The organism is Nocardia aobensis NBRC 100429 (genome assembly GCF_000308375.1).
Lineage (GTDB): Bacteria > Actinomycetota > Actinomycetes > Mycobacteriales > Mycobacteriaceae > Nocardia > Nocardia aobensis.
On record NZ_BAFQ01000164.1, the window covers coordinates 1 to 56279 of the forward strand.

General features: G+C 67.5%; 56 protein-coding genes, 1 tRNA gene and 1 pseudogene (1 of these 58 running past the window's edge). 26 read left to right on the top strand and 32 right to left on the bottom strand.

Translation table 11 applies throughout. The features are described from left to right. A pseudogene (locus tag RJ03_RS21510) lies at positions 1–245 on the top strand (methionine--tRNA ligase); the annotation flags it as partial. A 22-nt stretch (positions 246–267) separates the two neighbouring features. Then, a complete protein-coding gene (locus RJ03_RS21515) occupies positions 268–915 on the top strand; it encodes a TetR/AcrR family transcriptional regulator (protein ID WP_036505270.1) in 648 nt (215 codons plus the stop codon). Positions 916–985: 70 nt separating this feature from the next. On the opposite strand, the gene rsmI is transcribed toward RJ03_RS21515, so the two are convergent. Further along, on the bottom strand, positions 986–1831 hold the full coding sequence (gene rsmI, locus RJ03_RS21520) for a 16S rRNA (cytidine(1402)-2'-O)-methyltransferase (protein ID WP_036505274.1): 846 nt from the start codon (positions 1829–1831) through the stop codon (positions 986–988). Between the two features lie 160 nt (positions 1832–1991). Between rsmI and RJ03_RS21525 the strand changes: the two genes are divergently transcribed. Further along, positions 1992–3644 (top strand): dolichyl-phosphate-mannose--protein mannosyltransferase, encoded by a 1653-nt coding sequence (locus tag RJ03_RS21525; protein ID WP_036505275.1) that lies wholly within the window; start codon positions 1992–1994, stop codon positions 3642–3644. Positions 3645–3656: 12 nt separating this feature from the next. On the opposite strand, the gene RJ03_RS21530 is transcribed toward RJ03_RS21525, so the two are convergent. Beyond that, positions 3657–4022, bottom strand: a complete 366-nt coding sequence (locus RJ03_RS21530) for a GntR family transcriptional regulator (RefSeq protein ID WP_036505276.1) — start codon at positions 4020–4022, stop codon at positions 3657–3659. A 6-nt stretch (positions 4023–4028) separates the two neighbouring features. After that, positions 4029–5255: an arginine deiminase gene (gene arcA / locus RJ03_RS21535; RefSeq protein ID WP_051025020.1), complete on the bottom strand. Its 1227-nt coding sequence runs from the start codon at positions 5253–5255 to the stop codon at positions 4029–4031. Between the two features lie 146 nt (positions 5256–5401). Between arcA and soxR the strand changes: the two genes are divergently transcribed. Beyond that, entirely contained in the window at positions 5402–5983 is a 582-nt protein-coding gene (soxR, locus tag RJ03_RS21540; protein WP_083871240.1) for a redox-sensitive transcriptional activator SoxR, read from the top strand. Between the two features lie 12 nt (positions 5984–5995). Here soxR and RJ03_RS21545 read toward each other — a convergent pair whose 3' ends face one another. From RJ03_RS21545 to RJ03_RS21570, 6 genes are all read right to left on the bottom strand, one after another. Further along, the gene (locus tag RJ03_RS21545) at positions 5996–6844 is read right to left on the bottom strand and encodes an SDR family oxidoreductase (RefSeq protein WP_245552353.1); all 849 of its coding nucleotides are present in this window, start codon (positions 6842–6844) and stop codon (positions 5996–5998) included. A 132-nt stretch (positions 6845–6976) separates the two neighbouring features. Continuing rightward, the gene (locus RJ03_RS21550) at positions 6977–8104 is read right to left on the bottom strand and encodes a glycosyltransferase (RefSeq protein ID WP_036505277.1); all 1128 of its coding nucleotides are present in this window, start codon (positions 8102–8104) and stop codon (positions 6977–6979) included. Positions 8105–8254: 150 nt separating this feature from the next. Then, the gene (locus RJ03_RS21555) at positions 8255–9262 is read right to left on the bottom strand and encodes a GAF domain-containing protein (protein ID WP_157163470.1); all 1008 of its coding nucleotides are present in this window, start codon (positions 9260–9262) and stop codon (positions 8255–8257) included. Positions 9263–9311: 49 nt separating this feature from the next. Then, the gene (locus RJ03_RS21560) at positions 9312–11126 is read right to left on the bottom strand and encodes a bifunctional diguanylate cyclase/phosphodiesterase (protein ID WP_051025049.1); all 1815 of its coding nucleotides are present in this window, start codon (positions 11124–11126) and stop codon (positions 9312–9314) included. A gap of 554 nt (positions 11127–11680) precedes the next feature. Then, positions 11681–12112: an effector binding domain-containing protein gene (locus RJ03_RS21565; RefSeq protein WP_036505282.1), complete on the bottom strand. Its 432-nt coding sequence runs from the start codon at positions 12110–12112 to the stop codon at positions 11681–11683. After that, positions 12109–12552, bottom strand: a complete 444-nt coding sequence (locus tag RJ03_RS21570; RefSeq protein ID WP_036505284.1) for a GyrI-like domain-containing protein — start codon at positions 12550–12552, stop codon at positions 12109–12111. Before RJ03_RS21570 ends, RJ03_RS21565 begins: the two co-directional genes overlap by 4 nt. Before the next feature lie 457 nt (positions 12553–13009). Here RJ03_RS21570 and RJ03_RS21575 point away from each other — a divergent pair, with 457 nt between their 5' ends. The 3 genes from RJ03_RS21575 (at position 13010) to RJ03_RS21585 (ending at position 15859) form a co-directional block, all read left to right on the top strand. Beyond that, positions 13010–13726, top strand: a complete 717-nt coding sequence (locus RJ03_RS21575; RefSeq protein ID WP_051025051.1) for a uracil-DNA glycosylase — start codon at positions 13010–13012, stop codon at positions 13724–13726. Positions 13727–13815: 89 nt separating this feature from the next. Continuing rightward, positions 13816–13888, top strand: a tRNA-Ala gene (locus tag RJ03_RS21580). Between the two features lie 300 nt (positions 13889–14188). Beyond that, positions 14189–15859 carry a putative bifunctional diguanylate cyclase/phosphodiesterase gene (locus RJ03_RS21585; protein ID WP_245552354.1) on the top strand — a complete coding sequence of 557 codons (1671 nt, stop codon included), beginning with the start codon at positions 14189–14191 and terminating at the stop codon, positions 15857–15859. Between the two features lie 259 nt (positions 15860–16118). Here RJ03_RS21585 and RJ03_RS21590 read toward each other — a convergent pair whose 3' ends face one another. Then, entirely contained in the window at positions 16119–16895 is a 777-nt protein-coding gene (locus RJ03_RS21590; RefSeq protein WP_157163471.1) for a hypothetical protein, read from the bottom strand. 53 nt (positions 16896–16948) lie between these two features. After that, complete coding sequence (locus tag RJ03_RS35130) at positions 16949–17593, bottom strand: TetR/AcrR family transcriptional regulator (protein WP_051025027.1); 645 nt, start codon at positions 17591–17593, stop codon at positions 16949–16951. Positions 17594–17653: 60 nt separating this feature from the next. On the opposite strand from RJ03_RS35130, the gene RJ03_RS21600 reads away from it, so the two are divergent. The 4 genes from RJ03_RS21600 to RJ03_RS21615 all read left to right on the top strand — a co-directional run bounded on the left by RJ03_RS21600 (position 17654) and on the right by RJ03_RS21615 (position 21451). Continuing rightward, entirely contained in the window at positions 17654–19117 is a 1464-nt protein-coding gene (locus RJ03_RS21600) for a carboxylesterase/lipase family protein (RefSeq protein WP_051025029.1), read from the top strand. A 56-nt stretch (positions 19118–19173) separates the two neighbouring features. Further along, positions 19174–19695 (top strand): hypothetical protein, encoded by a 522-nt coding sequence (locus tag RJ03_RS21605; protein WP_373281720.1) that lies wholly within the window; start codon positions 19174–19176, stop codon positions 19693–19695. Beyond that, positions 19692–20144 carry an RDD family protein gene (locus RJ03_RS21610; RefSeq protein WP_036505290.1) on the top strand — a complete coding sequence of 151 codons (453 nt, stop codon included), beginning with the start codon at positions 19692–19694 and terminating at the stop codon, positions 20142–20144. Before RJ03_RS21605 ends, RJ03_RS21610 begins: the two co-directional genes overlap by 4 nt. A 176-nt stretch (positions 20145–20320) precedes the next feature. Then, positions 20321–21451: a hypothetical protein gene (locus RJ03_RS21615; protein WP_157163472.1), complete on the top strand. Its 1131-nt coding sequence runs from the start codon at positions 20321–20323 to the stop codon at positions 21449–21451. 85 nt (positions 21452–21536) lie between these two features. Here RJ03_RS21615 and RJ03_RS21620 read toward each other — a convergent pair whose 3' ends face one another. After that, positions 21537–22034 (bottom strand): MarR family winged helix-turn-helix transcriptional regulator, encoded by a 498-nt coding sequence (locus tag RJ03_RS21620; protein WP_036505293.1) that lies wholly within the window; start codon positions 22032–22034, stop codon positions 21537–21539. 460 nt (positions 22035–22494) lie between these two features. After that, on the bottom strand, positions 22495–23112 hold the full coding sequence (locus RJ03_RS38495) for a hypothetical protein (protein ID WP_036505296.1): 618 nt from the start codon (positions 23110–23112) through the stop codon (positions 22495–22497). Positions 23113–23509: 397 nt separating this feature from the next. Between RJ03_RS38495 and RJ03_RS21630 the strand changes: the two genes are divergently transcribed. The 6 genes from RJ03_RS21630 to RJ03_RS21655 all read left to right on the top strand — a co-directional run bounded on the left by RJ03_RS21630 (position 23510) and on the right by RJ03_RS21655 (position 33068). Then, positions 23510–24445, top strand: coding sequence for an SDR family NAD(P)-dependent oxidoreductase (locus RJ03_RS21630; RefSeq protein ID WP_036505299.1), 936 nt, complete (start codon positions 23510–23512; stop codon positions 24443–24445). Positions 24446–25146: 701 nt separating this feature from the next. Continuing rightward, positions 25147–25911, top strand: coding sequence for an amino acid hydroxylase (locus RJ03_RS21635; RefSeq protein WP_036505301.1), 765 nt, complete (start codon positions 25147–25149; stop codon positions 25909–25911). 61 nt (positions 25912–25972) lie between these two features. Then, on the top strand, positions 25973–29920 hold the full coding sequence (locus RJ03_RS21640) for a non-ribosomal peptide synthetase (RefSeq protein WP_036505303.1): 3948 nt from the start codon (positions 25973–25975) through the stop codon (positions 29918–29920). A gap of 170 nt (positions 29921–30090) precedes the next feature. Then, complete coding sequence (locus tag RJ03_RS21645) at positions 30091–30825, top strand: O-methyltransferase (RefSeq protein WP_036505364.1); 735 nt, start codon at positions 30091–30093, stop codon at positions 30823–30825. 155 nt (positions 30826–30980) lie between these two features. Then, the gene (locus RJ03_RS21650; protein ID WP_036505310.1) at positions 30981–31943 is read left to right on the top strand and encodes a hypothetical protein; all 963 of its coding nucleotides are present in this window, start codon (positions 30981–30983) and stop codon (positions 31941–31943) included. Positions 31944–32180: 237 nt separating this feature from the next. Continuing rightward, a complete protein-coding gene (locus RJ03_RS21655; protein ID WP_083871245.1) occupies positions 32181–33068 on the top strand; it encodes a DUF8832 domain-containing protein in 888 nt (295 codons plus the stop codon). 190 nt (positions 33069–33258) lie between these two features. On the opposite strand, the gene RJ03_RS21660 is transcribed toward RJ03_RS21655, so the two are convergent. From RJ03_RS21660 to RJ03_RS21670, 3 genes are all read right to left on the bottom strand, one after another. Beyond that, complete coding sequence (locus RJ03_RS21660; protein ID WP_157163473.1) at positions 33259–33798, bottom strand: DUF5994 family protein; 540 nt, start codon at positions 33796–33798, stop codon at positions 33259–33261. 430 nt (positions 33799–34228) lie between these two features. Next, entirely contained in the window at positions 34229–34432 is a 204-nt protein-coding gene (locus RJ03_RS21665; protein WP_036505313.1) for a cold-shock protein, read from the bottom strand. A gap of 9 nt (positions 34433–34441) precedes the next feature. Then, positions 34442–35227, bottom strand: coding sequence for a hypothetical protein (locus tag RJ03_RS21670; protein ID WP_174372334.1), 786 nt, complete (start codon positions 35225–35227; stop codon positions 34442–34444). A gap of 150 nt (positions 35228–35377) precedes the next feature. Between RJ03_RS21670 and RJ03_RS21675 the strand changes: the two genes are divergently transcribed. Next, a complete protein-coding gene (locus RJ03_RS21675; RefSeq protein ID WP_036505369.1) occupies positions 35378–36307 on the top strand; it encodes a glycoside hydrolase family protein in 930 nt (309 codons plus the stop codon). Between the two features lie 19 nt (positions 36308–36326). On the opposite strand, the gene RJ03_RS21680 is transcribed toward RJ03_RS21675, so the two are convergent. The 5 genes from RJ03_RS21680 to RJ03_RS21700 all read right to left on the bottom strand — a co-directional run bounded on the left by RJ03_RS21680 (position 36327) and on the right by RJ03_RS21700 (position 41005). After that, entirely contained in the window at positions 36327–36992 is a 666-nt protein-coding gene (locus tag RJ03_RS21680; RefSeq protein ID WP_036505370.1) for a phosphate signaling complex PhoU family protein, read from the bottom strand. Between the two features lie 112 nt (positions 36993–37104). After that, positions 37105–37788, bottom strand: a complete 684-nt coding sequence (locus tag RJ03_RS21685) for a hypothetical protein (protein ID WP_036505315.1) — start codon at positions 37786–37788, stop codon at positions 37105–37107. A 79-nt stretch (positions 37789–37867) separates the two neighbouring features. Next, entirely contained in the window at positions 37868–39046 is a 1179-nt protein-coding gene (locus RJ03_RS21690; RefSeq protein ID WP_036505316.1) for an FAD-dependent oxidoreductase, read from the bottom strand. A gap of 134 nt (positions 39047–39180) precedes the next feature. After that, positions 39181–40272: a saccharopine dehydrogenase family protein gene (locus tag RJ03_RS21695; RefSeq protein ID WP_051025059.1), complete on the bottom strand. Its 1092-nt coding sequence runs from the start codon at positions 40270–40272 to the stop codon at positions 39181–39183. A 112-nt stretch (positions 40273–40384) separates the two neighbouring features. After that, positions 40385–41005 (bottom strand): PadR family transcriptional regulator, encoded by a 621-nt coding sequence (locus RJ03_RS21700; protein WP_036505374.1) that lies wholly within the window; start codon positions 41003–41005, stop codon positions 40385–40387. Positions 41006–41129: 124 nt separating this feature from the next. Here RJ03_RS21700 and RJ03_RS21705 point away from each other — a divergent pair, with 124 nt between their 5' ends. Next, entirely contained in the window at positions 41130–41594 is a 465-nt protein-coding gene (locus tag RJ03_RS21705) for a hypothetical protein (protein WP_036505317.1), read from the top strand. Positions 41595–41637: 43 nt separating this feature from the next. Here the strand turns inward: RJ03_RS21705 and RJ03_RS21710 are convergent, their stop codons facing one another. Beyond that, positions 41638–42417 (bottom strand): acyl-[acyl-carrier-protein] thioesterase, encoded by a 780-nt coding sequence (locus tag RJ03_RS21710; RefSeq protein ID WP_051025034.1) that lies wholly within the window; start codon positions 42415–42417, stop codon positions 41638–41640. 110 nt (positions 42418–42527) lie between these two features. Between RJ03_RS21710 and RJ03_RS21715 the strand changes: the two genes are divergently transcribed. Next, positions 42528–42899, top strand: a complete 372-nt coding sequence (locus RJ03_RS21715; RefSeq protein WP_036505318.1) for a hypothetical protein — start codon at positions 42528–42530, stop codon at positions 42897–42899. A 96-nt stretch (positions 42900–42995) separates the two neighbouring features. Here RJ03_RS21715 and RJ03_RS21720 read toward each other — a convergent pair whose 3' ends face one another. The 3 genes from RJ03_RS21720 to RJ03_RS21730 all read right to left on the bottom strand — a co-directional run bounded on the left by RJ03_RS21720 (position 42996) and on the right by RJ03_RS21730 (position 45495). After that, a complete protein-coding gene (locus tag RJ03_RS21720; RefSeq protein WP_051025061.1) occupies positions 42996–43352 on the bottom strand; it encodes a carboxymuconolactone decarboxylase family protein in 357 nt (118 codons plus the stop codon). Between the two features lie 83 nt (positions 43353–43435). After that, entirely contained in the window at positions 43436–44167 is a 732-nt protein-coding gene (locus RJ03_RS35140; RefSeq protein WP_157163474.1) for a DUF8020 domain-containing protein, read from the bottom strand. Positions 44168–44178: 11 nt separating this feature from the next. After that, a complete protein-coding gene (locus tag RJ03_RS21730; RefSeq protein ID WP_036505320.1) occupies positions 44179–45495 on the bottom strand; it encodes an MFS transporter in 1317 nt (438 codons plus the stop codon). Positions 45496–45696: 201 nt separating this feature from the next. On the opposite strand from RJ03_RS21730, the gene RJ03_RS21735 reads away from it, so the two are divergent. Continuing rightward, complete coding sequence (locus RJ03_RS21735) at positions 45697–46728, top strand: AraC family transcriptional regulator (RefSeq protein ID WP_036505379.1); 1032 nt, start codon at positions 45697–45699, stop codon at positions 46726–46728. On the opposite strand, the gene RJ03_RS21740 is transcribed toward RJ03_RS21735, so the two are convergent. The 7 genes from RJ03_RS21740 to RJ03_RS21770 are packed head-to-tail and all read right to left on the bottom strand — an operon-like array spanning position 46722 to position 53349. Then, a complete protein-coding gene (locus tag RJ03_RS21740; protein ID WP_051025036.1) occupies positions 46722–48320 on the bottom strand; it encodes a long-chain-fatty-acid--CoA ligase in 1599 nt (532 codons plus the stop codon). The genes RJ03_RS21735 and RJ03_RS21740 overlap by 7 nt on opposite strands. A 2-nt stretch (positions 48321–48322) precedes the next feature. Continuing rightward, positions 48323–48988: a 3-oxoacid CoA-transferase subunit B gene (locus tag RJ03_RS21745; RefSeq protein ID WP_036505321.1), complete on the bottom strand. Its 666-nt coding sequence runs from the start codon at positions 48986–48988 to the stop codon at positions 48323–48325. Then, positions 48985–49755 carry a CoA transferase subunit A gene (locus tag RJ03_RS21750; RefSeq protein ID WP_036505382.1) on the bottom strand — a complete coding sequence of 257 codons (771 nt, stop codon included), beginning with the start codon at positions 49753–49755 and terminating at the stop codon, positions 48985–48987. The genes RJ03_RS21745 and RJ03_RS21750 overlap by 4 nt, the downstream gene beginning before the upstream one ends. Beyond that, entirely contained in the window at positions 49755–50351 is a 597-nt protein-coding gene (locus RJ03_RS21755; RefSeq protein ID WP_036505323.1) for an RBBP9/YdeN family alpha/beta hydrolase, read from the bottom strand. The genes RJ03_RS21750 and RJ03_RS21755 overlap by 1 nt, the downstream gene beginning before the upstream one ends. A gap of 22 nt (positions 50352–50373) precedes the next feature. Then, on the bottom strand, positions 50374–51426 hold the full coding sequence (locus RJ03_RS21760) for a beta-keto acid cleavage family enzyme (protein ID WP_036505324.1): 1053 nt from the start codon (positions 51424–51426) through the stop codon (positions 50374–50376). A 40-nt stretch (positions 51427–51466) separates the two neighbouring features. Further along, positions 51467–52360, bottom strand: coding sequence for a TauD/TfdA dioxygenase family protein (locus RJ03_RS21765; RefSeq protein ID WP_036505325.1), 894 nt, complete (start codon positions 52358–52360; stop codon positions 51467–51469). Next, positions 52357–53349: a quinone oxidoreductase family protein gene (locus RJ03_RS21770; protein ID WP_036505328.1), complete on the bottom strand. Its 993-nt coding sequence runs from the start codon at positions 53347–53349 to the stop codon at positions 52357–52359. The genes RJ03_RS21765 and RJ03_RS21770 overlap by 4 nt, the downstream gene beginning before the upstream one ends. A gap of 288 nt (positions 53350–53637) precedes the next feature. On the opposite strand from RJ03_RS21770, the gene RJ03_RS21775 reads away from it, so the two are divergent. The 5 genes from RJ03_RS21775 to RJ03_RS35145 form a co-directional block, all read left to right on the top strand. Then, a complete protein-coding gene (locus tag RJ03_RS21775; protein ID WP_036505330.1) occupies positions 53638–54057 on the top strand; it encodes a hypothetical protein in 420 nt (139 codons plus the stop codon). A 54-nt stretch (positions 54058–54111) separates the two neighbouring features. Then, the gene (locus tag RJ03_RS21780) at positions 54112–54459 is read left to right on the top strand and encodes a DoxX family protein (RefSeq protein WP_036505332.1); all 348 of its coding nucleotides are present in this window, start codon (positions 54112–54114) and stop codon (positions 54457–54459) included. Positions 54460–54532: 73 nt separating this feature from the next. Continuing rightward, positions 54533–55378, top strand: coding sequence for an alpha/beta fold hydrolase (locus RJ03_RS21785; RefSeq protein ID WP_036505334.1), 846 nt, complete (start codon positions 54533–54535; stop codon positions 55376–55378). 133 nt (positions 55379–55511) lie between these two features. Then, complete coding sequence (locus tag RJ03_RS21790; RefSeq protein WP_036505337.1) at positions 55512–56213, top strand: DUF8020 domain-containing protein; 702 nt, start codon at positions 55512–55514, stop codon at positions 56211–56213. Positions 56214–56228: 15 nt separating this feature from the next. After that, positions 56229–56279, top strand: the start of a protein-coding gene (locus tag RJ03_RS35145; RefSeq protein ID WP_051025038.1) for a DUF8020 domain-containing protein. 684 nt of this gene lie beyond the right edge of the window; the window shows 51 of its 735 coding nt (coding positions 1–51); the start codon lies at positions 56229–56231; its stop codon lies off the right edge, out of view.

Here is a 56279-nt window from a genome sequence, read left to right on the forward strand (position 1 = left end):
CGCTGGCCAAGTCGGGCACGCCCGAGGATGTGGCCCGCGAGGCGACCGTGCTGTACGTGACCCTCGAGGTGCTGCGGATCGTGTCGATCCTGGTGCAGCCGGTGATCCCGGGTTCGGCCGGGCGGATTCTCGATCAGCTCGGTCAGACCGCGCGCACCTTCGCCGATCTCACCACGCCGATCGAGGCCGGATCGGCCCTACCCGCGCCGGAACCGGTGTTCCCGAAGTACATCGAACCGAAGTAGAAGCAGGCGACCGGAGCCGGTTATGGATGCGGATTTCGCCGAGCGCCACCGCAGCGTTCGCGCCCACGCGCTCGGCACCCCCCGGGGCCGGCTCATCGGCGCGATGGTCGAATGTGTCGGCGCCCGAGGCTTTTCCACGGTCACGCTGACCGATATCGTCGGCCGCGCCCACGTCTCACGCAGTACCTTCTACGAACACTTCGGCAACAAGGAACACTGCTTCATCGAGGCGGTGCACACCGGCGTCGAGATCATTCGTACCCGGATCGCGGAGGAACTGGCACACCTGCCCGAGGCGGTCGATCCGCGGCAGCGCATCGCCACCATGATCAGCACATTCTGTTCGGTGGTGGCGGCCGAACCGGATTTCGCGCGGCTCATCCTGGTGGAATCGCTGCTGGTCGGCGATGCGACCGCGGAGTTCCGCGATCTGGCGGTGGACCACTTCGCCACTCTGTACCGCAATTTCCATGATCAGGCACGCGCCGTCGATCCCGGAATTCCGGCACTACCGGACGAGGTGATCGCCCTGGTCCCCGACGCCATCGGCGAACGCACGCGGCGGGTACTGGTCCGTGAGGGCGCGCACCGCGTTCCCGCCATGGCGCCCACCTTCATCGAATTCGCCAATACGGTGCTGGGGCTGGCGCCGGTCGTCGCGCGCGTGTAACCGAACCGTCGGCGCGGCGGATGCCCGGCCGAGCGGGCCACCAGCGCGAATCCGGTCGAGCGGATCTGCGCTAATCCGCGCGGGCGGCCAGGACCGCGTCGTAGAGTTCGCGTCGCGAGACTCCGCCCGCCCGCGCGGCCACCCGCGCGCACGCGTCCTTGAGGCGGGTGCCGTCGGCGACCAGTTCCTCCACCTCGTCCACCAGATCGACCGGGTCGGCCGAAACCGGTTGTGCCCCTTCGACCACCACCGTGATCTCGCCGCGCGCACCCTCGACGGCCCATTCCGCCAGCTCGCCGAGTCCGCCGCGCACGACCTCCTCGTAGGTCTTGGTCAGCTCCCGGCACACCGCGGCCCGGCGTTCGGGGCCCAGCACCTCGGCGGCATCGGCCAGGCAGGCGGCGAGCCGGTGCGGGGCCTCGAAGAACACCACCGCGCGCGGCTCGGTGACCAGCGTCGAGAGCCACTGCTTGCGCTGCCCGGACTTGCGCGGGGCGAAGCCGTCGAAGCAGAACCGTTCCATGGGCAGTCCGGACAGGGCCAGGGCGGTGGTGACGGCCGAGGGACCGGGCAGGCAGGTCACCGGCAGGTCCCGCTCGATACATGCCGCGACCATCCGGTAACCGGGGTCGCTGACCGAGGGCATCCCCGCATCGGTGACCAGCAGCACGGTCCTCCCGGATTCGATCTCGTCCAATAGCAACGGAATTCGCGCGGCTTCCACATGATCGTAGAAGCTCACCACCCGCCCGGTGATCTCCACCTCGAGCGCCTTGGCCAGCGCCCGGGTCCGGCGCGTGTCCTCGGCGGCCACGACGTCCGCGCTCGCGAGGGCGTCGCGCAACCGCTGCGACGCATCACCGATATCGCCCATCGGCGTCGCCGCCAGCACCAACCGCCCGCCGTGCTCGCCCATCGCCGTCCTTTCCACCACCGGCCGACCCATCCGACCGGCCGCCACCGCGCACCCGCGCCCGGTCCGGGCAAACGCTACCCCTGGGGGTGGACCACGCCCGAGTCCGCAGGTCGGCTCACCGCCGCGCGGCCCACCGCCGCACACCGCATACGATCGGAGCGTGACCCAGCTGACCGATACGCGACCGGCGATCGGCGCGGGCCCGGCCTTGTCCAGTCCGGCGCCGCTGCGCCCCGCACCCGATTTCGGACCGACCGACCGGGCCCGGGGCTGGCTGGTCACGCTATTCCTGACGGTGGTCGCCGCGGTCACCCGGTTCACCATGCTGAACTACCCGACCGACGCCGGCACCCCGGTCTTCGACGAGAAGCACTACGCACCCCAGGCCTGGCAGGTGCTCACCGGCGGCGGGGTCGAGGACAATCCGGCCTACGGTCTGGTGGTCCATCCGCCGGTCGGTAAGCAGATGATCGCGCTGGGTGAAGCGCTGTTCGGCTACACCAGCTGGGGCTGGCGATTCACCGCGGCGATCTTCGGATCGCTGCTGGTCCTGCTGGTCATTCGCATCACCCGCCGGATGACCCGATCCACCCTGATCGGCGCGATCGCGGGTGTGCTGTTGATCGCCGACGGCCTGACCTTCGTGTCCTCACGCATCGGCATGCTCGACATCTTCCAGGCGGTCTTCGTCGTCGGCGCCTTCGGCTGCCTGATCGTCGATCGCGACGAGGTGCGGGCCCGCCTGGCCCGGGCCGACGCCGAAGGCCGGATAGCGCCCGCGGCGCGACCGACGGGCCCGGAGGCGGCAGCGCGCGTAACCACGGAGGGCACCGGGAGCGCCGCCATCACATTCAGCGTGTTCGGGCCGCGCCTGGGTGTGCGGTGGTGGCGCTTCGGGGCCGGTCTGTTGCTGGGGCTGTCGTGCGGAACGAAATGGTCGGGCCTGTATTTCATCCTGTTCTTCGGGCTGATGACGGTGTGTTTCGATGTGGCCGCGCGCAAGGCCTACGGGGTGCCGCGCCCCTGGGCCGGCACGGCGGTCCGCGATATCGGTCCGGCTCTGTATGCGCTGGTGGCGATTCCGCTGCTGGTCTACCTGGCCACCTATTGGGGCTGGTTCGCCAGCGAGGACGGTTACGACCGCTATTCGGTGGGCAATGCCGTCGGCACCTGGTCGTGGATTCCGGACGCGTTGCGTTCGCTGTGGCACAACCAGGCCGAATCGCTGAAATTCCATCAGAGCCTGACCAATTCGGCCGGTAACCATCACCCGTGGGAATCCAAGCCGTGGTCGTGGCCGATGGGCCTGCGCCCGATGCTGTACTACTACGCCGACAACGGTGTCACCGGATGCGGGCAGGCGGTCTGTGTGAAGGCCGTGATGCTGATCGGCACGCCGGCGATGTGGTGGCTGTCGCTGCCGATGCTCGCCTGGGCGGTGTGGCGTACCGCCACCCGCCGCGACTGGCGGTACGCGGCGATGCTGGTCGGCTACGGCGCCGGGCTGCTGCCGTGGTTCGCGGACCTGGACCGGCAGATGTACTACTTCTACGCGGTCCCGATGGCGCCGTTCCTCGCGATGGGCCTCGCCCTGACGCTCGGCGATATCCTCGGCCCCGCGCCGCTGGTGCGGGCCCGGTCGGGGCGGTGGTTCGCGCTGGCCGGCGAACGCCGAAGTCTCGGACTACTTCTGGTGTGCCTGTATCTGGGTCTGGTGATCGCCAACTTCATCTGGCTGTGGCCCATTCTGACCGCCCTGCCGATCACGCCGTCCAATTGGCACGACCACCTCTGGCTACCCAGCTGGCGCTGAGGTTCGATGCGGCTACGGGGTCTCGCCCAGCGCCGCCCGCACGTAGCGCAGCGCCGCCTCGTCGTCGAGCCCCAATCGGCGTACCGCCGCAACGTATTCCGTGGCCGCGCGCCCGGCCGCGTCGCGAGTCGGATCACCGGAGGAGGCGATGAACGACCCGAGCCGCCCCCGGGTCTCGAGCACACCGTCCTGTTCGAGTTCGCGGTAGGCGCGCGCGACGGTGTTCGGCGCCAAGCCGAGCCGAACGGCCAGCGCGCGCACCGTCGGAATCTTGGTTCCGGCGGTGAGTTCGCCGGATTGCACCCGGGCGACGATGCCCAGCCGCAGTTGTTCGTACGGCGGGACCGTCGATTGATGGTCGACCGGGATATCCAGCATCGGTTTTCACACCTCGTCACGCGACAGCGGGCAGGACAGGCAACGAGGCCCGCCACGCCCGGAACCCAGTTCGGATCCCGGAATGGTCAGCACCTCGATGCCCGCATCGGCCAGCCGTGTATTCGTATTCTCGTTGCGTTCATAGGCCACCACGACCCCGGGCGCCAGTGCGAGGGTGTTGTTGCCGTCGTCCCACTGTTCCCGTTCGGCGGTCACCCCGTCCAGCCCGGTGTCGATGACCCGGAGCTTGTCGATACCCATCGCCTCGGCCGCGGCGGGCAGGAACGGATCCGGGCCACTCATCCGCACCGAATCGCCGTCGGACCGGATGGTGAACGCGCGCAACGAATTCTGCACACCCGGGTACATCACCACCGCATCGCGGTCGACCATGGTGCACACGGTGTCCAGATGCATGGTGGCCCGGTTCTGCGCGATCGGCACCACCAGCACGGTGTGGGCCAGCGCATCGTCGAAGAGACTGCGCGCCAGCGCTTCCGCACCCGCCGGGGAGGTGCGCTCGCCTACCCCGATCGCGACCACGCCGGGCGAAAGCAGCAGCACGTCACCGCCTTCCATCGGCGCGGTGTGCGATTCGTAGGCCCGGCGCACGCCGAGAAATCGCGGATGGAACGCGTATACCAGGTCGGTGAGCGAGGTTTCGCGGGCGCGGGCCGGCAGCGCGAGGGATGTGATGGCCACCTTGGGCCCCACCCAGAACGAGGAGTCGCGGGTGAACAGCAGATTCGGCAGCGGTTCGATGACGAAATCGGTGCCGTGGTGCATCCGCCGCACCAGTGAGGCGGCGTTCGGTTCGAACGGCAATTCGTCGAAGGTCATGCCGGCCATGAGGATTCGCGCCAGATCCGGCGCCGGCACCGCGCGGAGATAGGTCTTCAGTTCCTCGGCCAGGGCGTAGCCGATACGGCGGGCGTCGACGGCCGCGGTGATGCCCATACTGCGTCCGGCGCCGCTGACCGCCAGCGTCTCGGTCAGCAGATCGGCGAGCAACAGCACCTCGACACCGCGACCGCGCAGCACATCGGCGAAGATCTCGTGCTCCTGCTGGGCCCGCTCCACCCAGGGAATGGCGTCGAACAACAGTTGATCGTTGTTGCGCGGCGTGAGTCGGCGCAGCTCATCGCCCGGGCGATGCAGCAGTACCGCGCGCAGCGTCCCGACCTCGGTCGTCACGGAAAACGGTCGCGCCGGGGGCACAGCCTCTGTTCCCATATCCCGACCGTAATGGGCTCCCGCCGGGTTGGCACGAAATTGTTCGCCGACCACGCCGGATCCAGCGCCGGACGCTGTCGCCGCCGCGCGGCGGCGAAGTTCACGGTTCTCGCCCGGCCACTCAAAACCTGAAGTATCGTTGAGGTATGCAGCATACGACGTGGCAAGCCAAGGAGCTCACCCCCGGCCAACTGTCGGAACGCAGCGGCGTCGCGGTGTCGGCACTGCATTTCTACGAACGCGAGGGCCTGATCGCCAGCCGCCGCACCAGCGGAAACCAGCGCCGATACTCCCGGGAAACGCTGCGCCGGGTGGCATTCATCCGGATCTCACAGCGCGTCGGAATTCCGCTCAGCGAAATTCGCAAGGCTCTCGACACCCTACCGGAGGGGCGTACTCCCAATCGGAAGGATTGGGAACGATTGTCGGTAACGTGGCGCACCGATCTCGATCAGCGGATCGAACAGCTCACCCGATTGCGCAACAGCCTCACCGACTGCATCGGCTGTGGCTGTCTGTCACTGGGCAGCTGCCGCATCGTCAACTATCACGACCGGCTCGGCGACGAGGGCCCCGGCGCGCGCACGCTGGATGTGAGCATCGACTGCACGCGGGCCGAGGGATGCGAGGAACCGACCGCGGCGGGCCGCGACAATTCCACCGCGGCGGGCCGCGAAAACCTCACGGATGCCGATGTGGCGGCGTGCGCCGAGAAGATGTGCGGGTGATTTCCGCCGAGCTCAGCGCAGGAAGCGGTTGAACTGGTCGTTGGCACGGCGCATTGTGAACTCGTAGGGCCAGGCGAACTTTCGCGCCCACCAATACCCGAACCGCACGTCGAACGAGGTGTAGACGAGGAAGCGATTCTTCTCGATGCCCCGGAAGATGGCTCGCGCGGCCTGGTCGGGTGAGGCGGCGTGCGACTGGAAACGCTTCACATACCGTTGGATTCGCGGATCGTCGCGGTCCACGCCGGCGATCTCGACGGTCTGCACCAGATGGGTGTTCACCGCGCCCGGCACCACGAGATGCACCGTGATCCCGTGCCGGGCCAGGTCGAAGCGCAGCACCTCAGATACACCGCGCAACCCGTATTTGCTCGCGCTGTAGGCCGCATGCCAGGGAAAGGCCAGCAGCCCCGCCGCCGAGGACACGTTGACCAGCGCGCCACCGCGCCCGGCCCGCACCATCTCCGGCACGAAGCTCTCGATGACGTGGATCGGGCCCATCAGGTTCACATCGACCATCGAGCGCCAGTGCCGGTGCTCGAGATTCTCGACGGTGCCCCAAGCCGAGATGCCGGCCACGTTCATCACTACGTCCAGGCTGTCGTGCCGAGCGTGCACATCCCGCGCGAAGGCGGCGACCGCCTCGTGATCGCTGATGTCGAGCGCCCGCGATTCCAGCACCTTGCCGCCGGTGCGCCCGATTTCCTCGACGGTATCCGCGAGCCCGGCGGCGTCGATATCGGTCAGGACGAGTTCGGCCCCCTGCGCGGCGGCGGCGATCGCGGTCGCCCGACCGATTCCGCTGGCCGCGCCGGTGACCAGAGTCTTCTTGCCGCTCACGGACTTCAAGCGATCACGCACGCCGTTCCTCGAATGCTCTGCGGTGTGATGCCGGTGCTGGGCCGGCATCCGGACTGACTATCTCCGTCGCCCTGGAGCATACGTGTTCCCCGACACACCGCATCCGTACCGGGCCGCACGGGCACGTCGCGGCTACGACAACCCGCGCAATACCGACAGCATCCCGGCGACCGCGACCGGCCACGGGAATTGTTCGGCCCGCGAGCGCGCCGCACGCCGTCGCTGCGCCGCCGGGCGGGCCAGCACATCGGTGACGGCCTCGGCGAAGGCGGACGGGTGATCGGCGGCCACGGCCCCGCATTCGGCGGTCACGATGTCGGCCAGCGCCGAGGAACGGCTCGCCACCACCGGGGTGCCGGCGGCCAGCGCCTCGAGCGCCGCCAGTCCGAAGGTTTCGTGCGGACCGGGCGCGAGGGAGATGTCGGCGCTGGCCAGCAGGGTCGCCAAATGTGTTCGGTCGTCGATGAATCCGGCGAAATGGACGCCGGGACGCCCGTCGGGCAACGCCGCTACGCCGCGCGCCTGCCGGACCAGCGCGTCGCGGCGCGGGCCGTCCCCCGCGACCACCAGGCGCACGTTCACCCCGCCCCGGCGCAGATGATCCACCGCCTCGATACTGCGATCGACCCGCTTCTCCATCGACAGCCGCCCGCAGTGCACCACCAGATGCGAACCACCGAGCCGCGCTCGCAAGGCCCGATCGTGACGATGCGGCGCGAACAGCTCCAGATCCACCCCCAACGGGACGAGCGCGACATTCGGGGCATCGATCCGGTCGAATTCCGCGCGGGCGAACGCGGTCGTGCAGACGACCATGTCGTAATCGGCGGCGGTGCGACGGTTGGCCACATCGGCGGCTCGGCGGGCGACCGCGGTGGGCAGCACCTGGCCGAGCAACCGGTCGAGACGCTCGTGCGAGATCATCACCGACGCGATATCCCGGCGGCGGGCCCACCGTCCGAAACCGCGCAGCGTCAGCCGGTCCGACACCTCGAGCGCATCCGGCGCCAACCCCACCAGCAGATCGGCGACGCGGCGCGGATCGGCCGCGCGATACCCGCCCGTCCACGGAATCCCCACTGCCGGCACGGTCATCCGCACGACACCGTTGGGCAGGGTTTCCTCGCCCCGGCGCGCGCCCGGCACGATCAGCACCACTTCGTGCCCGGCCGCCACATATCCGGCGCCGAGGTGATGCAGTGCGGTGCGAAGTCCGCCCGACCGCGGCCCGTAGAAGTTCGCCAGCTGAGCGATGCGCACGCGCCGATCGTCCCCGTCCCGCGAACCGGCGGGACGAACACGGGATGAATGCTCGCGAAAGCCTCAGCCAATGCCGCGTCCTCGGTCTTCCCTGTTCCCGGCGTGGGCGGAGTTCCGTACGGCGACGTCCGGTATGCGGGCGCGCGCAGCTCAGCCGGCAGCTACGACCCGGATCATGCCGTGCGCGCGCTCCGAACCGAGCCTCGACAATTCCGCCCGCACCACGATCCAGCCCGAGTGTTCGAATCGGATGCGAAATACGAATTCCCTTGCCGGAGAATCGATCTTGTCGGCGAAGACGGCCGCGAACGCCGCCCGGTAATCCCGCTGATCATCGGGATGCACGATCGGCCGTTCGGTGCTCCAGCGTTCCAGCGGCGGTGGCGGCGGACTGGCCCACTCGTACACCAGCCCCATCGCCAATTCGACGAACCCCACACCGGCATCGGGCGACCGCGACACCGCCCGGGTGATCGCCAGATCGGTATCCGGACGTGGCGGGCTGACGTCGGTGATCTCGTGCAACAGCGCGCGGGTGACATGCGCGGTCCGGGTCGAGACGGCCAGATGCGGATCCTCGCGATGCACCCGGACGACCAGTTGGAAGTTGCGCACGATCTCGTCGTCACCGCGAATCGCCAGTTCCCCCTGCCAGCGACCGGCCGGGTCGGTGCCCGCGACCACCGCGGTGTAGCCCATCCGCTCGTCGAAGCGCACCATCCGCCCGAACACCTCCGGCGGCGTGCGCACCACCCGCACGTGTTCGCGGGCGCGGGCGAAGGCGAGTTCCTCCAGGCCGGGGCCGTGGTGGGCGAGTTCGGTACCGGAATCCCAGTCCCATGCCGCGACCGCGCGCCGGGGCGGCGGCTGCTGTCCCGCGGCACCCACCCATACCTGCACCCCGTGCACGGCCCCGAACGAGCAGAAGACCGGCACCGCGATCGCGGTCCAGCCGCCCTCGGAGACGACGATCCGGCCGTCCGCCGACTCCACCGAGCCGGACGGAACGGCCGCCGCTGCCAACTCGACCGCGGTGGCCGCCAGCGCGGAGGCACCCGCCCCGAGGGAGCGTCCGGCGCGCGAAAGACTCGTCCATTCCCGGACGCGAGGCCCGTCGGCGACGATCGTCGGCCCACTCGTGGGCGCGAGTGTTTCCACCAGGAGCCATGGCGAAGCCACGGATTCGGCGACGGCCATACCCCGGGAATCAGATCCGATGCGCCCCACGGGAAACCCGCGGGAGTTCCAGGTCGAGCGGGATCCGCCCCTCCGCCAGATGCGGTTCGGCCTCGTCGGCGGGCATCGGCCGCGCGATGAGGAAGCCCTGCGCCCGGTAGCAGCCCAGCCCGACCAGGGTGCGTGCGGCCACCGCCGTCTCCACCCCTTCGCCGACCACCCCGAGACCGAACGAACCGGCAAGTCCCACAATCGATTTCACGATCGCCAGATCGTCGGTGCTGGCGCCGAGCCGCTGCACGAAACCGCGGTCGATCTTCACCGCGTCCACCGGCAGGGCCTTGAGATGCGACAGCGAACTGTAGCCGGTGCCGAAATCGTCGATCGCGATCTGCACACCCATGCGCTTGAGTCCGCGCAAGGTCACCTGCGTGCGGGTCAGATCCGAGACCACGACGTGTTCGGTGATCTCCAGACACACCGAACTGCCGTCGATCCCGTGCCGGCGCAGCACATCCTCGACACATTCCACGAAGTCCAGGCTCACCAGCTGCACCGGCGAAACATTGATCCGGATCACCACGTTCGAGGCCAGCCCGGCGCGCCGCCATTTCGCGAATTGCGCCAGGGCCGTGCGCAATACCCAGCGACCGAGTTCGCCGGCCAGATTCGTCGCCTCGGCCACCCCGACGAACGCACCGGGCGGCAGCAGTCCGCGGGTGGGATGCTGCCAGCGCACCAACGCCTCCAGCGCCACGATGCGCCCGGTCCGCAGATCCACCTCGGGCTGATAGTGCAGCAGCAGCGAACCGTCGGAGACCGCGCCGCGCAGATTCAGCTCGACGTCGTCCTGCAGTTCGAACTGCGCGCGCATGGCATCGGTGAACACCGCGACGCCGTTGCCGCCACCGGATTTCGCCGACAACAGCGCATGGTCGGCCCGGCGCAGCAGATCGGCGACGGTGGTCTCTCCCGGCATACCCAGCGCCACACCGACACTCGCGCCGCGACTCACCGTTTCCCCGCCGACCGACACCCGGCGGGTGATCAACTGCTGAATCCGGGTGGCCTCGAGTTCCGCCGCGACCGGATCCACGGGTTTGGCCGGAACGATGACGAATTCGTCGCCACCCAGCCGCGCGATCATGTCGTTCGGATCGAGATGTTCCTTCAGTCGCGACGACAGGGTGCGGATGAAATTGTCACCGGCGGTATGCCCCAGGAAATCGTTGAGCGCCTTGAGCCGGTCGAGATCGAGGAAGAAGGCGGCGACCGGCCCCGAACTGCCCGGACGCAATCGCTCCTCCATATGTTCGAGCAGGGCGCGACGGTTGGCCAATCCGGTGAGGTCGTCGTGCAGGGCGATGTAGCGCAGCCGTTCCTCGGCCACCACCCGGGCCTGCAATTGCGCCAGCAGCGCCGCGATCGCCTTCAGGACGTTGATTTCCCGGGTGCTCCACTGCCGGTCTCCCTGTTTCATGAATCCGAGTAATCCGGTCGGCTCACCGCGCGACATCGGCGGAACCGTCGCTGTCGTCACGTCGGTCAGTCCGGAACGGCGAATCGTCTCCTGATAATCGGAGAATTCCGGGGTGGGGCGGGCGATCATCGGTTCGGTGGCGTGCTCGACGGCGCGGAACACCGAATCGGCCTGTTCGAAATACACCACACGCAGTGGGTCGGGGTCGGGCACGCCCTGGCGCGGCGGCCATTCGGCGACCAGCACCGTCGCCCGCCGTTCCCGGTCGGTATGGCGGACGAAACTGAAATCGACGTCGAAGTAGTCGACAAGTTTGGCCAGCACTCGTTCGGTCGCCGCCACCATCGTCGTGGCGTCGACACCCATCAACTCCGCGGCGACCTGGGTCACCAACGAGTCGAGCGTTCGCCGAGGCACCTTGTCTCCGATCGCGCTATCCACGGCATGTCAAGGGAAGGACGTCCACGCCCCGAGCATCGATGAATCCGCCCTGAACCGACGTTAGTGTATCGACGTATTGCGATGAAATCGCGGCGAGTTCGCGGAGAGGTGCGGCGGAGAATTCGCCGAGGGCCGGCACGAGGGCCGTACGGCGGGGTCGCACAGGGTGGTCAGCAGCCATATCGTCGCAGCGCCTCCGGTGCGACATCCAGCCCAGTCATATGGTTCCTACTCTGTTGCTGCGCGGCGCGGCGCGATCTTTCGGCCACCTCCGCTCGGCACGCGGTACCGCCGGTGTCGGGTATGGCCACCTAGGGAAGTATCCGTCATCCCTCCGAAATTGACCAGACGTCCGGCAAATCTTCCGAAACCCGAGCGTGGCGCGCGGTATCGATCGAGGTCATCCAGTCGGTGTCCTGCACCACACAGAACAAAAAGACCGCCCGGTTCACATTTGGTTACCCATTGGCAACCGAATATCACACCAGAATCGAGATGAACAACTCCAACCGGTCGGGACCACGCCACACCTCGATCTCCTCGCGGTACGCGCGGGTGATCTCGGCCGACGCGGTGGCGTCGTCGACCTGAGCCCAGACGTCCTCCACCGGATCGTGATAATCACCGTTGGGTTCGAATCGGGCATATACGCCCTTCGGGACGCGAATCATCACATCGCCGACCGGCACCTCTTTGGGTGCGTGATATTCGTAGCTGACCAGCACGTTGTAATTTCCGGCCGGATCCGGCACGTAAACGGTGTACAGCGGGCCGCCGATCTCGCGATCACGCAGCCGGTCCCGCAGGAATTCGATCAGCTCACTGTTGCTGACCTTGAAACTCGGCCGGACCCGCGGCACCACCAGGCCGCCGTAGATGGCCGTGTCGCGGACCACGATCGAATACGTCATCGGGGGTCTACCGCCAGGTACAGATCGATCTTGTACGCGTGCGGATAGCATTCGAAATCCCCGGTGAAGGTGCGTTTGATCTGGTTGTGTTCCTCGGCATAGGCGATCTGGGTCCACAGGTCGGTCATGATCTGCGGAAAATTGCCGACCGCGGAGAAACGCGCATAGGCGCCGGCGGGCAGACGGGACACGATATGCCCGCGGGTCACCCGATCGAACGAGGTGCATTCGTAGCCGACGATCTGCGTGTTGAAGGTGCCCGGATCGGGTGCGTAATCGGTGTACGAGGAGGCCAGCGGGCCGCCCAATTCCTGATGCAGCACCGCGGCCCAGGCCGCCTCGAGATCACGGTCGCACAGTTCTCCGAGCGCACGTTTCGGACTGCGCACCGGTAGCCCGGCGACCCACGTCTCGTCCCGCTCGACGATTTCGAACTGCATGCAAGAACTCTCTCGATGTGATCGCGTCGGGCCGCGCAACCGGTGCTGCGGCGGACCGTCCGGCCGGAAACGCCATGCTATCAACATCGAAAGCTACGGACCTGCACGTCTGCTGCCGGGACAGCTGATCATCCGACCGGTCCGGTTCCAGCGACCTGTCGGCTTTTCGACCGACAGCCGCCCCCATCCCGAAAATCGGCGACTCTCGTCGCCGCCGCGAACACCTCGCGCCGGATCGAACGAATCGCCCACAAGGCACGAATCAGCATGTACCGGACGCCATGCCGAGTCTTGCAAACAGACAGCTATCGACAGCGGTAGGTGTGACACAACCGCAGAACGGGCAGACTCGCAAGGGCACCGACCGAACGGAGGACCGATGGTGCGTCGCACCGCCCGCAGCGAAACGCCGAACACCGCCGCGACCGCGTCGGCCGACTATCCTGACCTGGACGCCATGGACACCGCGCTCACCGACTGCCGCGCCTGCCCCCGACTGGTCGCCTGGCGCGAACAGGTCGCCCGCGAGAAGCGCGCCGCCTTCCGCAACGAAACCTACTGGGGCCGCCCGGTGACCGGTTTCGGGCCCACCGACGCCGCCATGCTGCTGGTCGGCCTCGCCCCGGCCGCCCACGGCGGAAACCGCACCGGCCGGATGTTCACCGGCGACCGCAGTGGCGACGTACTCTTCGCCTCGCTCTACACCATCGGCGCCGCCACCCAGCCCACCGCCACCCGCCGCGACGACGGCCTCCGGCTGATCGGCACCCGCGTCACCTCCCCCGTGCACTGCGCGCCCCCGGACAACAAACCCACCATCGACGAACGCGACCGCTGCCGGCACTGGCTGATCAACGAACTCGAATTGCTTTCCCCCACAATTCGTTCCGTCGTCGTCCTCGGCGCCTGGGGCTGGCAGGCACTCATGCCGGCCCTCACCGCGGCCGGCTGGCAGGTCCCCCGCCCCCGCCCCAAATTCGGCCACGGCGTCCACTACTCGATCGAACCCGCCCGCACCGGCCGCCATCGCCTCGAACTGTTCGGCAGCTACCACGTCAGCCAGCAGAACACCTTCACCGGCCGCCTCACCCCCGCCATGCTCGACACCGTCCTCGCCGAAGCCGCCACCGCCGCCGGCCTCCACCTCACCCCACCCACCCCCGAACCCAGCTGACCCCGCATTTCCCCACCTCGACCAGCCGATTCGGAATCTCCCGCCCCCACCTGCTAAAGTTCTCCTCCGTTGGCCCGGAAACGAGCCACGGGGCTATAGCGCAGTTGGTAGCGCGTCTCGTTCGCATCGAGAAGGTCAGGGGTTCGATTCCCCTTAGCTCCACCCACCGAAGCAGCCGTAGGTCATCGACCTGCGGCTGCTTCGCTGTGTGGCATTGCGCGAACACGTTGCGTGGTTGACTTGCCCGATACGTATCCGGCCGTACCCGGTTAAGGCTCGGCTAGTGCTCCGACCTGGGTATTCCGACCTTGATGGTGTGGCTAGTCTGGAGAGATGCGAGGAGTCGGAACCCCGGGTGGTTCCCGTACTCGGGCGCGGGCGGCATCAGTGGTAGCAACAGCGAGCCTCATGTCCAGGACTACTGGGGCTTTCTTTTTCGTCGGCGGACTGCTCGCTGCCGTGGTGACCGCACTGACAGGCGACGGGCCGGGTAGTCGCGCGGTCGTGTTCGGGGCAGCGCTGGTCGCGGTGTTCACCGGCATCCTGGTGTATCTGGTGGGTGAGCGGATGCCGGTGCGCGCGCACCCGATCTTGGTATCGCTCGGGACCGTGCTGATCACCATCGCTATTCATTGGCTCCCCGGCGACACCGCCGCGGTCACGCTGTCGTCGATATATGTGTTCGTTGCGTGCGATGCCGCGTTCTTTTTCAGCACGTCCGTCACCGGCCTGGAGGTCGGGTTCGCCGTGGTGTGCTGCATGGCGGTGTTGGGCACTCGCGCGCACCTGCCATGGTGGACCGGGGTGATCGCGGCCGGGGTGACCGTGATGGTCGGTGTGGTGGTCACGATCGTGGCCCGCAGAGCCGCAGAAGCCGATATCGATGTGTTCACCGGCCTGCTCAATCGGCGCGGTTTCGATCGGTTGCTGAACGCCGAGATCGCCAAGGCCGGGCGGCTCGGCCAACGCCCCGCGCTGGTGTTGGCCGACCTGGACCGCTTCCAGACGGACGACAACGGCCACCTCGACCAGCCCACCGGCGATGCGGTGCTGCAGCACGTCGCCGACACCTGGAGTGAGCTGTTGACTCCGGACCAGACGCTGGCCCGGCTCGGTGGCGACCTGTTCGCGGTGCTGCTGCCGGACACGACCGAACGGGCCGCGGTCGGGCTCACCGACCGCATGCGCGCGGCGACAACTACCGGCTGCTCCGCCGGCGTCACGTCATGGCAGCCGCGTGAACCGGCGTCGATGCTGGTCAGCCGGGCCGATGTGGGCCGGTATCGGGCCAAGCAGGCAGGTCCCAATCAGACCAGGCTGGAATCCGGGCAGCGCGTTGCCCTGGCTGAGGAACTGCGCCGGGCCATCGCGGAAGACAACAACCTGGAAGTCCGGTACCAGCCGATCGTCAGCCTGCCGCTCGGCGACAAGGTGGTCGGTGTGGAGGCGTTGCTGCGCTGGTCTTCGGCCACCGAGCCTGGCCTCAGCACGATCGAGGTGATCCGCGCCGCGGAGGAGTGCAACTTGATTGCCGACCTGGACCAGGCCGTGCTACGCCGGGCCTGTGTGGACGCAGTCACGCTGCGGGGAACTGTCGCAGATCTCGACCTCACGCTGAACGTCAATGTCAGCGGTCTGGAGCTGGCCGACAGCGATTACGGCAATCGGGTACGGAGTACTCTGCGCAGCACCGGATGGCACGCTGGGCAGCTGGTGCTCGAGGTCACCGAGACGCAGTTGGAGGCCGAGTCACCGAACGCGATCGACAACCTGAGCGCCTTGCGGAACGCCGGGGTACGCATCGCTATCGACGACTTCGGCACCGGTTACTCGTCGTTGAGCAGGCTGGCGGCCATTCCAGCGGACATCCTCAAGGTGGACCGGTCCTTCGTCGCGGCGATCACCGCGGACTCCCCCGCGCCACCGCTGCTCGGGGTGATCAAGGCGCTCAGCACCGCGCTCGACATGGAGGTCATCGCCGAAGGGGTCGAGACCGCGCACCAAGCGGCAGTGCTCACCGACCTCGGCTTCTCGCTGGTGCAGGGCTACCACTACAGCGGCCCCCAAACCGTGCAGGCGATCCTCGACGAACTCACCACGCAGCGCGGCACAGCCGCGCACAACGAGCAGTGATCACCGGCACCTGCGCCGACCGGGTTTCCGTTGCGCACACGGCTCCGCTGTGTTGGCCCCTCGCGCGGTCCTTACTGTGTCCCAGCAGTCGTTCGCTTGCCGACCGGCACGATCCGGATCACCGGGCCTTCGACCGTCAGCGGGTTCGGGTTGTGGCACGTTAGCTCCACTTTGATCGCAGGTCAGGGCGGGTTTCCTCCGCCCGAACATCACCCCGTTGGTTGAATCTTCCGACAAAGTCCCAACCAAGCGTGGGACGTCAGCTCCGCCACCAGGGTTCGCGGATATCGTCGCTCACATCCGGCGCGCAGTTGACGCCGTTGACGACCTGTTTACCGGTGATATCCCACGCTGTGATCCCGTCGCCGGAGCGGCCCAGTTCGGCGACGCGGGCGCGGTGGGTACCCGCGCCGGAGTTGACATCGCAGGTCTGCACCGTGCTCCAGGCCCGTCCATCGAGAGCGGCCACTATCCCGAGCACGGGCAGGATCAGCAAACTCAACAAGAGGGTGCCTGCCCGCGCGAGATCGGCGGCGCGCTGCAGCGCGGTCTCCGGCCGGTTGCCGCTGCGCTTGCCGGTGGCCGGGATACGCCGCCCCGTCCGATATTCCGTGACGACTGCCAGTCGCAACGCGTAACCGGCCAGCCCCGCGATCAAACCCCACATGAGGCTGTTGAACGCACCGACGATCACACCCAGACCGATCGGAACGATTGCCGCTTCGGCGGCCGTGACCGGCAGCGGCATCGCTGTGTGCCGGGCCGCTCCTCCGCGTGCGGCCGAGTAGGCGTAGGTCAGCCGGGAAGCCACGATTGCCAGGACGGTCGCGAGCAGCGGCTCTGCCAGGAAAACACCGATGACGATATCCAGCCAGTTCGCCGGGCCCATCGCGCTCAGTGCGTCCCGAGCGGCGTAGCCGCCACCGAAGGTCCAGCTCAACTCGAGCACCGGCACCGTCGCCAACACCACGATCACGACCACACGAGCAGACGAAATTCGAGGCCGCTCGCTGCGTTCTGTCGCCGTGTCGGTCACCGAACGCACGATATCGGCCCGAGTCCGCTACGCGTCGTTACCGGATACGCGAGTCATCGCCTGCGGCCTTTTTCGTTGTCCGGTGCGTCGAAGGCGAGAGCCACGAAGTGGGTGATCACCGTGGATGCTCGGGCGGGATCGATGTCGCCGCGGGCCAGTTGCAGGAGCAGGCCTTCGACGAGGGACAGGAGTCCGCGCGCGGTGGACAGCGCGTCATCGCGTGTGTGTCGGGTCGCGGGGAGGATGGCTGCGATCGCTTCCGCCAGTCGGTCGGAGCCGGCGGAGAGGCGGGCCGACATCTCCGGGTTTCGCGCGGCCCTGGTGACCACGGCCAGCCATGCCATCACCTGGATGCGCCAGCTGTCGTCGGGGTGTTGTTCCGCCGCGGGATCGGGGACAGTTCCGGGGATCATGCCCCGAAGTACTCGGCGCACAGTCGATTCGGCATCGCGCGGGTCGGCGAGGGTGGTGAGCTGCTCGACGAGCCGCTCATCGAGCATGTCGACCACTCCCCCGACGGAGTAGTCGAGAAGATCGTCCATCCCGGCGAAGTAGTGCTGCAGCGAACCGAGCGACAACCCGGCCTCCGCAGCGACCCGGCGCAGGCTCACCGCGTTCCAGCCCTCGCGGTGGGCCAATCGCCACAGCGCGGCCGCCACCTCGTCGCGTCGTTGGGTCCGATCGACGATCTTCGGCATCGCACCTCCTTTTTAGTACAGTGACTTATATCAGAGTATGCCGAAGCAAGGGAGGGCACGATGGATGTGATCGTTCGCACGGCGTGTGGGGCGGTCCGTGGCGAAGCGCGACAGGGGTATTCGGTCTTCTTCGCCATTCCCTATGCCGCACCCCTGGTCGGGGTCCGCCGCTTCCAGGCCCCGGCTCCGCCGCACCGGTGGAGTGGTGTGCGCGACGCGCGGAGGTTCGGGTCCTCGGTTCCGCAGCCGATTCTCTGGCATCCCGGCGACGATCCCGAATGCCTCACCGTGAACGTGTGGACTCCCGACGCCGGCACCTCCGGTATGCCGGTCGTGGTGTGGCTGCACGGCGGTGCGTGCATGGGCGGTACCGCGGTCACAGCCGATTTCGACGGTGCGGCCTTCGCGGCCGCAGGAGTCGTCCTCGTCACGATCAACTATCGAGTGGGCTACGAGGGCTTCGGCTGGGTCGACGACGCGCCGTGCAACCGTGGCGTGCTCGACCAGATCGCCGCGCTCGGCTGGGTGCACGACAACATCGCCGCCTTCGGTGGAAATCCGGACGCGGTAACCCTGATCGGACAGTCGGCAGGTGCGTCGTCGGTCGTGGGCCTGATGGCCGGCGATCGCGCACCCGATCTGTTCCGGCGCGGCATCGCGCAGAGTCCGGGAAAGATCTTCGTTCCCACCGACGAGGCGCGTGCCATATCGGCGATGATCACGTCGCAACTCGGCGTCCGCCCGACCACCGACGAATTGGCAGCGCTGCCGCCCGAAGCGATTCACGCGGTACAGATGGCGCCGGTGGCGGTGATGGCGGCAGAGCCGGGCCGGTGGACCCATCCGAACGCGCCGTACTCGATGATCATCGATGACGAATTGTTCGACGCCGCACCGTGGTTCGACCACCGAGTGTCCGGAACGAGCCGGGAACTCGTGTGCGGATTCACCACGGACGAGGCTCGGATGTTCACCGCGGATGTCGACCTGTCCGGCTCCGATCCCGTCGAGACCGCCCGTGCCTGCGGTCTCGACGCCGACGCGGTCCGGACCTACCGAACGGGAAATCCGGGCATCACCGACGAGGAGTTGCACGTTCTGATCCTCTCCGATGCCCTGTTCCGGATGCCCGCGCTGTGGTGCGCCGAGGCCGCCGCCGAGGCGGGAAACGACACCTACCTGTACGAGTTCGCATGGCGGAGTCCGGCACGCGACGGCGCACTTCGGGCCTGCCACGGCCTCGACGTTCCCTTCACCTTCGATACGCCCCACGGCCCGCTCGCCGGGCAGCTCATCGGACCGGAGATTCCGCCGGACTTCGGCGACCTCTCGAAGGCGATGCGCAACGCCTTCATCGCCTTCGCCGCGGCCGGCGACCCCGGATGGCCGCAATTCGACACCACCGAACGGATTCGCCGAATCTGGGCGACCCCGCCGGAGCTGGGCAGCGACACGCTGTCGACGTCCCGCCGGATCTGGCAGCGCGACCGCGCCCCCGGTCGGCCGAGCTCGGCCGACGTCTGAAAACCGGATAACTCGAAAGGCATACCCATCCGGCATCGAGCGAGTTTGATGGTGATGTGGACGGCACCACGATGTCGAGGCCGGTGAACCTGGTGGTCGGCGCCGCCGCGAAGGTCGGCGGAGCTGCCGGGCGTGTGCTGGGGTTCGGATTCGATGTCGCCCAGCACGTGCCGGGCGTCGAGCCGGTGCTCACGGAGCTCGGACAGCGGGGCGCCGAGACGCTGGAAGCCGTCGATGATCTCACCGAGCGGGTGCTAAGGGCGGTGATCGGCCGGATCGTGCGGACCGCGGTCGGTGCCGTCGACCTCACGGCGATCGTCGTCGACAACGTGGATCTCGACGCGGTGGCCGAACGGATCGATGTCGACAAGATCATCGGACGGGTCGACCTGGTCGGGCTGGCCGATACCGTGATCGACGGCGTCGATCTACCCCGGATCATCCGGGAATCCACCGATTCGATGTCCGCGGAGGCGGTTCTCGGCATCCGAAGCCAGGGGATGCATGCGGACGACGCGGTCGCGGGGTTCGTCGGAAAACTGCTCCGACGAGCACCGTCCGAATCGGGCGCGGAGTGAGCGCGCCTGCCCATCGCCCCGCCGGAATCGTGACCCGGTCGATCGCCTCGGGGGTCGATATCGCCGTCGTCCTGGCGATCATGGCCGGGATCTACCTGTGTCTGGCGTTCGCTCGACTGCTGTTCTCGCCGCAGGACTTCGCGTGGCCGGACACCGGCGCGGTCATGTCGACGGGCATATTCATCGTGGTGTCGGTGCTGTACCTCACCGGATGCTGGGCCGTGAGCGGCCGCACCGTCGGCGCCGTCATGATGGGCCTGCGAGTGGTGAGCCGCGACGGCGAACTCGTGGGATGGCCGCGGGCCTTGCTGCGGGCGGTGTTCTGCGTGATGTTCGCCGTCGGCTTGTTCTGGGTGGTGGTCGATTCGCGCCGGCATTCGCTTCAAGACATCGTTTTGCGCACCACCGTCGTCTACGACTGGCAGCCGGAATCCCATCCGGCGACGTAGATGCGCCGTGAACGATCGGGCGACAACCCCGGATGCTCCGGTGCACCGCGTCCTTCGACCGTGTAACTGCTTATCCCCCTGCGCCTTTCGGAGATGTGACCGGCGGATGAGCCGGCGACGGAGCCGTCGGACGCGCCGACTTCGTGTGCGGCGGAAGCGCGGTCGTACTCGGCGCCGTGGTCGTCGTAGATCGCGTCGCCGAGGTTGTCGGCGCCCCGGAGGTCGTGACCACATCCGGTGATGGGGATGACGTGGTATTCGCCGCAACAGTGGTCGTGATGCGTGGGGACACCGTCGTAGTCTTGGCCGGAGTGCCGGTAGAGGCCGTCGTCACGGTGTCGGTAGGTGCTGGCGGCGTGGTGGTCGGCCGTGCCGTCGTCGGCGATGCGGTGGCGGGCACGGTGGTAGTCGGCACCGTCGTCATCGGTGTCGTCGGCGTGGTAGGCGACAGTGTCGTGGTCGCCGTAGTCGGGTCGGCCGTCACCGTGACCGTCGACGTCTCCGCCGGGGTCGTCGGCGCCGTGGATATCGGAGGCGGGACGACAAGGCCCGGGTCCGGTCCACCGGGCATGAGCTGGATCGAAAGGCTCGCCGTGGCAGAGAAACTCGCGCCGAGCGAATCGCCGGTCGAGCTCGGAGGCGAGGGATCCGTCGTGGTGGGCGGCGTGGATTCCGTCGCAGTGGCGGGGCCGGAACCCGAGTCGGTGGGATCGGCGGCCGGTGGGGCGGTTCCGGGATCGGCAGCAGCGTCGGTATCGCCCACGACGTCGACCGGCACGGGGAGCTCGCTCGAGGCGTCGAAAGCCGTACCCCCGTTCGCCGCGGCGACGTCGCTTCGCGAGGCATCGCCGTTAAGGGTCTGCACGGTGGGGTCACCCGAGTACGCCCGAGAATCGTTCACGCGCACCGGCGGACCCGAATCCGCTCGTACCACGAGCGTTATCCCGATTGCCGTGGTCACCAACGCGGCGACCACACCCGCGCGCGAGAGCTGCCGCCGGAACCGATCGGCCGGAGGCTCCGCGGACGGCCGCCCGCACCGCCGCGGAATCAGAGCGCGCGGCTCACCTGCTGGGCTTTCGCTGTCGTCGACGGTTCGCATCCCACTATCGCTTTCTTCCTCCGGATGCGCCGCCGCCGGAAACGGTGATCACACCGTCTGCACCACCACAGAACACGCCCGAGAATCGGACATCGAATGGCGGCAGCGCGAACACCGAAACGCGAGCATTACGGTGTCGCCTCGCCGAACGGGCATCCATACGTCAATGTCTTGCCGAGAAGAGCAGCGCCCGGAAATCGCATGACCGGACTTCACTGCGAGGTCTGGGCGCCGAATCTCGCGGCGCCTCGAATTTCTGTCGATGTGGACGGGACTTCGTGGTCGATGTTTCAGGCCCTGGAGAAGGGATCCACGTCGCGCAGCCGTTGCCGGTGGATTCGTTGCAATTCACCGGCGCGGGTGAGAAAGTCGGCGATTATCTCGAGTTCGGCAGAGTCGTACCAGCTCAGCAACATCTTGTAACTCTCGACGATCATAGGTACGACGAGTTGCTGTATGCGATAGGCCGCGAGGTCGGTCGCCATCACGATCACGCGACGACGATCGGTCGGATGCAGCGAACGGGCGATATAGCCCTGCTTCTCCAGCCGGTTCAGCATGATCGTGACGCCGGCCGCGGTGATGCCGAGCCGTTCGGCCAGCATCCCCGGCGTCGTGGACTTCTCGTCGTCGGCCAGGACGATCTCCAGTGCCCGCCGGTCGGTCTCGTTCACACCCAGTACCCGGATCAATTCGCGGGTCAGATCCTCGACGGTTCCGTGGTAGAACCCCAGGGCCCTTTTGAGTTCGGCCGAGATCCGGGCGGGTTCGATTGGTCTCGGGCACACGAGCTTTCCCCTCGATCACTGTGAAACATGAAACCGCTCAAGAGAAGTCGCCGATCAGGGTGTGTGCACCATCATTTCCCCTGCGTACGGTAGGGATCGCCGCCGGTCGCGTGAAGCGGGCATATGTGCTCCTGTCAATCGATTTGGCCGGCAACCCGAACCGCGGCTGCCGAACATCACGAAAGCTGGCACAGCTCCGGCCGCCGAAGCGACCGCGGCTGTGTCGGACATGCACTGTACGACACACCGACTCATGCGATACGGTGCATCACAAAATTCGGTGCGAGTGGCTGCCCCCGCACCAAACGTGAAGCGGGGCAATCACTATGAGGAACCATGGCCACCCGTCCGCCTCGGGTGAGACCTGGACCGGGCTGCTGACACAACCCGGCCCAGGCATGTTCACCACCGGCCGCCGGTGCGGGCACCGGCCGTCACGCCGTGGCGCCTGCCCGCGGAATCAGCTGACGGCAGTGGTGGTGAGGGTCGGCGACGGGTTCGGGTAACACGAGGTCGCGACATTGCCGACCAGTGCGACGTTGGTCGTCATGGTCATACCGGGACTGGTGTAACTGGTTCCCGCGTACTTGCTGGTGATCGGCGTTCCGGGGGTTCCGGCGGTGACATTGATGGTCACCGCCGGCGGCGTGAAACTGGTGCCGCCGGCGATCGGACCCGGCACGGTCAGAACGACATTCCCACCCGACGTGGCGACGGTGCCGGCCACGGTACCCCCGGAGGCGGTAGCGGAGACCAATGTCGAATTCGCTGGAGTCGGAAACGTCATCTTCAGGTTGCTGATGTTGTTCACGGTGAAGCCGGACGCCGAACTGGGCACCGACGACGAACCCGGCGTGAGGGTGATGGCCACCGCGGAACCCGACGCCGCCGAACCCGGCGCGGTGCCGGTGACCGATGTGGTCATGCTCGAGGTCTGGCCGACCCCGAAAATGGTGCCCTTACAGCTCCAGTTCACGCTGACCGGGGCGGCATTCGCCGGTGCCGCCAAACAAAAGACGGTGGCGACCGCCACCGGAGCGAGAACGCCGGCACGAACCAGGGAAGAGATGGATCTCATGACTGACTCCAGAAAATGTAGAGCAACGTTACGACCGAATACCGGACCGCAACACCGAGTTTCTAAAATATAGCCTCTTCTCATCTTTCCATGGCCGAAATCACACAAACGAATCGAAAAGAAAATATCATTATCCGCAATTAATTATTCAGTCTGGAAAGTTAATTACGGCAAGATTCTTTAAATAAGTCGTGTATTTCCACGACACCTCTCGGCCGCGCTATCGATACGACCGATCCCGCAATTCCCCCGAATACAAGGCTCGACCTGAGAATATATCCACGCGTCCTGATGGTCAGCGTTCGGGTGGTTACCGTTCGCGGCGTTCGACCCCACCGGGCCCGCATGCCAGTGGGACGTCAGGGCGGTGCAAGAGCGCCGCGGCACAGTTGCCGGTATGACATGGCACAGCGGCCGTCGAGCCGAGGGGAAGACGATTCTGGTGACCGGCGCCAGTGCGGGCATCGGATACTTCGTCGCGGAGCGACTCGCGGCCGCGGGCGCGACCGTTGCGCTGGGGTGCCGGGACACCGCCAAGGCCGACCTCGCGATGCGGGCGATCCGAGCACGAGTTCCGGCCGCGCGAACGATATCGGTGCACGTGGACCTCGCGGATCCGTCCTCGCTGCCGGCGACGGTCGACGCCCTCGGTGTCGAATGCCTGGACGCGGTCGTACTCAACGCCGGAATACTTCTCTCAGGCCCCGAGCGTCAGGTGAACGCGCGAGGACACGAATCGATGTTCGCGACGAACCATCTCGGGCACTTCGCGTTGGTCGCACATCTGGCGCCGATGCTGACGGCCGCCTCGCACGGCCGGGTGATCACGGTAGGCAGTTTCGCCGCCCGCTCGGAACGGCTGGATCTCACCGATCTGCAGTCGGAGCGCGATTACCGGCCCAAGCGCACCTACGGACGATCGAAACTGGCGCAGATGCTGTTCGGCTTCGAACTGGATCGCCGACTGCGGGCATCCGGCACCGACACCGCGAGCATCGTCGCCCACCCCGGTGGCGCCCTGGACTCGCTCACCCCGTCGCGGCCACCGTTGTTCGTCCGCACCCCCGCCCAGCTGCTGCGCGGGCTGCCCGCGGGCGTTGTGCTGCACGGCAAACACGTAGGAGCCGACAGCATCGTCCGAGCCGCCCTCGACACCGAGATCGTCGGCGGTGAGCTGTGGGGGCCGAGGGTGCTCGGCCTCCGCGGCCGGCCACACCGCGAAACACCCCACGCGCATATGACCGATCCGGACGTCGCGGCCGAGTTGTGGGCGACCAGTGCCGAGCTCACGGGCGTGGATCCTCTGGAGTGTCCGGCTACGCCGATCCGGTGACCGCGTGCGGTATTCGCCGACCTCAGCGAGCAGAAACGCGATCGGAAATGTGATGGCAAACCGCGAATTGCTTCACGCCTGTAGTAGCTTGACGACTACCGTTGCTCGTCTGAGAAGAGCGGAGGGGCCGATGCCGAACCTGCCCGCAGGGGGTTTGCGCCGGCTCGCCACGGCGCCGAACCCGCTCGGCATGCGGTCCCTGCCGTCGGATCCGGCGTGAGCCGCCGACGATCCGACACCGCACGCGGACAGCCCGCCCGGGACGCAACTGTATGTGTGGCGGGGACCGGCGCGGATTGCTTTCCGGCCCAGAGCAACTCACGCACGGCGATCTCGGCAAGACGCCGTGCGCGATTCGTGGCCGATGTTCGTGGCCCCGATCGACTCCTGATGATAAGTGAAGGCGCTATGAATAATTCGGTTGAAAGGCGACAGATCGGACAGCGAAAACCGTCGTTTTCCGGACAACCCGTTTCACTTTCACGAGCGCCCTCGGGAAGCACCGAATTGTCACCTGAAATTCCGTCGAATGTATTGCGGGAAACCGTCTTCTGCTTTATCCTCGCCGGCCTTGCTGATTTGTTTGCTGAAAATCGCCGGGGGTACTCGCGCACACAGAACGCACCTATTGTCAGCGCCGATCGATTCCGAGTGGTGATGACCTGCGCAACTTAGGCAACTCGAGGAGAGGATTGATTGCGATGACGGTTGGTCTCGACGTCCGGGCCGAGCGTGAGCGGGTCGCCCGCGCGTGCCGCGCAGGGCAGCCTCTGCCCGAATTCCTTTACAGCAGTGACGAAGACATCTTGTGGTCCCGCGTTTTCGCGACGCTGCGCGCCATGCACGAACAGCTCGCCTGCGCGGACTATCGGGGCGCGGCTCGCCTCGTTCAGCTGCCCGCCGAGCGGGTACCGCAGATGAGCGAGGTGTCGCGCATGCTTCGTTCGCTGACCGGTTTCGCGTTGGCGCCGGCCATCGGAAGCCAACCCGGCCGCCTGTTCTACGGGCCGATGGCCGACGGCATCCTGCACGCCACGCCGGACGTGCGGCCGGTGACCGAGCAATCGTTCTCGCCCGATCCGGACGTCATCCACGAACTGGTCGGACATGCGGTGATACTGGCCGACCCCGAATTCGCGGAGCTGTATCGCTGTTTCGGCCGCGCCGCCAACCGCGCCACCTCCGACGAGGAGCGGGCCGCGATCGCGCGGTTGTTCTGGTTCACCCTGGAGGTCGGCGTGGTCGCCGAGAAAGGTCACCCGCGAGCGTACGGAGCCGCGATCCTCTCCTCGGTGACGGAGATGGAGTCCTTCGTGAACGCGGATCTGCGGGAATTCCGGGTGGAGGACATACTCGCCGCCGATATCGACGACAGCATTTGTCAACCGCTCCTCTTCGTCGCCGATTCGGTCAGCCGGATGATGGCGGAGGTAACGAGCTTCCTCCGGACGAGGATCGGTTCGTGACGACGCCGTATCGCACGCTCCCCCGGACGACATCCTCGCCGGCGACGACTAAGGAATTGCGGTGGTAGACCTTTCGAGTACCACGCGTCGTCACGACGACGCGACTCCGGGCGCGGACTCCTTCGACTTGTCGGTGGCGCAGTACGAACTGTGGCTGGCTCAGCAGTTACATCCCACGGTTCCGTTCTCCATCTCGCAATACACCGATGTGCAAGGCGATCTCGACCTGGAACTGCTCCAGCGGTGTGCCCGCCGCGCCGCACGCGAATTACAGTCGCCGCATGTACGATTCGCCATCGTCGGTGGCAGGCCGCGCCAATATCTCGACCACGATGTGGACACCGGATTCGACTGCATAGATCTCAGTGATCACCCCGATCCCGAACGCGCCGCACAGGAGTGGATGAGCCGGGATCATCACGCGGGCATCGATCTGACCGGAGACGACGTCACGAAGACGGTGCTGTTCACCCTCGGCCCCGGCCGGTATCGCTGCTACGCGCGCAGCCATCACATCGCCGTGGACGGCTTCGGCGCCGCTCAGGTGTTGCAGCGCACGGCCGAATTGCATTCCGCCGCAACCGAAGGACGACCCCCGACCGCGTGCCGCGCGGTATCGCTGGCCGAGATCGTGGCGGCCGAGCAGCGGTATCGGTCCTCGTCTCGGTTCGCGGCCGACCGCGAGTACTGGGGCCGGCAGCTCGCCGGCCTCGACCACACGACCCGCCTCAGTGAGCGGTACGCCGCCCCGTCGGCCCGGCCGCATATCGCGCACGCGACCGTCGACGCGGAGGTCATGGCACGGCTCGGCGACGCAGCCCGCCGGTACGGCACCGGAATGGCCGAGGTGCTGGTCGCGGCGGTGGCCGCGTTTCTGGCGCGGATGACGGGCGATACCGATGTGACGGTGTCGCTGCCCGTCGCCGGGCGCACCACCGGAGCGCTGCGGCAGTCGGCGGGAATGGTCTCGAACGTGGTGCCCCTGCGGGTGCGCGGCGTGGCCGAGAGCACGGTCGGTGAGCTGGTCCGCGAGGTACGCCTGAGCATGATCGGCGCGTTGCGCCATCAGTTGTACCGGCACGAAGACCTGCTCCGCGACCACGGCGTGGGGCAGGCCGGCCGGCACGGCTACGGGCCGCTGATCAACGTCCTCAGCCTGCCCGAGAGCATCGACTTCGGCGCCGTTCGCGGTCGGACGCAACTGCTTTCGGCCGGCCCGGTGGAGGATTTGGCGATCAGTTGCTACCGGTTCGGCACCGAGCCGTTCGTCATCGACTTTCATGCCAACCCGGAGCTGTACCGAGCAGAGGAAGTGGAGGGGTATCGGCAGCAGTTCGTCGACTGCCTGACCCGATTCCTGCTGGCCGACGGCGCGGACACGGTGTTCGCGGCCGTCGCCGGCCCGCACACGATCGCCGACCCGCAGCGGCGACACCACCAGCGGTTGCTGCCGGACCTGCTCGCGGGTGGAACCGATGCCGGTGACCGGATCGCGCTGAGCGGGCCTGATCGTTCGGTGACCTATCGCGAACTCGACGAGACGAGCGCCCGGTGGGCGCGCGAGCTGATCGCGCACGGCGCCGGGCCGGAAGTCGTTGTCGCGGTGGCATTGTCGCGGTCGGTCGAATCGGTCATGGCGTTGTGGGCGGTCGCCCGGGCGGGCGCGGTGTTCTTCCCGGTCAATCCCACCGACCCGCCGGCCCGCGTCTCGAAGCTGATCGCCGATTCCGGTGCGGCGGTGGGCATCACCCTCACCAGGTGGCGCACACCGCAGGAGACCACGACGGTCGACTGGTTGATGCTCGACAGCGACGAGTTCACCCGCGCCGCCGCGGCCCGGTCCGCCGAAGCGGTGACCGACGCGGATCGGATACGACCGTTGCGGGCCGCGCACCCGGCCTATCTGATCTACACCTCCGGATCCACCGGCGAGCCCAAGGGAGTGCTGAGTACCCACGAGGGGCTGGCGACCCTGGCCGACGATCTGCGCACCCGCAACGGCATCGGCAGCGATGCCGTTGTGCTGCAAGCACATTCGCCATTCTGCGATGCGTCGATGCTCGAATATCTCTCCGCGTTCCCCCCGGGCGCGAAGCTGGTCGCCTTGGCGCCGGATATCGTTGCGGGACAACGACTTTCGCAAGTGATGGAGGATGAGGCCGTCACGCAGCTGATCGTCACGCCGGCCATCCTGGCCACGCTCGACCCGGATCGACTGCCCTCGCTGCGGACCGTCACCGTCGGCGGAGACAAATGTCCGCCCGCACTGGCGCAACGCTGGGCGGGCCGGTTACCGATGTTCAACTCCTACGGCCCCACCGAAGCCACCGTCGTGGTGACCCAGACCGAACCGCTCGCCCCCGGCTCGCCGATCACGATCGGGCGCGGACTGCCCGGCGTGCAGACTCTCGTCCTGGACGCCCGGCTACGGCCGGCTCCCCGTGGCGCCCGCGGCGAACTGTATCTCGCCGGTGACGCGTTGGCGCGGGGATATCTGGGGCGGCCCGGGATCACCGCGCGGAGTTTCGTCGCAAATCCCTACGGGCAGCCGGGAACCCGGATGTATCGCACCGGTGACATGGTCCGCGAGCAACCCGACGGCACGCTGGAGTACCTCGGCCGAGGCGATGTTCAGATCTCGTTGCGCGGACAGCGCATCGAGCCGTCCGAGGTGGAGCGCGCCTTGGCCGCCGACGCGGCGGTCGATCAGGCCGTGGTGCGGGTGTGGACGTCCGAGACACTCGGCGATCGGCTGATCGGCTATGTCGTGCCCGCGGCGGCCGGGGAGGATTTCGACCGGGCCGCCGTCTTGGCGCGATTGCGGACCGTGCTGCCGCCCGGCATGGTTCCGGCGATGCTGATTCCGCTGCCCGAGATACCGATCAATCCGAGCAGCGGCAAGACCGATCGATCAGCGTTGCCGGATCCACAGACGCTGCCGCGCCCGGCGTTCCGCGCGCCGGCCTCGGAGATCGAGCGCACGGTGGCGGAGACGATCGCCGAGGTGACCGGGCAGACTCGAATCGGCTTGGACGACAACTTCTTCGAACTCGGCGGCAACTCGTTGCTTGGCGTCGAACTGTGCCGGCAACTGTCGGAACGGACCGGGACCACGGTGACGATCTCGTCGCTGTTCACCCCGACGGTGCAGAGCTTGGCCGCCGCCATCGAAGCCACCGCGGCCGGTGGGAACAGCGAGGCGGCAGTCGGCGGTTCGGCGTTGCAACCGGTTCTTCCGTTGCGGGGCAGCGGTTCCGGGACGCCGCTGATCTGCCTGCATTCGGCGGTTCCGCTGTCGTGGTGCTATTCGGGCCTGCTGCGCTACGTCACCGACCGGCCCGTCTTCGGCCTGCAGTCGCCGGCCGTCTCCGGGCAATCGCGGCGATACCGCAGCGTCGACGAGCTCGCCGAGGTGTATCTGCGGGAACTCACGCGCGTGCAACCGGAAGGGCCGTACCACCTGCTGGGCTGGTCGCTGGGCGGTCAGCTCGCGCACGCGCTCGCCGCCCGGCTGCGCGCCCGGGGGCACGACGTGGGATTGCTCGTCATGCTCGACAGCGTGGCCTTCGGGCAGGGTGCGCCGCGGCCGGAGCCGCCCACCGTCCGTGATCTGGTCACCCATTTGCAGGGCAACGAGTCGGCCACCCCTGATATGCGGCCGCTCACGCTGGACGAAGCGGTGGACGTGCTCGCCGACAGCCCCGGCCCCGGGCGCGGGCTGACCCGCGAGCAGCTCGAACGCCTGCACCAGGGCTATGTCGACAGCGTCGCCATGTCGACGAGCTACCGGCCGGCACCCTATGACGGCGATCTGCTGTATTTCTCGGCGACCGAGGGCATCACCGGCGAACTGACCGGCGAGATGTGGCGGCCCTGGGTTTCCGGACGGATCGCCGAGCACCGCGTCGACGTCACCCACGCCCAGATGACCAACCCCGAGGCGCTCGCGGTCATCGGGCCGATCCTGGAGGCCGAACTGAATCGGCACGGCGAAGGGAAGAGCATGTGAGCAAGCATTCCGCTGCGATCGTGGCATCCGTGGTGTCGGTCGCGTCATCGATCATGCTGGCCGCACGACGGCCGGCGGTGTTCGGTCTCCGTCTCCCGCGCGCGGTGCTGGCCGCCGTCGCCGCGATCGCCCTGGCGATCGCCGCCAACGAGAGCGTGGGCAAACCGGTGATGTTCCTGCGCTGGTCGTATGTGCGGTTTCTGTTCGGCCTCCGGCATATGGGCGCCACCTGGCAGGTCGGTGACGGCCGCGAACAGGCGCTGGCCGACTATGTGTGCGCGCATGCGCGACGCAACGACATCGACGATGTGATCCGGGCGATCGACGAGTTCTGCTACACCAAGAGCTACCTGATCAATATCGGTGACGAGAAGGGCCGGATTCTCGACCGGGCCGTCGCCGCCGCGCAGCCGCGCCGCCTGCTCGAACTCGGAACCTATTGTGGATACAGCGCATTGCGCATGGCGCGGGCCATGCCGGCCGACGCCGTGCTGTACTCGATCGAGTTCAATGCCGCCAATGCCGCCGTGGCCCGGCGGATCTGGGATCACGCGGGCGTCGGTGACCGCATCGTCGTCATCGTCGGCACATTGGGCGACGACGGAAAGACGCTCCGCACGCTGAGCGGCAACCACGAATTCCGTCCCGGCGCACTGGATTTCGTCTTCCTCGACCACGAGAAGGATGAATATCTTCCCGATCTCCACCGGATCCTGGACCTGGCGTGGCTGCGCGCCGGCGCGGTCGTCGTGGCGGACAACGTGAAATATCCGGGTGCCCCGGAGTATCGAACGTTCATGCGTCGCCACGAGGGCACCCGGTGGACGACCCGCGAGCATCGGACGCACGCCGAATACCAGAAGGTTCTCAAGGACCTCGTACTCGAATCGACCTATCTCGGCTGAGCGGATCGAGCCCACTCGGTCGACCCGCGAGTGCCCGTGCCGCGATTGTGATGTCGCCGAACATGTTAATCATCGGTAATGGCGGGTAGTCGCAGATATGGTGCAACGTTGCGCCCCGACCTGATGCTGTCTATACGCCGAAGGACGAGATTCGCATGAGCACTCTTGATACGTCCACCCTGCTGGCCCAGCTGCGAGCACTGCTGACGTTGACCAATACCGAGATACAAGTGGCCGAGACCCGGATCGCGCAGGCGCGGACCGAGGCTGTCCGCAAGGAGCTGTCGGAGAACGCCGACAAGGGCCGCGCCCGCGCCGAGGCCATCGAGGCCGCCATCCGCGATCTGGGCAGTGTGCCCGAGGTGGTCGGCCCGTTCCTCGGCCGTGCGGTCGCCGCGATCAAGGCGATGGCCGAACAGGCCCAGCCGTTCGACGAGGCCCTGCTCGGCGATCTGGCGCTCGAGCACCAGCTGCTCGACCGCTCCCGCTACATCAAGGCCCTCGCGACCGCCGCGGGGCAGCGGGAGATCGTGACGTTGGCCGACCGCTTGATCACCGCGCATTCGGCCACGGTGGAATGGCTGACCACCGTCCTGGCCGAGGACGCCCTCGGCGGGCCGGCCGCGTTGCGCCGCACCGTGCTGCAGGCGGCGACCGGCACCGCGGTGAAGCTGTTCAACCTGCCCGTCACCTGGTCGGCTCGCGGCCTGGACCGCGCGCTGGACACCGTCCGCACCACCCCGCCCGCGCTCGGTGAGCTGCTCGCCCGAGGCGCGCACGCGGGTGATGTGGCGGTCAAGACTCTGTCGGCCTCCCGGGACGCCGCACTCGAGACCGCCGAACAGGTCACGCGTCACGAAGGCGCCGGCGCGGCCGCCGACGCCCTGCATTCGATCCGTGCGACCACCGGTGTCCTCGAACCCGGCGAGTTACCGGTCGGCGACTACGACGAGCTGAACGTGTCCCAGGCCGTCGCCGCGGTGAAGGACCTCACCGAGCCGGCCGACATCCGCGCGATCGTCGCCTACGAGGAAGCCCACAAGAAGCGACACGGGGTCGTGTCGGCCGCCCAGACCCGGCTCGCCGCGATCGCCCAGGAAGTGGCCGGCCTCAGCTGACCGGTGATTACTCGACCGGCCGGTCCCCATCCGGGGGCCGGCCGGTTGTCGTCTGGATCAGCCTGGCGATCTCGACAGCCTGATCGTCGGCGATGCCTTCGTTCTCGCCTCCAAAGAGGCGATCCGCCAGCCCCCGAGGGCAGCTTCGCACTTCTCGCCAGAGCAGGCTTGCCATATACCCCCTAGGGGTATATGTTTTCGATGTCGGACGAGAACAAGATCGGAAAGGTCGGAGCGATGACCGCGCACGCTGACATCAATCACCATGGGGCACAAGGCAATCACGGAATCCGCGACCCGCACGCGCATCACGGCGGACACCAGGGCCACGGTGGACACGAGGGGCACAGCGCGCACGAAAACCATGGCGCGCACGAAGGCCATGACGGGCACGCCGCGCACGGTGGCGGACTGCCGGGCGGGCTCCAGATCACCCAGGACGGGTACACCTTGGCGCTCGCCGAGCCGATCCTCACACCGGGCGAGGTCGATTTCCGGTTCCGGATCCTGGGTCCGGACGGCGCACCGGTCACCGAGTACACCGCGATCCATGATCGGCAGCTGCACCTCATCGTGGTGCAGCGGGAACTGACCGGGTTCTGGCACGTGCATCCGGAACTCACCGCCGACGGCATCTGGACGGTGCGGCTGAACCTGCCGGAAGCGGGCGCGTATCGCGTGTTCACCGACATCGCCCCGCGGGCCCTCGGCAAGACCATCACCCTCGGCGCGGACCTGGCCGTCACCGGCACGTACGCGCCGCGGCCGACACCCGCGGCCGCCCGGATCGCCGACATCGACGGGTACGAGGTGACCCTCGACGGCGATCTGGTGCCCGGCGACGGCCGCCTGCTCACCCTGACCGTGCGCAAGCACGGCGAGCCGGTCACCGACCTACAACCGTACCTGGCGGCCTACGGACATCTGGTGATCCTGCGGGCGGGCGACCTGGCCTACGTGCATGTCCACCCCAACGGCGAACCCGGTGACGGCGTCACCGCCCCGGGTCCGGACGTCACCTTCCACACCGCCGTCCCCGGCCCCGGAACCTACCGGTTGTTCCTGGATTTCAAGCACGGCGACGTCGTCCGCACCGCCGCGTTCACCCTGCCGACGACACGGTGAGTGCTCTCGCAGGTATCGCGGTGTTATTTCGGGTCCGCGCGGCGGGCGGTTCGGTTTCGCGACTCGGCCGAGGCGTCCGGCGCGGCGGAGAAGGTCGGTCGCAGGTCCCCTCGCGCCACGACGTCGGACGGGCTGTCGGTGACCGCGTCTCGGTGACTGAAGAGTTGGGGTCCCAAGGGTTGTTTCTCGCTCACAGGCAGTGTCTTTCGATAGATGGATGGATGCGGCCGGCCACTGCCGACTCGCGGCCGGTCGCGCCGTTGCGCCACCGGCGAAGGGCGGCGGCCCGCCCGGTGCGGCCGGGCAATCGGGCCAGGAGTTCGTCTACCGTCGATTCGTCGTTCGCACGACACGCGAGAGCCATAACAGCGCAGGCGCGATGGGTATCGGTGCGCGGCGGGATGATCAGCAGTACTCGACGCCGGTCGCGCGCCCCGAGCACCTCGACGGTGTGGGCGGCGCCGTGCCGGGTCCCGTCGAGACGCACCCCTTCGCAGCCTGCGACCGGGTTCCATTCGGCGGTGTTGTACACGACCCGGTGGATCGTGCCGAGCGTGGGCGATACGGCCGCGAGCAGGCCGGGAAGTTCGGTGGCGAGATCCGGGCTACGGGGCCACCAGGCGCCGTCGACATATCCGGTTTTCGTCTCGTAATCCTTGAACTGCACACGTGCGGCGGGCTCGACGACGGGCCGCGCGGGGCCGTGCACAAGGTGGTTCGGTCGGTTCATGCCGACGCTCCTGACTCGGCCGAAGATCGGCCGTGTAATGACAATGTCCGGGACCTGCGGAAACAGGTGCCGGGGCCGACATCGACGGTGGACGACACGTTCAGATCAGTGTCTGCTTCGACTGCGATACGTTCGTATCGACATGATCGAAAACACCGGCGACACAGCCTGTGCAGCTCGCGAAATTCGTCGCAGCGCACTCGTATCCGGTTGCCTGCGCGGCGTTCGAGGGACCGTCTCCCGAAACGAAAGAACGTCTGTTTACGCTGCCATTCCGATGGCAGCCGTACGCCAGTGGGACCGGATATCTATGTCGACTCTACGCGACCGGGCCATCCCTGTCCACGTGGCCTCGCGCGGCTGGGAGAAAGCCGCAGAAAAAAGCACGAAACCCGCGCCGCAGGCGCGGGTTTCGCTGATTTGTCAGCTCCTAGATGGCGCGGACGTTCTGAGCTTGGGGACCCTTTTGGCCCTGGCCTACCTCGAACTCGACGCGCTGCCCCTCATCGAGGGTCTTGAACCCGGAACCGGAAATTTCGGAATAGTGGACGAAAACGTCAGGACCGCCCTCATCCTGGGCGATGAATCCGAAGCCCTTTTCGCCGTTGAACCACTTCACACTGCCTTGCGACATTCTTTTGATTTACTTCCTGTTGCGAGCCGGGCGATCACTGCAACAACCCGTGCTCACCATCCAGTCTGGCACACCGTCGCGTTTCGGCACGAACTGCCGGCCGGAACGCCACTTTTTCCCGGTGAACGCCGCGAGGTCGGCGTCCTCGTCGTTCGCATCGCCGTGGGTGAAGGCGGCGATCGCGAAGCCCGGGCCGAAGGACGCCGAGGCGACATAGGAGCCGTCGTCCGACCACCCCCATTTGGTGCCGACGGTTGCCGGGACGTGCGCGGTCCCCCAGTTCTGCGCGGTACCGTCGGCGGCGATCGGGCTCGCGGTGGCCATCCACCACAGCAGCAGCGAGCCGGGATCGGTGCGCTGCTCGGCGACGAGGAATTCGGCGACGTCCCGGGCGCTGGTGTAGGAGTCGCCCCAGAACGAACCGCGACGGGTGTCGGCCGAATCGAATTCCGCGGCGGCGGCATCGATGGCGTGCGGATACTTGGTATCCAGCTCAGTCGCGGCATCACTGTCGGAGAGCTGGATCGCGCGCTGAGCCGCCTGCCGATCCGAGCGGGATCCGTCGCCGTGGCGCAGTACGTAGTCGACCAGATACAGCTTGATGATCGACAGGGCGGGCCGCCTTTCGCCCGAATTCCCTGTGCCGGTATCGGTTCCGGGAATCAGCGAGACCATTGCGAACGATGTGCGCGGGTCCATCGGAATCGGCTCGGACTCCCCGCGGGCCGGACTTGCGGTCGCGGCACCGCCCGCTATCAGTAGCGCGAGCACGGGCGCCACGAGAGTTGTTCGCACGAGTGAGTCCTCCCTCTTCGGTCCGAGCCACAGTGCTGCGCATCGATTCCACTACAGCCGGCGGTGCGCGGGCGCCACGCCACGCCGGAGGCGAATCGCTCCGGCGCGCCTCCGGTGAATCATCGCGCGCGAACCGCACAATCGCTGGTCATGGCGATGGGACGCAGATCCGCACTCGCACTGCTGGCCGGTCTGCCCCTGCTGGTCCCGGGAATGGCACGCGCGCAGTCGGCGCTACCGGGAATCGGCGCCGACCCCCAGCGCGCGCCCACCCGCTACACGATGGCGGCCTTTCGTGCCGACAGCGAATCCACCGTGGCCGTGTACGAATCGGTGGACGGGACGCGGTTCACGCCGGTCGCCGAACACGCCTTCACGCCGCGGACCGGGCTGGCTCGCGATCCCAGCGTGATGCTGCACACCGACGGCTGGTATTACCTCACCTACACCAGAGCCCCCGACGCGACCTCGATCGGCCTGGCGCGTAGCCGGGACCGGATCGCCTGGACGGAGATGGCCCCGGCGCCGATGCTCGTACCGGGCCGCCTGGAAGGGACATGGGCCCCGGAGTGGTACGTCGATGCGGCGGGCCGAGTCGGGATCATCGTGTCGCTGACCTGGGGGCACGGTTTCACCCCGCATCTGCTGCTACCGGTCGGCGCGGGACTGTCCACCTGGGCGCCGCCGATTCCGCTGTTCGGTGTGGGCCCGAGCGGTCCGGGTTCGCTGGGATTCATCGACACACAGCTGGTGCGGTGGAACGGGCGGTTGTACGCCTTCGTGAAGAACGAGGACACCAAACTGGTCGAGCTGGCGGTCGCGGACAACCCCTTGGGCCCGTATACCTTTGTCGCCACAGGTGATTGGGCCGGATGGGGCGGTCCGCGGGAGGGCCCGTCGGTGGTGCCGCTCCCCGACGGCGGACATCGCATCTATCTCGACGCCTACACCGAGGGCCGCTATCTCTACAGCGACAGCTACGACGGCTTCCGCACGTGGTCGGCGCCCACCGAGCTGCCCGGACTCTCCGGAGTCGTCCGGCACGGCACGGTGCTGGCCGAATTCGGTTCGGCCGCATAGGTTTCGGAGGCCGGACCGATCACTCGCCGCCGGGCGCCCAGTTGTCGGCGGTTTCACCGGTGGTGAGGAAGATGGTGCGACGGCCCACTTCCACCGCATTGTCGGCGAAGCGCTCGTAATACCGTCCCAGCAGCGTGAGGTCGACCGCGGCCGTGATGCCGTGCGCCCATTCGTGGTCCAGCACCGCGGCCAGCAACTGCTCGTGCAGATTGTCCAGTGCGTCGTCCTGGGCGTCGAGACCGGCCGCGTCGTACGGATCGCCGGTCTCGAGCACCGCCGCGGCGCTGGTGGCGATCGCACAGGCGGTGGAGCCGAGACGTTCGACCACCGGTCGCACCGGTTCGGGAACGACGTGTTCGGGATGGCGCCGGCGTGCGCTGGTGGCGATATGCCCGGCGAGGGCGCCCATGCGCTGCAGATGACCGGTGAGCTGGATGGCGGTCACCACGCGCCGCAACTCGCTGGCGACCGGAGCTTGCAGTGCCAGCAGGCGCAGCGCTTCCTGTTCGGCCTGCTGCGCCATCTCCTCGACCTGGCCGACGATGTCCAGTGCGGCCTCGGCCTGTTCGATATCGGCGTTCACCACCGCGTAGGTGGCCGCCGAAATGGCGGTCCGGTCCTGTTCACACATGGCATGCAGCAACTCGGCGAGCTGCCGCAGATTCGCGTGATAGTCCGACCGCATATCCCGATTCAACCCCAGCGGGACCCACATTGCGAATCCCGCCCCGACCGCATCGATCGCCGCGAAATAGCCGGTAGCCGCCTCCGAACGTTCGATCGGGGCGATCCGTCGCTCACCCGAGCCGATAGTTGTAACTCGCGTAGCGGTGCGAATCGGCGCCCGCTTCCTCCCAGCTGTAGCTGTAGGTGCCCACATGCCCCAGCCGGAACGAGCTGTCGGCCATGATTCGGTAGCCGCTGCGCCGCGCTCGCTCACAGAATGCGTAGTCCTCGCCCAGGTACCAGGTGTGTTCACCGTCGGGCACCAGCATGGGCAGGAAGTACGGGACGGTCGGGCGGTCGAACCGCAGGTTGCACACCGGAAGTTGTTCGTGTTCGGCGACGGTCTCGTAGACGTCGCGGTGGGTGAAGAGGAATCCGGTAGCGGCGTACTTGATCTCCAGCAGTCCCCCGCCCTCGCCGAAGAGGATGTTTCCGGTGCCGGGCAGCACGTGGCAGGCCAGGCCGCGCACCCCCTTCTTCGCATAGATCCCGCAGACGACCGGCAGATCGTGTTCGCGTAACCGATCCACCGAATCCACGTCGAACGCGATATCGGAATCGATCCACATCAGCCCCTCGAACCCGTCGCGCAACGCGTCGGTGGCCATCTGACTGCGTCCTTGATCGATCGCGGCGAACCCCGTGACGGTCCGGACCTCGTAACCCCGATGCTCCAGCCGGGCCAGATTGCGGGCGAAATCCGGTGCGATCGATCCGTGGGTCGGGACCAGCACAACACAGCGCGAGGGCTCCATGACCGCAGCCTGCCATGCCCGCGAAGGGGCCGCGCGGCGTGGGACGGACCTGATCGCCGGGCCCACGCCGCCGGTATCCCTACGCGGGCAGCGGGTTCTGTCCCAGGAAGCGGTGGCCGTTCGCGGCCCCGGTGCGGACGGCGGTGAATCCGTACTCGATCAGGCGTTGTTCGTAGTCGCGCAGCGCGCTGCGCAGATCACGGCCTGCCACAACGGAATCGATGGTTTCGGACAGGTCGGCCGCGTCCCGTAACGCGGTGCAGGCCCCGGATCCGGCCGCGGGACTCATGGCGTGCACGGCATCACCCAACAGGGTCGTCGGTGTGGTCGGCCATGCCGGGATCGGAACACTCGTGCGCAGTGGGAGTGCGAACATGGTGTCGGGATCGCAGGCGGCGACGATTTCGCGAATCCGTGGATGCCAGGTCCGGACTGCCGCGGCGACGATGTCTTTCAGTCGGCCGCCGTCCAGGTCGCGCAATTCCTGTTCCGTGGTGCCGAACCACTCGGCGCGAGCACCGAACGAGCAGGTCATGTAGTCCGGGACGGACGGCAGTTCCGCAGCCGGAACGATGCGGGCCGCCGCAATCGCCGGGTCCTGCGGGAATTCGACCGGCGCGACCCCGACGAAACTCCCGTCGGGGCCGGCGATCATGGTGAAGATGCCGAACATGCTGTCGTCGAACAAGTCCCGAGTCCGCGCGTTCAGCGGTATCGCGCCGTAGAGCTGGCGCACCCCGGTGTCGACGATGCGCGCATGCGGCAGATATTGCTGACGCACAGCGGAATTGATCCCGTCGGCGCCGATCAGAACGTCGGCGCCGGCACTGTCACCGTCTGCGAAATGAACGGCGATGCGATCGCCGTCGGTGTCGAAACCGCTGACCGCCCTGCCGAATACGACACGGTCGTCGAGGCCGGTGAGCAGGATGCGGCGCAGCGTCAGGCGGTCGACCGCGAAAGCCGGTTCCGCCGAATCCTGGGTGAACCGTTCGTTCAGTGCACTGTCCAGCACGGTGAATCGGGGTTTCGGGGTGCCCGTCGTGGCGTCGAACAGTGTGCGCAGCGGCGCGGGCAGCACCCGATGAAGCGCGCGCCGCGCCGCGGCGTCCAGATGCAGCCGGTAGCCCTGGCGACGGGTTTCCACTGCGGAATCGCGTTCGTACACAACGACATCGATGCCTCGGCGGCGCAAACCCTGCGCCAACGCCAGCCCGCCCAGCCCGGCGCCGGCAATGATGACCTTGAATCTCGACATGACCAAGTCCCTTCGCATGCAACATCATCGGAAGGGACGTACAGGTCACACCTGCGGAAGGTGCGGTGTTCAACGGTTCGCGTCACCGGGACTAACCCATACCCGGCCGGGTCTTCGCACGTCCGCAAGTGAGTTTACGCGGGTTCGGCCGGGCGCAGTCCGGCATCCGCCGCGGCGGCGGTGAGCGAGTCCAGGCCGAAGGCTTCGACCGGGCCGAGGGCTCCGGTGCCGAGGAGCCCGCCGGCGAGCGCGGTCTGCGCACCCCAGGCGAGGATCTCGGCGGTGAAGTCGTAGGGGTCGACGCCCGTCAGCGTGGCCGAGGACAGGATGCGGCCGGTGGCGTCGCGGGTTTCGGCGACCGCCCAGGTGCGGGTTCGGGCCCGGGTTGCCGCATCGGGTCCCCCGGTCGAGCCCTTGACCAGGACGCTCAACGCGTTCTCGGCCAGCCGCTTCACGGGCGCCACCCGGGCGACGGTGTCCGCGACGAGCGAGGTCGCCTGCAGCGCGCGAGCGGCATTGCCGGGCATACCGAGATAGACGTCGACCTCGCGCAGGTTCGGGTGGGCGCGGTGCAGGACGAGATGTTCCGACCCCGGAATCGAGGCGCCGGTGAGCGCGCGGCCCGCCACATCGAAGGTGTGGGTGCGCGCACCGGTCCGCTCCGGCACGATATCGCCGTCGCGGAGGGCGAAGCCCCGTTCGAACAACATGCCGACCATCGACGCGCGGGTGCCGCCGCTGGTGCCGGGGGAGGCGATGAAGTAGCCGATGTCGACGCGGGCGGCGTCGGGCGCGTCGCGCAACGCGAGAGCCGCGGCCACATTGCCTGGGACGTAATCGAATCCGAAGGCCGTCAGCAGACCGGCACCCGCCCGGCGCGCCTCGGCGTCGCGATCGAACACCTCGCGGATGAACGGGCCCTCGCCGGTCGAGTCGAAGTAGTGCGCGCCCGCCTCGAGTGCCGCGCCCAGCGCCGGGCCGCCGTACCGCAGGAAGGGGCCCACCGTCGTCACCAGCACGTCGCCGCGCCCCAGCAGGGCGCGCACCGATGCGGGGTCGGCCACGTCGGCCACGGCGGTCTCGGCACCGCCGAGGTCGGCCGCGAACTGCCGCAGCGCGGTGGCGTTACGGGCGGCCAGTACCGGCTCGGCACCGCGAGCCAGCAGGGCCCGAGCCGTCAGGCGGCCCGTGTAGCCGGTCGCTCCGAACAGCACGATTTTTGCCATTGCCATCACCTGTGTTTCGTTGGTCGCCGGCGGTGCGCGCCGGTTCGTGTCGACGTCGGCACCGTATCCGACGATAGGGCCGTCGAGCCGCACCTCGCCACGATGCGCGTACCTAGCCGGCCGCGGGGCCCTGGTCCTGGAACTGTGCCAGCGACTCCCACGACCAGGTGAGCGTGCCGTCGGCGAGGTCGGCGACAACGCCTTCCAGCCACCGAATTTCGGCCTCGGTGACGGCACGCTGATATTCGTCTTCGAGCATGGTGACCCGCGGCAGGCCGAATCGCACGGCCTGGGCGATGCCGGTCTCCAGCTCGGAATGCCCGGCGCGCAACGCTTTCAGCCGGCGTTCCAGTTCCACCCGGGCGCCATCCGGACCGAGCAGCATCAGAAACGACAGGGCCGCAGGAAATTCGGGAAATTCGTTGCGGGGCACGGCGAGCATGTCGGTGAGCCATGCCGTGCAGGCATCGCGGCCGGAGTCGGTGATCTCGTAGACCGTACGTTCCGGATACTGCTGGTCGCGACCCGTCGCGCGGACCGTCACCAAACCGGCGTCCTGCAGTCGCGCGATCGTCTTGTACAGCTGGGCGCGCTGCCCCACGTTGACGACCTTGTCCTTCCCCCACTCCTTGATGCGGCGCTGAATGGCGTACGGGTGCATCGGCTCCAGGTGCAGGATGCCGAGCACCGCCATGGCGAGCGGGGATCGCTTGAACCGGTCGGGGGTGGGCATGCGACTCATCCTACTAGGTGCCGCACAACTAGTCTTCAAATAACTAGTTGCTTCGATACTAGTTTGTGTGCCACTATCGAAGAGCAGGCGAACCCGTCCACTGCGATCCGGAAGGACCAGAACAATGACCGTCACCACCGATACCGTCCGCATTCACGCCGACCACGAGACCACCAAGCGCCTCGGCGATTGGACCCGCGCCACCGACTTCGCGGTGAAGGCCCGCTATGCGAGCGTCGTCATCGACCTGCGCTCGCCGTGGATCGAGGGCGACGACCCGATCGTGGTCCACGCCGACCTCGACCACGCCATGGTGAAACTCCTCGTTCCCGACGACGCGATCGTCGAGCACAGCGACCTGGAGTGGATCGGGCGTGGCCGGGTGAAGGATTTCGCGCGGCCGCAGGACGCCGCCGGCCGGATCGTCCGGCTGACCGGGACCAGCACCAAGAGCGAGTTCCGCGTTCACCGCGGCGGCATCGCGATCCTCTCGGCATTGTGCAGCCGTGAGTTCTTCGACGACGCCAGGCAGGCCCACCGGCAGGGACGCACCCCGACCCTCGCCGATCCGGCCAACGCGCCGCGCTGATCACGGGTCGCGCCGGGCGGCGGCAAACGCCCGGCGCGGCCTCTCAGCGATCAGGCAGCGGTTCGATCCGCGCCAATGTACGGGCGCTACCGTCGACTTCGAGCTGCACATGCAGCCCGTCCTCGTCCCGCCGGGCGCGGATCAGCACCTCGTCGGCGCCCAGCACCGGCCCGGCGTGTTCGAGAATCACCCGATAGGGCGGCGCCGATGCGTCGGGGAACCGCGCGAGCGCCTCCTCCACGGCTCCCCAGTGCACCGCGTTGTTCACATGCCCGTAGCGGTCGACATCGGTGACCCGCAGCGGGAACGGCCGCACTTCGCCGCCGTCTCCGGACTGTTCGCGCAGGGCGGCGCGCCACCGCAAGCGATGCTCGTCGGTGGCCGCGCGCATCGGCGCCATGAACCGTTCGGTCATCCGCGCCGGCCGCCCGGCTTCGATATCGACGTGGATGAGGAACATCTCGGTCTCGATCAGTCCGCCGTTCTCACTGCGCACCTGAATGCGCATGTTGCACCACCGATTCGACAGGGCCGACGGCCAGCGCCGCAGATGGACCTGATCCCCGAACTCGATGGGCCGCAGCACGTCGATCACGGTCCGGCGCACGATCCACCCCGGATGCAGATCCCCGTCCTCGACCACCTTCAGATGGTCGTAGCCGATGTCCTGCAGATACCGCGCCACCGCATCGAGCCGCAGCCGCTCGTCCCCATCGGTGTCCCCGAGCCGCACCGGCCACTGCTCGTGAAACGCCCGGCTCTCGTCCGGGCACGCCGGCAACGGAAACGCGATCTCGGCCGGCCGATCGACAGCGGCACTCATGAACGCTCCTTCTCCCGGGGTCCGCGCCAGCGTAGCGACCCCGCACCGGACCACCGGCGTCAACACGGCGAGCGGGACGGACGGAGCAGAGGAGGCCGCACTTTCCGCTCATGGAGTTGATCGTCAGACCACTCGGATCTCGGGATTCCGCTCGCGTCAACGACCCCCGCGACAAGAAGCAGATCCAGGTCGATGTCGCGGTGCCGGCCCCGGAGGAGACCGGGCGACCACGCCGAATCCTCTCGCTGGGCGAGGTGAAGTGGGACCGGACCATGACCCTGGGCCATGTGGACCGACTGCGCCGTGCGCGAGAACTGCTGTCGGCCAAAGGATATGACACGAGTCGGACAGTTCTGGCCTGCTACAGCGGCGCGGGATTCGACGAGAACCTCCAGGCAGCCGGGAGTGGTCCGGGGGAAACCGTCGCCGGGCAGGACACTCCCCTGCTCGTGGATGTGAACACCATCTATACGACCGCCTGAGACGATCTGCCCGAACCCACCGACGGGTTCAGGCCGGGGCCGTGCACGAGGCCGGGTGGGGCCGCCTGCACGGCGGCCCCACCCGGTTGATCGACGTTACCGATCGGCTCGCCATGGCGTCGGCGTGAGCGGAGTGCCGAGTTCCTCGGCGAGGATGGGGATGCCGAGGTTGCAGGCATGGATGCCGAGGACGCTGACCATCTGGAGGACGGTCACGATCTGTTCGGGTGGGACACCCAGATCCAGTGCGGCACGGATGTGGCGGCGTACACCGGGGGCGTACATGTGGGTGCATGCCGCGTCGATGGCGATGCTCAGCAATTCGACGAATTCCGGCGGGAAGATGTGGCGCGCGATCGGTGTGGCGTTCATGGCCATGAACCGTTCGGTCCATTCGGGGTCCCACTCGTAGAGCTGATCCCAGAGCGGATTCCAGCTCCCGCCCGCCCGCATGGCGTCGACGACCGGCGTGGAAATCGGTGTGGGCGAATCGAACACGATGCCTCCTCAGAGGTGGTCGAAGACCTGGCGGACGACTACTTGGCGGGTGCGGGCTGTGCGGGGTCCTTGCAGTAGGGCAGCTCGGGCGGGCACGGTGCCAGCACGGTCGAGAAGTACTGGATGGCGGAGAAGAGGGTGATGGGGCCACCGGCCAGAATGAGGCCGGCCATCGATCCCACGGCGCCGAGCGTCGCTGCGCCCAGGACACAGCCGGCGACGGTCGCTCCGACGAACGGCGCCAAAAGCATGATCACCGGACTGGAGATCGCCGCGCCGACGGCGCCGCCGACCAGGCAGCCGATTCCGCCGCCGATCACCGCGCCGAGTACCGCGCTGACTCCGGCCGCGATGGCGATGCGCTGACCGAATGCGCCCAGCGCTTGCGAATCGCGGGGCGTGAACGATTCCGCGGCCTGCCGGACGGAGACGACATCGCGTCGTGCCTGGGTGGGCCGCCCGTTACCGCGGTCCGGGGTCAGTGTCGCGGTATCGCCGTCGACGTGAGCGGTGATCGGATAAGCGGTGTCGTCGACGGCGAAGTTCAGCGGTACGGCGGCGACCGGCCGATCGTCACGGGTGGTGAGAATCAGTTGGTCCGCAACCACTTTCAGTTTGCCGTCGGGTGTCGTCACCAGGGCCGAGTCCGCCCGGCGCCCGATCTCGTAGTGCACCGCGGTGCGATCGGGCTCCGCGTGCGCGGTACCGGTGGTGACGGCGGCGGCCGTGACCCCGAGAACCGTGATCAGTGCGGGTGTCATGAATTTCATCGGATTCCTCATCATCGGTTGTGAACAGCGGCGAGTGTGCGCAGCCCGGCCGGGTACAGGCAGCGACCGGCCACCAGGGCGGCGATCGCGACCAGATAGGCGAGCGGGGCCAGTCGTAGTGCGGCGGTCAGGCCGTAGCGGTCGGCGAGCACGCCGACGACGAAGGGGCCCAGCGCCATTCCGAGCAGACTGTTGGACAGCGTCAGGGTCCCCATCGCGGAGGCCCGGACCGACGAATGGGTGAGGTTGGCCACCATGGCGGCGGTGGGGCCCGAGGAACCACCCGAGAACCAGGCGCCGATGCCGATCAGAATCAGTTGCGCCGCACCGTGTTCGACGCTGAATCCGAGCGTCAGGCAGATCAGCGAGATCGAGCAGAACGCGATGGCGGCGAGCCATTTGCGTGACAGGTCGCGGCGGCCGATCCGGTCGGTGACGATGCCGCAGCACACCATTCCGGCGCCGACCAGCAGCACGACACCGGCGGCGGCGACGGCCGCGGTATCGGCCGCCAGACCGTAGACCCGATTGAAGAAGCTCGGCGTCCACGCCAGCAGCACCGCGGCGGCGAACAGCTGTACGCCACCACCGACATAGGCACACAGCACCGCCGGATTGGTGAACAGCGACGACACCGGTGCGCGAAACCCGTTGCGCGTCACGGGTTCGGCCGATTCCGGGTCGGCGTGCCGGGCCAGTTTCCGCTCGTCGACCAGCGCCGCGAAGAGCGCGGCGAGCAGCAGGCCCACCACCGCCATGGTGACGAACGACCACCGCCACCCGAGGTGTACCGCGATCGCACCGCCGGCCGCGACGCCGAGAACCGAACCGAACGACCCGCCGGCCATGAACGCACCGCTCAGCGCGGCATGGACTCGCGGCGCGAAGACACCGAGGACCACCGCGATCCCGACGCTGCCGTAGGCCGCCTCACCGACCCCCACCAGGAACCGCGCGCCGAGCATCTGGTGATAGTTCGACGCGAGTGCGCACAGCAGCGTGGCGATACTCCACAGCGTCGCCATCAGCACCAGGCTCTTCACCCGCCCCCACCGATCCGCCAGCAGCGACAGCGGGAACGTCAGCAGCCCCACCATCAGCGCCACCACGCTGTTCAGCGATCCGAGTTGCGAATCGGTCAGACCCCATTCGGTTTTCAGCAGGGGAAAGACCGCGCTGAGGACCTGCCGGGACATGTAGTCGGCGAGCAACAGTCCGAAGGCGAGGGCGAAGACCAGCCAGGGGTATCGCCGCGCCCGGCCGGGCAGTCCGGTCGATGCGACCGAATCCCGCGCCGCTGGACGCTCGGGGGTGGTGTTCAACTGCATGGGTGCTCCTACGAACGCGGCGGGCGATGGACCACCCGCCGGAGCTGGGAAGGTAGGGCGCGGACCGCTCGGTTCCGGTGGCCGCTCGGCGAAATCGGGGCGCCCGCCTCGATGTGATGGAGACAACAGTAGGGTCGCCGCCTCTATCGTGCTTTACTCTCGGGGACACGGATGCGAACAATCTGGGACAGCGAGGCGCTGATGAAACCCTTGGCGCGGTACGCGGCACTGAACGATTACGTGGATCTGGGCCAATCTCTCGGGCTCGATCCGGCCCGTCTCATTCGCGAGGCCGGGCTCGATCCCGCGGGCCTGAGCCTGCAGGACCGCTGGGTGCCCGCCGCGGCCGTCACCGAACTTCTCGAGCGCTCGGCCGCCGAATCCGGCCGGCAGGATTTCGGCCTGCTGCTCGCGGAGCGGCGGCGATTGTCCAATCTGGGGCCGCTGAGTCTGGTGATCCGCGAGGAACCCGATGTGCGCAGCGCCCTCGAACTGATGGTGCGCCATCAGCACACCTACAACGAATCCCTGCATATCCGGCTCACCGAACGCAACGGCATCGCCCACGTCCGTCTGAGTCTGGACATCGGCGAGCACCGCAGTACCCGGCAGGCCACCGAGCTGGCCATGGGCGCGATGCAGGGAATTCTGCGTGCGTTCCTCGGCGCGGCATGGCAACCGGCGGAAACCACCTTCACCCATTCCGCGCCGCGGGATCGAAGCACGCATCTGCGATTGTTCGGGTCCCAGTTGAGATTCGAGCACGAATTCAGCGGAATAACGCTCTACACAAGCGATCTCGATACCCCGAATCCGATGTCGGACCCGCTGTTGCGGCCGTACACGCAACAATTGCTCGGCGCCGTGGACACCGCCCACGAAACGGCCATGCGCGACCGGGTGCAGGAACTCGTCGAAATGCTGCTGCCCACCGGTCGCTGCTCCGCCGACCAGATCGCCCGCAGTCTCGGCGTGGACCGCCGCACCGTCCACCGTCGGCTGGCAGACGAGGGACACACCTACTCGGAGATCGTGAACACCACCCGGCTGGATCTGGCCCGCCGGGTGGTGGGAAATCAGGGGCGTTCACTCACCGAGATCGCGGATATGCTCGGTTTCTCCAGCCCCGCCAGTTTCACGCGCTGGTTCCGCAGCCATCACGGATGCAGCCCGAGCCAATGGCGTCGGGCCGCATCGAAAAACAGTGGCGAAAGCGGCGATACCGCTCAATGATCCGAATCCGCGGGCACGCCGGTTCGCTCCCGCCGGTCGCGCACGCGCAATTCGCGTTTGAGGATTTTGCCGCTCGCGGTCATGGGCAAGGTGTCGGTGAACTCGATCCGGCGCGGATATTTGTAGGCCGCCAGGCGTTCTCGGCACCAGGCGACAATCTCGTCGGGGTCCGGACGCGCATTGCGTTCGGGGACGACGAACGCCACGATCTCCTCCCCGTACCGGTCGTCGGGAATGCCGATCACCGCGGCGAGCGAGACACCCGGGTGGGTCAGCAGGACTTCTTCGATCTCACGGGGATAGACGTTGAAACCGCCGCGCACGATCATGTCCTTGGCCCGGTCGACGATGTAGTAGAAGCCGTCGCGGTCGCGCCGGGCGAGGTCCCCGGTACGCAACCAGCCGTCGCGCATCGTCTCCCGATTCGCGTCCGGCCGGCCGAGATAGCCTTTCATCACATTGTGGCCGCGAATCGCGATCTCACCGACGGCATCGTCGTCGGGCAGCGTATTCCACTCCGAGTCGATCAGCCGCGCTTCGATTCCCCAGACCGGTACACCGATGGAACCGGGCCGCGGCTCTCGCTCGGGATCCGCGAAGATCGCCAGCGGGGACGTTTCCGACATGCCGTATCCCTCCAGGATGCGGACACCGAAGCGCTGCGCGAAACGCGAGTGAATCTCGATCGGTAAGGCGGCGCCGCCCGATACCGCCCGTCGCAAGGTGGCGGCCAACCGCTCGGTGTCGATGTCGTCGTCGATCGCGTGCAGCAGGCTCCAATACATGGTCGGAACACCGGCGAAGAATGTGATGTGCTCGTCGGCCATCAGCCGGAGGGCGGCCGCGGCGTCGAACCGCGGCATCATCACCAGCGTCGCGCCGGTGGCCAGGCCCGCGTTCATATCGATGGTCTGTCCGAACGAATGGAACAGCGGCAACGTCACCAGATGGGTGTCGGGCCGGTCCGGTGCGGAGTCGAACAATCGAGTGGCAGTCAGCGCGTTCAGCACCATATTCGCGTGAGTGAGCTCCGCGCCCTTGGGTTTTCCGGTCGTACCGCTCGTGTAGAGGATGACCGCGGTGTCGTCCGGGCGGCGCACCGCCGTATCGAAGGTCGTGGGCTGCGACGCGAGCGCCCGTTCCAATGTTCCGATACCCGGATGCCGTGAGCCGGCCGCGGAATCGGCGGTGATGACGAACATTTCGCGGCAACCGGAAACTCGTGCGAAGGCATCCACACCGAATTCGCCGGTCGGCAGTTCCGCGGTTCCCTCGAAACAGATATAGACGGCGGCGCCGGAATCCTCCAGGTGATAGGCGATCTCGGCCGGCCTGAGCAGGATGTTGAGCGGCACGACCACCGCGCCCGCCTTCAGTATCCCGAAGTAGACCGCGGCGAAGTCGGGGAGATTCGGGCAGGTGAGGGCGACCGCGTCACCCGGTCGCACACCCCATTCGACCAGCAGGTTGGCTACCTGCGCCGCGCGGGCGTTCAGCTCGGCGTAGGTCGTGCGCAGTGCACCGAGCCGCACCGCATCGGTATCCGGGCGGCGGCGCGCGGAATCCTCCAGCAGCATCGCGAGATTGAGCACGGTCAGTGTCCTCCCATGTCGATGCGGACGGGCGCGCCGGTCGCGGCGACGACGTCGTCCTCGGTCACGCCCGGTGCGCATTCGCGCAGCACCGGACCGGATGCGGTGATGTCGAGAACGGCCAGGTCGGTGATGACGCGATGGACCACACCCACACCGGTCAGCGGTAATGTGCAGCGGCTCACCAGTTTCGGAGCGCCGGATTTGTCGGTGTGCTCCATCAGCACGATCACGCGGCGGGCGCCGTGTACCAGGTCCATCGCTCCGCCCATACCCTTGACCAGATGGCCCGGCACCATCCAATTGGCGAGGTCACCGGTCGCCGACACCTGCATACCGCCGAGGATCGCGGTATCGATGTGGCCACCCCGGATCATCCCGAAACTGGCGGCGGAATCGAAGAAGGACGCACCGGGAAGCACCGTGACGGTCTCCTTGCCGGCATTGATCAGATTCGCGTCGACCTCGGACTCGGCCGGATAGGGCCCGGTACCGAGGATGCCGTTCTCCGAGTGCAGGGTGACCCGGATATCGGCGGGCAGGTGGTCGGGAATCAGCGTGGGCAGGCCGATGCCGAGATTGACGTATTCACCCGAGCGCAGTTCTCGCGCCGCCCGCGCCGCCATCGCGGAGCGATCCCATCCGGAACGGGCGATGACGCCGCTCATTTCTTCTCCTCGCCGCGCACCGTCCGCTTTTCGATGAGACCCCGCGCCGGGCCGGTCGCCACGATGCGGTCGACGAAGATTCCGGGCAGGTGGACGCGGTCCGGTTCGAGATCGCCTGCGGGCACGAGTGTTTCGACCTCGGCGATGCAGATCCGGCCCGCCCCCGCGACCAGTGGATTGAAGTTGCGCGCCGATTTGTCGAAGACCAGATTGCCGGCGGTGTCACCGATGAGCGCGTGCACCAGGGCGAAGTCGGTGGTGATCGCCTCCTCCAGCACATAGCGTTTCGGCCCGGCGGGACCGGCGAAGGTGACCACCGGTTTCGGCGGCGACGCGACCGCCACGCTGCCGTTCGGCCCGAAGCGCCACGGCATTCCGCCGTCGGCGATCAGCGTGCCGACCCCGGCCGGTGTGTAGAAGGCGGCGATACCGGCTCCGCCGGCCCGCAGCCGTTCGGCGAGGGTGCCCTGCGGAGTGAGTTCGACTTCGAGTTCGCCCGACAGATACTGCCGGGCGAACTCCGCGTTCTCACCGACATAGGAGGCGGTGACGCGGCGTACCCGTTTGTCCGCCAGCAGAATTCCCGTGCCGTGCGTCGCCGTGCCGCAATTGTTGGAGACGAGGGCGAGTTCATCCGCTCCCGCGGCGGCGAGCGCCTCGATCAGCGTGTCCGGGATACCGCACACGCCGAATCCGCCCACCGCCACCGACGATCCGGACGCGATATCGGCGACCGCGGCGGCCGCCGACGTCATCACCTCGGTCATCACACCTCCTGCACGGCAGCGGACGGCCGGCCCAGATCGACGGTTTCCCGCAGCAGTTCCCGGGCGCGGCCCCAGTGGCCGAATCCCGAGGCCGGATTGAGATGCCCGACATCACCCAGGTCGACCAGCCGGCTGCCCCACGCCTCCGCCATACCGGCCACCCGCCGCAACGATGCCAGCGGATCGGTGGTGCTGGCGGCGACGATGCTCGGGAACGGGAGGCGTCGACGCGGAATCGGCTGCCAGCCGTGCCGATTCAGCTCTTCCGAGGTCGGATAGCCAGGGGGAAAGGGCTTTTCGACATCGGCGGGCGTCGCGAGCAGCGCACTGTGGATGTCGCGGCCGGCCCGTTGCGCCCAGTGCACGGTGATCATGACACCCGCGCTGTGCGCCACGAGGACGACCGGGCCGTCCACCTCCGTCAACACCCGGTCCAACGCCGCCACTCGGGCCGGCAGATCGAGTTTGTCGTGCTCGAGCGGCGGTACCGTGCACACCCGGTCCAGATCCTGGGCCAACCTGGTCTGCCAGTGATCGGGTACGTGATCGCGCAGGCCGGGCACGATCACCACGGTCGGTTCGATGGCGCATCGCACTGTGCGGCAATCCCTTCTGTGCTCAGGCGTGGTGAGTGAATCCGACCTGACCGGGCTTCCGGTTCGGCGCGAACCCGATCTTCGCCAGCGTCTCGTCGGCGTCGGCGTAGGTGGTGCCGATCTTGTAGATATCGCGCGCCTCCTTGCCGGTGGCGACCTCGCGGCCCAGCTCGCCGGCGATGCGGACCAGCTGCTGGATCTGCTCGACCGAGGTCGCCTTCCGGCCCTTGCGCCCCCAGATGGTGTCCTCGTTACCGCAGCGGGTGTGCAGACCCAGGGCGATCGCCATCGCATTGACCGGCAACACCGAGCGCATCAGCGTCTCGAGGGTCAGGCACGCCCCGTCGGGGACGCGCTGGATGAAATTCATGATGTTGTACGGATTCGGCCCGTCGAAGCCGCCACCGATGCCGACCCAGGTCAGATTCAGCGGACCGGTGTACACCCCGCGACGGATCAGCCGCTCGACCGTCTCGAGCTGCGGAATGCTCGACAGCTGGAAATGCGGCTGGATCCCCGCGGCCTGCAGGCGACGCAGATGTTCGGCGACCCACGCCGGTCCGGCCGGGACGGTCATCTCCCGGTAGGCCTCGGCCAGTTCCGGCCGCTGCATCGAGGTGCCGGCGATATCGTCGGCGGTCATCAGCTCCATGATGTTCATCTGGCTGGTGTTGATCGCGATCGTCACCTGATCCGGTGCGGGATCGAGTTCGGCCAGCATGTGACGAGTGTCGTCGGACAACCACTTCGCCTCGGCGCCTTCGCCTTCGGGCGCGAACGAAATCGATCCGCCCACCTGCAGGATCATCTCCGGAACGGCTTCGCGCAGCCCGGCGAGCAATTCGTTGAACTTCGACAGGCGCTTGGAGCCCTTGCCGTCGAGCTCACGCACGTGGATGTGCAGTACGGTGGCGCCGGCCTCGTAGCAGTCGACCGCCTGCTGGATATGTTCCTCCATGGTCAGCGGCAGATCTTCGCGGAAGTCGTCGGGCTCCCATTCCGGCCCGTACGGCGCGCTGGTGATGACCAGCTTGTCCTGGCTCTCCGGGAACAAGGCGTCGTCGTGAAAGAACATGGCTGTACTCCGATCGAAACAAATTGTGGTGAAATGACTTTCAGAACGGCTTGTCGCCGATGATGCCCGCGCGTTCCATCTTGCGAACGTCGGGGAAGTAGTCCTGCACGGCATAGTGCTGGGTGCAGCGGTTGTCCCAGATGGCGAAGCTGTTCTCGGACCACCGCCAGCGGACCTGATATTCGGGGACACTCGCCTGCCGGACCAGATAGTTCAGCAGTTCCGAGGCACCGGGCGCGTAGTCGATGCCGAAGCGCACGTTCTCCGGCGTGTGGTAATTGACGAAATGTGTGGTGAAGGCGTTGACGAACAACACCTTTTCGCCGGTTTCCGGATGGGTGCGCACCACCGGGTGCTCCGCGTCCGGGAACTGCTCGTGCAGCCGCAGGCGTTCGGCGTCCGGGCGCATCGCGCCGAAGCTGGCCTCGATGGAATGGCGCGCCCGCAAACCCGCGATCCGCGAGCGCACCGACTCGGGCAGCCGGCGATACGCCTCGGCCATATTCACCCAGATGGTGTCGCCGCCGACCGCCGGCGTCTCGACGCAGCGGAGCACGCACCCCATCGGCGGGGCCTCGCGCCAGGTCGCATCGCAATGGAAGGCGTTCTCGTAGTGTTCCGGCGCGCTGTCGAGATCCTTGTAGATGCGAACCAGCCCGGGATGTTCGGGATCACTGCCCAGTACGGGATGGTCCTCCAGCGGCCCGAAACGCTGTGCGAGAGCGACATGTTCGGCGCGGCTGATGTTCTGATTCCGGAAGAACAGCACCTTGTGTTCGAGGAGCAGGTCCTTCAGTGCGGCGAACAGCGTGTCGTCGCGGGCCACCTCGGCCAGGTCCAGATCGAACAACTCCGCGCCGATGGTGCAGGTGAGCGGTCGCACGCCGAACGGTGTGGAGCGCGCCGAAAGACGCACGGGGGCAATGCTTGTCATGACTGTCCTTCCCGGCCCACGGTGAAGACCGACGAGCCGATGCTCGTGCCCTGCTCCAGATCGCGGTGTGCGGTCACCGCGTCCGCGAGCTCGTAGCGTTGATTGATGTCGATGCGAATACGGCCCGCGGCGACGTGGGCGAACAACTCCCCGGCCAGTTCGGCGCGCTCGGCCGGGTCGGCGATGTAGTCGGCCAGTGCCGGCCGGGTGACGAACAGCGAACCCTTGACGGCCAGTGTCATGGCGTCGATCGGCGGCACCGGGCCCGACGCCGTGCCGAAGCACACCAGCAGCCCGCGTCGAGCCAGCGAATCCAGCGAGGATTCGAAGGTCGTCTTGCCGATGCTGTCGTAGACCACGCGGACACCGGCGCCGTCGGTGAGTTCGCGCACGCGCTCCGCGACGTTCTCCCGGGTGTACACGATGACGTGATCGCAACCGTGGGCCCGCGCGATTTCGGCCTTCCGGTCGGAGGAGACGGTGCCGATCACGGTGACGCCCAGCAGCTTCGCCCATTGCGTGAAGATCAGCCCGACCCCGCCCGCGGCGGCGTGGACCAGCACCGTATCGCCGGGGCGCAGCGGGTGGATCCGGCGCAGCAGGTACGCCGCCGTCAGGCCGCGCATGGTCATCGCCGCCGCGGTGTCGAAGCCGATCCCGTCCGGAAGCGCGATCAGATGTTCGGCCGGCATCACGCGCTCCGTGCTGTAGGCGCCGAGCGGACTGCCCGTGTAGGTCACCCGGTCGCCCGGGGCGAAGCCGGTGACACCGGGCCCCACGGCCTCGATCACGCCCGCGCCCTCGACGCCCATTCCCGCGGGCAGGGGCGCCGGGTACAGCCCCGTACGGAAATAGGTGTCGGCGAAGTTCAGGCCCACCGCTCGGTGGCTGATCCGCACCTCGTCCGGACCCGGTTCGCCGACTTCCACGTGCTCCCAGCGCAGCACCTCCGGCGCACCGGTCTCGTAATAGCGAAAGGCTTGTGGCACAGCACATCTCCTCTTTCTGCGGGGCCGGGGCATCGACCCCGCACCGGGTGATGCACTCAACGGTAGGCACAGAATGGGCCAATTGCTTATCTTCACGGGACGCGAAACTTGATATTTCGGGACATCGCCTAACCGGTGCGCTGGCCGATCACCCAGCCGGACGCGACGCCATCGCATCGCTGGTTTCGTTCGCGGGAGCGGGGAATCCTCCCCTCAGAGCGACCCGGATGCCGAGGCGACTCTCGACATCCGGCCGATTTCGATGGATCGACCGATGGGAGCCGGACCATGAACGTTCGACGCGCCGCGGCCGGAGCCGCACTGGCCGCCGCCACCCTTTCCGCGGTGCCGGCCGCCGCCTCCGCCGACAACCCGGAAGACCCCGCCAACGGGATCATTCCGGCCGGGATCTACCACATCACGCAACACCCCGACAATACGATCGGCTCACCCGTGCACAACTGCGACTTGCAGGTATTCGTCGACAGCACGGCCGTGACCCTGGTGTGCGGAAACTCCTCGAAGACCGGCCGGCAGAACGCGGCCGGCCCCGATGAGACCTATGTGACGTTCGAGGGCATGCCGGTCGGATTGGATCTGCGGGATATCGATGCGCGACAGGGGTATTGGGAAGGCACCCTGAATGCCGCCGGAACCTCGATCGACGTCCCGTATCCGATCGCGGGAATCACCCTCCAGCGACGCTGACCGAGCATTCGCGCCGGCATGTCACACTCTTGACCACGGCGTCGTCATACCGGCATGAACATCGCGTATTACATCGTCGGCACGGCAGCGGCACTGTGGATCGGATTCTCCGGCTATTCACTGTTCAACAAGAGCGAATTCGTCGTGGAACCGCTGAACCGGTACGGGGTGCCGCGAAGCTGGTGGAACCGGCTCGCCCTCGCCAAATCCGCCGGGGCGCTGGGGCTCGTGGTGGGCTTCTTCGTCCCGGCGATCGGGGTGGCGGCGGCCGTCGGATTGATTCTGTATTTCCTCGGCGCGATGGCGACCACCGTGCGCGCCCATTCCTACGGGACCACGATCTTCCCGGCTCTGTATCTGATTCCGGCCGCGGCGACGCTGGCCTTGCAATTGGCCCGCTGAGCAGCGCGATCTGGGCCGGTGCGGTACCGTACCCACTTACGAACACCGATGTTCGTAGATGTGAGGAGTCGTCGTGGCGGAATTCGTGTATCGAGGGCGGCGCGTGGTCTACGACCGCGCGGGCCACGGCGATCCGATCGTCTTCATCCACAACGCGGGCGCCCAGCGGCGGATCTGGGACGACCAGGTGGCGTCGCTGCGGGGCCGGTACGAGGTATTCGCGCTGGATCTGCCCGGATACGGGGAATCGGAACAGCCGCGGGGATATCGACTCGCCGACTATGTGGCGATGCTTCGGGCCTTTCTCGACGAGCACCGGCTGAACCGGGTGGTGCTGGTCGGAAATTGCCTGGGCAGCGCGACGTCGCTGAGTTTCGCGATCGACGATCCGGCACGGCTGCGTGGATTGGTACTGATCAATCCGCTCACCTGGAATACCGTGCGGCACGGGAATCAGGCGCCGCTGATGTGGTTCGACCGGTTCGCGCCGCTCGCGCCGTTGGCCCGGCGGCTCGCGCTGCCGAAGGCACTCGTCGCACTGATCGTCGCCCATCAGCTGGGACCGCGCGGGCGCGACCGGGAATTACAGAAAGACCCACGCCTGCAGGCGCATTGGGCCGACCGTGGCCGCCTGCTCGCCCTCGACCGGCTGGTGCAGGACTTCCCCGCCTTCGCCGCGCTCGACGAATTCACTCCGGGCCCCGAGTTCCCGCCGATATGTACCGTCTGGGGTCGGCGCAATCGGATCCTGTCGGCGGCCGCCGGCGCGCGGCTCGACGAAACATTATGTCCCCGTGAACGTCTCGTACTCAGCGACTGCGGACATCTGCCGATGGTCGAGGATCCGGAGACGGTGACGTCGGCGATCACCACCTTCCTGGCCGGACTCCCGGCCACGAAGGAACATCTGTCTCGCTGAGCGAGACGCCCTCGGACGCTTCCGAATCCGCCGCGCTACGGTCCGGCTCCCCGCACGTCGCGTGTGACACACCGCACCCGAACCGGGGCCGGGCGTCACGAGCGCCCGGTGGATCGAGACGAGGGGGCGCCCCATGAAGATTCGGATCTCGACGATCGCGGCAGTCTGCGCCGCAACACTGGCCGCGGCGGGGACGGCAGCGGCCGATCCGGCCCCGGCGTTCGTCACCTACCATGCCGAAGCGACCGACAGCGGTTCGGTGACAGTCGAATTGACGCACGGCACCTTCGCCGTCGACCCCGGCGTCACCGCGGTCACCATCCGGGACGAGGCGGGACGCGTGCTCGATGCCCTGCCGCTGGCCTACGCGATCGGCGACCAGCGCATGCCGATCCGCGAGCAGATCGGCGCGGATGCGACGACTCTCACGCTGACACCGGACACCGCGGGCCTGCGCCGCGCTGCCCTCACCCCGGTCGCCTCCCCGCTGGAGAACCAGCTCGCGATGAACGACCTGGTCAATGCGGTCAGTATCGGCACGTCCGTCGGCGCGCTGATCGGCACGGCGGTGGGCGCGGTCCTCGGCGTCGGGCTCGGAATCGCGCTCGCGGGCGCCTCGTGTGCGGTGCTGAGCGTCGCCTGTGTGGTCGCCGTGCTGCCGATCGTCAGCCTCGCGGGGGCCGCGGGCGGTGTCGCGGGCCTGGTCCTGGGCGGCGGTCCCGCCACCGCAGCGGGGCTCTACCGCTATGTCACGACGCTGCTGGCACCGCCGGGAACCAGCGAATACGCCCCCGATCTGCGTGGCCGGCCCGGCGTGCCGGACACCGGTCGCTGAGGGCGGGAGGCGAAGATGTCCCACCGTACGATCGCCGCGCTCACCGCGGCCACCGCGGCCCTGACC

What these genes read in the sequence shown, in the direction of transcription:
- RJ03_RS21515 (WP_036505270.1), top strand. Translation starts at nt 268, where the DNA reads ATGGATGCGGATTTCGCCGAGCGCCACCGCAGCGTTCGCGCCCACGCG.
- rsmI (WP_036505274.1), bottom strand. Translation starts at nt 1,831, where the DNA reads ATGGGCGAGCACGGCGGGCGGTTGGTGCTGGCGGCGACGCCGATGGGC.
- RJ03_RS21530 (WP_036505276.1), bottom strand. Translation starts at nt 4,022, where the DNA reads ATGCTGGATATCCCGGTCGACCATCAATCGACGGTCCCGCCGTACGAA.
- arcA (WP_051025020.1), bottom strand. Translation starts at nt 5,255, where the DNA reads ATGGGAACAGAGGCTGTGCCCCCGGCGCGACCGTTTTCCGTGACGACC.
- soxR (WP_083871240.1), top strand. Translation starts at nt 5,402, where the DNA reads ATGCAGCATACGACGTGGCAAGCCAAGGAGCTCACCCCCGGCCAACTG.
- RJ03_RS21560 (WP_051025049.1), bottom strand. Translation starts at nt 11,126, where the DNA reads ATGGGTGTCGACGCCACGACGATGGTGGCGGCGACCGAACGAGTGCTG.
- RJ03_RS21565 (WP_036505282.1), bottom strand. Translation starts at nt 12,112, where the DNA reads ATGACGTATTCGATCGTGGTCCGCGACACGGCCATCTACGGCGGCCTG.
- RJ03_RS21570 (WP_036505284.1), bottom strand. Translation starts at nt 12,552, where the DNA reads ATGCAGTTCGAAATCGTCGAGCGGGACGAGACGTGGGTCGCCGGGCTA.
- RJ03_RS21575 (WP_051025051.1), top strand. Translation starts at nt 13,010, where the DNA reads ATGGACACCGCGCTCACCGACTGCCGCGCCTGCCCCCGACTGGTCGCC.
- RJ03_RS35130 (WP_051025027.1), bottom strand. Translation starts at nt 17,593, where the DNA reads ATGCCGAAGATCGTCGATCGGACCCAACGACGCGACGAGGTGGCGGCC.
- RJ03_RS21600 (WP_051025029.1), top strand. Translation starts at nt 17,654, where the DNA reads ATGGATGTGATCGTTCGCACGGCGTGTGGGGCGGTCCGTGGCGAAGCG.
- RJ03_RS38495 (WP_036505296.1), bottom strand. Translation starts at nt 23,112, where the DNA reads ATGAGATCCATCTCTTCCCTGGTTCGTGCCGGCGTTCTCGCTCCGGTG.
- RJ03_RS21630 (WP_036505299.1), top strand. Translation starts at nt 23,510, where the DNA reads ATGACATGGCACAGCGGCCGTCGAGCCGAGGGGAAGACGATTCTGGTG.
- RJ03_RS21635 (WP_036505301.1), top strand. Translation starts at nt 25,147, where the DNA reads ATGACGGTTGGTCTCGACGTCCGGGCCGAGCGTGAGCGGGTCGCCCGC.
- RJ03_RS21645 (WP_036505364.1), top strand. Translation starts at nt 30,091, where the DNA reads ATGTTCCTGCGCTGGTCGTATGTGCGGTTTCTGTTCGGCCTCCGGCAT.
- RJ03_RS21650 (WP_036505310.1), top strand. Translation starts at nt 30,981, where the DNA reads ATGAGCACTCTTGATACGTCCACCCTGCTGGCCCAGCTGCGAGCACTG.
- RJ03_RS21655 (WP_083871245.1), top strand. Translation starts at nt 32,181, where the DNA reads ATGACCGCGCACGCTGACATCAATCACCATGGGGCACAAGGCAATCAC.
- RJ03_RS21660 (WP_157163473.1), bottom strand. Translation starts at nt 33,798, where the DNA reads ATGAACCGACCGAACCACCTTGTGCACGGCCCCGCGCGGCCCGTCGTC.
- RJ03_RS21665 (WP_036505313.1), bottom strand. Translation starts at nt 34,432, where the DNA reads ATGTCGCAAGGCAGTGTGAAGTGGTTCAACGGCGAAAAGGGCTTCGGA.
- RJ03_RS21675 (WP_036505369.1), top strand. Translation starts at nt 35,378, where the DNA reads ATGGCGATGGGACGCAGATCCGCACTCGCACTGCTGGCCGGTCTGCCC.
- RJ03_RS21680 (WP_036505370.1), bottom strand. Translation starts at nt 36,992, where the DNA reads ATGCGGTCGGACTATCACGCGAATCTGCGGCAGCTCGCCGAGTTGCTG.
- RJ03_RS21685 (WP_036505315.1), bottom strand. Translation starts at nt 37,788, where the DNA reads ATGGAGCCCTCGCGCTGTGTTGTGCTGGTCCCGACCCACGGATCGATC.
- RJ03_RS21690 (WP_036505316.1), bottom strand. Translation starts at nt 39,046, where the DNA reads ATGTCGAGATTCAAGGTCATCATTGCCGGCGCCGGGCTGGGCGGGCTG.
- RJ03_RS21695 (WP_051025059.1), bottom strand. Translation starts at nt 40,272, where the DNA reads ATGGCAAAAATCGTGCTGTTCGGAGCGACCGGCTACACGGGCCGCCTG.
- RJ03_RS21700 (WP_036505374.1), bottom strand. Translation starts at nt 41,005, where the DNA reads ATGCCCACCCCCGACCGGTTCAAGCGATCCCCGCTCGCCATGGCGGTG.
- RJ03_RS21705 (WP_036505317.1), top strand. Translation starts at nt 41,130, where the DNA reads ATGACCGTCACCACCGATACCGTCCGCATTCACGCCGACCACGAGACC.
- RJ03_RS21710 (WP_051025034.1), bottom strand. Translation starts at nt 42,417, where the DNA reads ATGAGTGCCGCTGTCGATCGGCCGGCCGAGATCGCGTTTCCGTTGCCG.
- RJ03_RS21715 (WP_036505318.1), top strand. Translation starts at nt 42,528, where the DNA reads ATGGAGTTGATCGTCAGACCACTCGGATCTCGGGATTCCGCTCGCGTC.
- RJ03_RS21720 (WP_051025061.1), bottom strand. Translation starts at nt 43,352, where the DNA reads ATGCGGGCGGGCGGGAGCTGGAATCCGCTCTGGGATCAGCTCTACGAG.
- RJ03_RS35140 (WP_157163474.1), bottom strand. Translation starts at nt 44,167, where the DNA reads ATGAAATTCATGACACCCGCACTGATCACGGTTCTCGGGGTCACGGCC.
- RJ03_RS21730 (WP_036505320.1), bottom strand. Translation starts at nt 45,495, where the DNA reads ATGCAGTTGAACACCACCCCCGAGCGTCCAGCGGCGCGGGATTCGGTC.
- RJ03_RS21735 (WP_036505379.1), top strand. Translation starts at nt 45,697, where the DNA reads ATGAAACCCTTGGCGCGGTACGCGGCACTGAACGATTACGTGGATCTG.
- RJ03_RS21745 (WP_036505321.1), bottom strand. Translation starts at nt 48,988, where the DNA reads ATGAGCGGCGTCATCGCCCGTTCCGGATGGGATCGCTCCGCGATGGCG.
- RJ03_RS21750 (WP_036505382.1), bottom strand. Translation starts at nt 49,755, where the DNA reads ATGACCGAGGTGATGACGTCGGCGGCCGCCGCGGTCGCCGATATCGCG.
- RJ03_RS21760 (WP_036505324.1), bottom strand. Translation starts at nt 51,426, where the DNA reads ATGTTCTTTCACGACGACGCCTTGTTCCCGGAGAGCCAGGACAAGCTG.
- RJ03_RS21765 (WP_036505325.1), bottom strand. Translation starts at nt 52,360, where the DNA reads ATGACAAGCATTGCCCCCGTGCGTCTTTCGGCGCGCTCCACACCGTTC.
- RJ03_RS21775 (WP_036505330.1), top strand. Translation starts at nt 53,638, where the DNA reads ATGAACGTTCGACGCGCCGCGGCCGGAGCCGCACTGGCCGCCGCCACC.
- RJ03_RS21780 (WP_036505332.1), top strand. Translation starts at nt 54,112, where the DNA reads ATGAACATCGCGTATTACATCGTCGGCACGGCAGCGGCACTGTGGATC.
- RJ03_RS21790 (WP_036505337.1), top strand. Translation starts at nt 55,512, where the DNA reads ATGAAGATTCGGATCTCGACGATCGCGGCAGTCTGCGCCGCAACACTG.